Below are 42,543 nucleotides of genomic sequence, written 5' to 3' on the forward strand. Positions count from 1 at the left end.
GCCAGCCCCGTCTCGGTCCCCTCGGATATCCCCATAGCACAACAACGACGAGCAACGACGGAAGCAACGACTTGTTTCTCCGCAGGCCCTAACCCGCGGACTGTCGCAATTCGGGCATCTCGACCGTGTGGCGGTCATACGATCACACGGCCACGGAGACGGTCGGCGCCCTCACCGCCACCTCGGCCGGAACCAACGCGCTGTCCCTGCGCACCAGGGCCGCATACCGCCCGTCGGCTTCCAACAGCTCCTCGTGCGTGCCCCGTTCGGCGATCGTCCCGCCATCGAGGACCACGATCTGGTCGGCATCGCGGACGGTGGACAACCGGTGCGCGATGGTGATGGTGGTGCGGCCTTCGGAGAGGGCGTCGATGGCCTTCTGCACGGCATGTTCGGTGCGCGTGTCGAGGGCGCTGGTGGCCTCGTCGAGGATCAGTACCGGCGGGTCGCGCAGGATGGTGCGGGCGATGGCGAGGCGCTGCTTCTCGCCGCCGGAGAACCGGTAGCCGCGCTCGCCGACCAGGGTGTCGTACCCGTCGGGCAGGGACTCGATGTGGTCGTGGATCTGGGCCGCCTTGGCCGCCTGGGCTATCTCCTCGTCGGTGGCGTCCGGCTTGGCGAAGCGGAGGTTGTCGGCCACCGAGGCGTGGAAGAGGTACGTCTCCTGGCTGACCACGCCGATCGAGCGGGCCAGGGAGTCGAAGTCCAGGTCGCGGACGTCGATGCCGTCGAGGGCGACCCGGCCGCCCGTCACGTCGTACAGCCGGGGCACCAGGTAGCTCAGCGTGCTCTTCCCCGAACCGGTCGGGCCGACCACGGCGAGGGAGCCGCCCGCCGGGACCGTGATGTCGATGCCGGTCAGGGTGGGGCCGTGCTTGGCGTCGTAGGCGAAGTCGACGCCCTCCAGCCGGATCTCGCCCTTGGCCTGCTCCAGGCGGACGGCGTCCTCGCGCTCGGTGATGTCCACCGGCAGGTCGAGGTACTCGAAGACGCGGGCGAAGAGGGCCAGCGAGGTCTGGATCTGCACCCCGGTCGACAGCAGGCTCACGGCGGGCCGGAACAGCCCCTGCTGGAGGGTGACGAAGGCGACGAGCGTGCCGACGGAGAGCGAAGGGGCCCCGGACTGGAGGGCGATGCCCGCCGCCCAGTAGATCATCGCGGGCATCGCGGCCATCACGATGCCGATGGTCGACATCCGCCAGCGCCCGGCCATGCTGGAGCGGACCTCCAGTCCGACGAGCTTCTCCGACTCCTCGGAGAACGACCGCGTCAGCGAGTCGGCCCGACCCATGGTGCGGCCCAGCAGGATGCCGCTGACCGACAGGGATTCGGTGACCGTGGCGGCCATGGCCGCCATCTGCTTCTGGCGCTGGGTGGTGATCCGCTTGCGCTCGCGGCCGACCCGACGGCTGATCCACACGAACACCGGCAGCAGGAGCAGCGAGACGAGGGTGAGCCGCCAGTCGAGGGCGAGCATCGCGACGACCGAGGCGACCACGGCCGTCAGGTTGGAGACGAGGGAGGTCGCCGTCGAGGTGACGGTGGCCTGCATTCCGCCGATGTCGTTGGCTATGCGGGACTGCACCTCACCGGTGCGGGTCCGGGTGAAGAACGCCAGCGGCATCCGCTGGAGTTGTGCGTAGACGGCGGTGCGCAGGTCGTGCATGACGCGCTGGCCGACCGTGGTGGAGATCAGGGTCTGGAGCACGCCGAAGACGCTGGTCACGACCGCGGTGAGGATCATGCCGAGCGCGAGCAGGCTGAGCAGTCCCGTGCGCCCCTGGGGGATCGCGACGTCCAGGATCTCCTTCAGCAGGAACGGCGAGGCGACGCCGACCAGCGACGAGGCGCCGACCAGCACGCCCACGACGCCGAGCCGACCCCGGTAGGGGCGGAACAGGCGGGCGATCCGACGCAGCTCACGCGGCTGGTCGGCGGGGGCGGGACGGCTGGGGTCGAGGGCTTCCTTCGATGGCGTCCATTTCGGTTCTTTTCCTTCGGGGCGCATGGGCCTCCTTTGACGGCTCCCGGCAGGACAGCCCTGACGAGACTCCACTGAGCATAGGTCATTGTTACCTATGCTCACAATGAATTGTGTCCTGATACCCTTCCCAGTATGAGCACCGCTTCCGAGACCGACAGCCCAGACAGTTCGGACGGCGTCCTCGCCGAGCAGCTGCTGCGCCTGACCCGTCGGCTGCACCGCATCCAGAAACGCCATCTGGAGCCCCTCGGGATCACCCCCGCCCAGTCCCGCCTGCTGCGCACGGTCGCCCACTACTCCGAAGCCGAACCTCCCCGAATGGCGGATCTGGCCGCCCGCCTGGAGGTCGTGCCCCGCGCGGTGACCACCCTCGTCGACGGCCTGGAGGCGGCCGCGTGCGTGCGCCGGGTGCCGGACACCGCCAATCGCCGGGTCATCCGGATCGAGCTGACCGAGACCGGCCGCGCCACGCTGCGCAGGCTGCGCAACGCGCGAACGGGCGCCGCAGAGGAGATCCTGGCTCCGTTGACCACCGATCAGCGCGAACTGCTCGGCGGCCTGCTCAACGCCCTGGCCGACGGACCGGCCGACGGACCGGCCGACGGGCGGGCGGAGCGCAGCTGCTGACGCGGAGCGCCTAGCCCAGGGGGCACCCATGCCGCTGCTGGAGCCGAAGCCGGGAGCCCTGCGCCCGCGCACCGTCAGCGGTCCGGCCCCCGACCGGGTGCCCGAGCGACTGGCGGCCGGCACGCCCGAGCCGCTGCGCTCCGAGCTGATCGCGCTGCTGGGCGCCGACAAGGTGCTGTGGCAGGTCTCCGACCTGGTCCGCTACGCCTCGGACGCCTCCCCCTACCGCTTCGTGCCGCAGGTCGTCGTGATCGCCGAGGACATCGACGACGTCTCGACCGTGCTGTCCTACGCCCACGGCAAGCAGCGCGAGGTGGTCTTCCGGGCCGCCGGGACCTCGCTGAACGGCCAGTCCCAGGGCGAGGACATCCTGGTCGACGTGCGCCGCCACTGGGCGGGCGTCGAGGTGCTGGAGGGCGGGCTGCGCGCCCGGATCCGCCCCGGGACCACCGTGCTGCGCGCCAACGCCGCGCTCGCCCGGCACGGCCGGGTGCTCGGCCCCGACCCGGCCAGCGCGATCGCCTGCACGCTCGGCGGGGTGGTCGCGAACAACGCGTCGGGCATGACCGCGGGGACCACGCGGAACTCGTACCGCACCCTGTCCTCGCTCACCTTCGTGCTCCCGGGCGGCACCGTCGTGGACACCGCGGACCCGCTGGCCGACGAGGAGCTGGCGCGCGCCGAGCCCGCGCTGTGCCGCGCCCTGATGGAGATCAAGCGGGAGATCGAGGCCGATCACCGGCTGACCGCCCGGATCCGCGCCAAGTACGAGATCAAGAACACCACCGGCTACCGGCTGGACGCCTACCTCGACGGGACCACCCCGGTGGAGATCCTGCGCGGGCTGATGGTCGGTTCCGAGGGCACCCTCGGTTTCCTCTCCGAGCTGGTCTTCGACACCCTGCCGCTGGACCGCGAGCTGTACAGCGGGCTGCTCTTCTTCCCCTCGCTGCCCGCCGCCGCGGCAGCCGTTCCGCTCTTCAACGCGGCGGGCGCGATCGCCGTCGAGCTGATGGACGGCAACACGCTGCGCGCCTCGGTCAGCGTGGCGGGCGTACCCGCCGACTGGGCCGCGCTGCCCAAGGACACGACCGCCCTGCTCGTGGAGTTCCGGGCGCCGGACGCCGCGGGCCGGGACCGCTACGAGCGGCGGGCGGCCGAGGTGGTCGCGGGGCTGGAGCTGGTCGCGCCGGTGGCCTCGGTGACCAACGCCTTCACCACCGACGCCGCGACCATCGCCGGCTACTGGAAGGCCCGCAAGGCCTTCGTCACCGCCGTCGGCGGGGCCCGCGCCGCGGGCACCACCCTGATCACCGAGGACTTCGCGGTCCCGCCCGCCCGCCTCGCCGAGGCCTGCGCGGCGCTGCTGGAACTCCAGGCGGAGCACGGTTTCGACGCCGCCGTCGCCGGTCACGCGGCCCACGGCAACCTGCACTTCCTACTGGCCTTCGACGCCGCGCTGCCCGCCGACGTGGAGCGGTACGGCGCCTTCATGGACGCCTTCTGCCGGCTGACCGTCGAGCGCTTCGACGGCTCGCTGAAGGCCGAGCACTCCACGGGACGCAACATGGCCCCCTTCCTCGAACTGGAATGGGGCACGGCGGCCACCGAGCTGATGTGGCGCACCAAGCAGATCGTCGACCCCGACGCGGTGCTCGCGCCGCGGATCCTGCTCGACCGCGATCCGCGGGCCCACCTGCGCGGGCTCAAGACCATCCCGCGGGTGGAGGCCGTCGCCGACCCCTGCATCGAGTGCGGGTTCTGCGAGCCGACCTGCCCCAGCAAGGACCTGACGACCACCCCGCGGCAGCGGATCGTGCTGCGCCGCGAGATGATGCGCCAGCAGCCCGGCTCCCCCGTGCTGGACGGGCTGCTCGCGTCCTACGGCTACGACGCGGTGGACACCTGTGCGGGCGATTCCACCTGCAAACTCGCCTGTCCGGTCGGCATCGACACCGGCGCCCTGATGAAGGACTTCCGCCACCGCAGGCACAGCCCGCGCGAGGAACGGACGGCCGCGCTCGTCGCGAAGCGGTTCGGGGCCGTGGAGACGGCGGCCCGGCTCGCGGTCGCCGCGGCCGACCGGATCACCGACCGGGTCGGGGACGGTCCGTTGCGGCTGGTCACGGGGGTCGCGCGCAAGGCCGTACGGCCGGACCTGGTCCCGCAGTGGCTGCCCCAGATCCCGGGCGCCGCCGCCCGGGCCCTGCCCGTCACCCGGCGGGTCGGCGCCTGCGCCGTCTACTACCCGGCCTGCGTCAACCGGATCTTCGGGGGCCCGGGCGCCGACCGCGGTCACGACTCCGGGGACGCCGCGGGCGGCCCGTCGCTGCCCGAGGCGGTGGTCGCCCTGTCCGAGCGGGCGGGCAAGCCCGTGTGGATCCCCAAGGACGTCACCGGGACCTGCTGCGCGACCATCTGGCATTCCAAGGGTTACGACGCCGGGAACCGGCTGATGGCCAACCGCATCGTGGAGGCCGCCTGGGGCTGGACCGCGGGCGGGCGGCTGCCGCTCGTCGTCGACGCCTCCTCCTGCACCCTGGGCATCGCGCACGAGGTGGTCCCGTACCTGAGCGCGGACAACCGCGAGCTCCACGCCGAACTCACCGTCGTCGACTCCGTCGTCTGGGCGGCCGAGGAACTGCTGCCACATCTGGAGGTGCTGCGCACGGTCGGTTCGGCGGTGCTGCATCCGACCTGCTCGATGCGCCATCTGGGTGACGAGGCCCAACTGCGGGCGGTGGCCGAGGCCTGCGCCCGGGAGGTGGTCGTACCGGACGACGCGGGATGCTGTGCCTTCGCCGGGGACCGCGGCATGCTGCACCCGGAGCTGACGGACGCCGCGACGGCGCGCGAGGCGGCGGAGGTCGCGGAGCGGTCCTACGACGTCCACCTGTCCGCGAACCGCATGTGCGAGGTGGGCATGGACCGGGCCACCGGGCACTCCTACTACTCGGCGCTCCTCGAACTGGAGCGGGCCACCCGCCCCTGAGACTGCCCTGGCACGGTCCCTCCCACGGTCTCCGATCCCCGGACGACCATGGCTGGTTCTCGTCGGAACAACGGAAAATCGATTGCCCCGCATGCTGTTCAAAGGCGAACCTTGCACGGTTTGAACCACTACCGAGTCATGGGGCGTCATGCAGATCAGCGATCTTCCGTATCCGGACCCAGGGGTACCCGACACGCGATCCGGGCCCCGGTTCCTGCTGTGGCTGGGGCGCAATCAGCTGGGCGGGCAGTTCAAGAGCCTGTGCTGGGGGCTGATGCACCACTGCGGGATCGCGGGCCTGCCCTTCGCCGTCGGGCTCGGTGTCGAGGCGGTCGTGGACCGCGACGGAACCCGGTTGATCCTGGTCGGCGGGCTCATCCTGCTGCTCGGGATCGCCATCTCGCTCGGTGACACGATGCTGCACCGGACGGCCGTGACCAATTGGATCACCGCCGCCGCCCGCGTCCAGCAGCTCCTCGCCCGCAAGACCGCCGAGTTGGGCGCCGCACTCAGCCGACGCGTCGCGGCCGGCGAGGTGGTGGCGGTGTCCACGGGCGACGTCGAGAAGATCGGCTGGTTCGTCGAGGCGGTCTCCCGCTTCCTCGCCGCCGCCTTCGCCGTCGTCGTGATCTGCGTGGGCCTGATCCTCTACGCGCCCGCCCTCGGCGTGGTCGTGGCGATCGGGGTTCCCGTACTGGCCGTGGCCGTGCTGCCGTTGCTGCCGCACGCCACCCAACGTGCGGACGTCCAGCGCGAGAAGGCGGGCAGGGCCACCGAACTGGCCTCCGACACCGTGGCCGGGCTGCGCGTGCTGCGCGGCATCGGCGGCGAGGAACTCTTCCTCGGCCGCTACCGCGAAGCGTCGCAGGAGGTCCGCAAGGCGGCCGTGCGCAGCGCCCGGATGTGGTCGCTGATCTCGGCGATCCAGGTCCTGCTGCCGGGCCTGCTCCTCATCACCGTGGTCTGGTACGGCGCCGAGCTCGTCCTCGCCGGGCGGATCACGGTGGGCGAACTCGTCGCCGTGTTCAGCGCGGTGGCGCTGATGCTCTACCCGCTGCGGCACTTCGAGGAGATCGCCATGGCGTACTCCTTCTCGCGGCCGTCGGCCAAGCGCGCCGCCCGGGTGCTGTCGCTCACCCGTACGGACCCCGAGGCGGACCCCGCCCCCGACGCGGAGCCGGGCACCCTCGCCGACACGCCGACGGAGCCGGCGCCCGCGAAGGCGGAGACGGCAGCCGCTCGGCCGCCCGCCGCGCCGGCTCCCGGAGGGGACCTCTACGACCCGGAGACCGGGCTGTTGGCCCCCGCCGGCCTGTTCACCGCGGTGGTCTGCGGGGACCCGGACCTGGCGGGACGGCTGGCGGAACGCCTCGGCGGGCATCCCGCCGACGCCGTCGGCAGCCCCTCCGTGCTGCTGGGCGGGGTCCCGCTCGACGACCTGGAGCTGGACACGGCGCGCACGCTGGTGCTCGTCCAGGACAAGGACCCGGTGCTGATCTCCGGCACGCTGCGCGAACTGCTCGACGTACCGGCCTCCGGTGCGGTCGGGGCCGCGGAGGCCCTTGAAGCCGCCCAGTGCGCGGACGTGCTCGACGCGCTGACGCAGTCCGCGCCCGACGGCGTGGACGACCCGATGGACGCGCGGATCACCGAGCGCGGACGCTCACTGTCGGGCGGCCAGCGCCAGCGGCTCGCGCTGGCGCGCTCGCTGGTCACCGACCCGGACGTGCTGGTGCTGGACGAGCCGACCTCCGCGGTCGACTCCCACACCGAGGCCCGGATCGCGGGCGGCGTCGCGGCGCTGCGCGCGGGGCGCACCACGGTGGTCCTGGCCTCGTCACCGCTACTGCTGGACCGCGCCGACCGGGTCGTCCTGGTCGACGGCGGCACGGTCTCGGCGGTCGGTACGCACCGTGAACTGCTGCAGGACGAGCCGCGCTACCGCGCGGTCGTCACGCGCGAGACGGACGAGGAACAGCTGCTCGACGCGGTCGAGGGGCTCGACACGTTGCGGGAACTCACAGAGATCGAGGAATCAGCATGATCGGCGTGGTGGCGCCGGAGTACGATCCGGCCGCCCCCGAGACCGTCGCCACCCTTCCGGTGGGCACGTCGGCGACGGTTCGGGGCTATGTGCGCGGGCTGCTGCGGCGGCACCGACGGGCTTTCGTCCTCCTGGTCACGGTCAACGCGGTCGCGGTGATCGCGTCCATGATCGGCCCCTACCTGCTCGGTCAGGTGGTCGACGACCTCGCGGCGGGGGCGCGCGAACTGCACCTGGGGCGCGTGGCGCTGCTGTTCGCGCTGGCCCTGCTCGTCCAGACGCTCTTCGTCCGGACGGTCCGGCTGCGCGGGGCCGTGCTCGGCGAGGAGATGCTGGCGGATCTGCGCGAGGACTTCCTGGTCCGTTCGGTGGGCCTGCCGCCGGGCGTGCTGGAGCGCGCGGGCACCGGTGACCTGCTGTCCCGGATCACCACGGACATCGACCGGCTCGCCAACGCGATGCGCGAGGCGGTGCCCCAGCTGGCCATCGGCGTGGTGTGGGCGGGGCTGCTCTTCGGGGCGCTCGCCGTGACCGCGCCGCCGCTGGCGCTGGCCGCCCTGGTGGCCCTGCCGGTCCTGGTCTTCGGCTGCCGGTGGTACTTCAAGCGGGCGCCCTCCGCGTACCGGTCGGAGTCGGCGGGCTACGCGGCGGTCGCCGCGGTGCTCACCGAGACGGTGGACGCGGGCCGCACGGTCGAGGCGCACCGCCTGGGCGGGCGCCGGATCGCCCTGTCCGAGCAGCGCATCAAGGAGTGGACGGCCTGGGAGCGCTACACGCTGTTCCTCCGGTCGGTCCTCTTCCCGGTCATCAACGTCACCTACGTGACCATCCTCGGCTCGGTGCTGCTGATCGGCGGCTACTGCGTCCTCCAGGGGTGGATGTCGGTGGGGCAGATGACCACCGGCGCGCTGCTGGCCCAGATGATGGTCGACCCGATCGGACTGATCCTGCGCTGGTACGACGAACTCCAGATCGCCCAGGTCTCCCTGGCCCGGCTGGTCGGGGTGCGCGAGATCGAGCCCGACGCGGGCGACGAGCAGGTGGTGCCGGACGGGCGCGACGTACGGGCCGACTCGGTCCGGTTCGGCTACCGCGAGGGGGTGGACGTACTGCACCAGGTGTCCCTGTCGGTGCCGCCGGGGACCCGGATGGCGCTGGTCGGGCCCTCCGGAGCGGGCAAGTCCACGCTGGGCAGGCTGCTGGCGGGCATCTACGCGCCGCGCTCGGGCGAGGTCACGCTCGGCGGGGCCGAGCTGTCGCGGATGCCCGCGGAGCGGGTGCGCGCGCACGTGGCGCTGGTCAACCAGGAACACCACGTGTTCGTGGGAAGCCTGCGCGACAACCTGCGGCTCGCCCGGTCGGGCGCCGAGGACGCGGAGTTGTGGGCCGCGCTGGGCGCGGTGGACGCCGACGAGTGGGCCAAGGGGCTGGAGGACGGGCTGGACACCGAGGTCGGCTCCGGCGCCGCGGCGCTGACCCCGGCGCAGGCGCAGCAGATCGCGCTGGCCCGGCTGGTGCTGGCCGATCCGCACACGCTGGTGCTGGACGAGGCGACCTCGCTGCTGGATCCGCGGGCGGCCCGGCACCTGGAGCGCTCGCTGGCCCGGGTGCTGGAGGGCCGTACGGTCGTGGCCATCGCCCACCGGCTGCACACGGCGCACGACGCGGACGTGATCGCGGTGGTCGAGGCGGGCCGGATCAGCGAGCTGGGGTCCCACGACGAACTGGTCGCGGCGGACGGAGCGTACGCGGCGCTGTGGCGCTCCTGGCACGGCTGAGCGGGAGGATCCGAGCCATAGGCGCGTGCCCCGTACCGTCCCCTTGAGGGGGGAGGGTACGGGGCACGTTCGTTCACGCCTTGCGGAGCCGGTCGATGATGCCGTCGAGGTCCCGGGTCAGCATGTAGTCGCGCACGAAGTGGCCGCCGGGCTCCTCGTGCGACTCGTGCGCGATCCCGACCCGGTCGAGGGCGCCGCGGAACTCACGCTGTCCGGCGAGCACCTGGGTCTCGTTGAAGGTGTCGAAGGCGTTCGTCCGGTCGGGGCTGGTGCCGGCGACGAGGAAGACCCGCTTGTTGCGGTAGCTCTCGATGCGTTCCATCGGGTTGTCGGCGGTGACCCTGGCCTGGTCCCACGGCACGCCGTAGACCGTGCCGCCGCCGAGGTCCAGGGCGCCCGAGGAGACGTTCGCCCAGTGCACGACGGCGCCGCCGTCGCGGCGCAGGCTGGCGGGGCCGGAGTGGGAACTCACCGAGGCGAAGTGGCCCCAGTACTTGGCCGCGTACTTCAGGGCGCCGAAGCCGCCCATCGAGAAACCGGAGACGGCGCGGCCGTCGTATTCGGCGAAGGTCCGGAAGTTGGCCTCGACCCAGGGGATCAGCTGCCCGATGTGGAAGGTCTCCCAGTTGCGGGGGCCGACGTTGGAGGTGACGGCGTTGGAGTACCAGCCCGCGTGCCCGCCGTCGGGCATCACGACGATGATCGGCTTGCCCTGGGTCAGTTCCCGGATGCGGAGGCGGTCGAAGGTGATGAAGTCCTGGTCGGTGCCGCCGCCGTGGAACAGGTAGAGGACGGGGTAGGTGCGCCCGCTCCAGTGGTAGTCGTCCGGGAGCAGGACGTTGACGGCGGGCTGCCAGCCGATCGCGTCGGTCTGGAAGCGGTAGTACCACATGCGGGGGTCGCCCTCGCCGCGGTCCACGATGTGCAGGCCGCCCGCGTCGCCGACCGCCGCGGCCGACGTGGCGGAGGCGAGGACGCCCCCGGCGCCGAGGGCCATCGCGGCGGAGAGCCCGCCGACGGTCTTGAGGAGGTTCCTGCGGGTGGGACGGTGCTGCTCGTTCACCATGATCTCCTGATCACGAAGCGAATGGATGGTCGTCAGTTATTGGTGGTCCAGGTGCCCCGGGCGGGGTTCCAGTGGATGGTGACCTTCTGGAAGCGCTGGGCCTTTCCGCCCGCCTCGTCCACCTCGTCACCCACGGGGTAGCCGAGCGCCGCCTCGTGGCCGCCCGCGTGGAAGGCGTCGTAGATCGCACCGTGCACCACGTGCGCTCCCGTCTGCGCCGACCACATGAACAACCCGCGCTCGAAGAACTGGTAACGGCCCCGCGTGCCGTTCGGTGCCTGCGAGGCGTCCGCCTCGTCCATCGTCGGGAAGCCCCAGCGCCGCTCCGCGTCCGTGGCCCAGAACTTGTCGCGGATGTCCCCGTAGATCGCGTGGGCCTCGTCCGGGTGCCAGAGGATGATCCCGTTCTGGAAGGCCTGGAAGCGGCCGCCCATCATGGAGTCCCGTTCGCCCGCGGTCGGTCGGCCGAGCGCGCCGCCCGGCCCGCCCATGCCGTCGTACTTCGCCCCGATCGCGCCGTAGGGCATGAGGTCGTCCAGCAGGTTGTACCGGCGGGGCGTGAAGCCGCGCAGCCCGTCGCCCCAGACGCGTTCCTCGGCCACCTGCCCGAAGTCGTACTCCTCCCGGACCACCGGCTGCGTGTGCCCCGGGTCCGCCCAGCGGACGAACAGCGCCACGTGGTCGGTGCCGCCCGCGTCCTTGAGCAGGATGTCGCCGGGCTGTAGATCGCCCGCCGGCACGTCGAAGGTCACGTTCCACAGGGACCAGGTGGTCAGGGACGATTCCAGGTTCCAGGCCATCGACACGAAGCCCGAGCAGTCGGGCCGGTAGCAGCCGAACTGGTTCTCGTGGCAACCGCTCTGGGAGTAGGGCACCCGCTCGGCGATCCACGACCACGCGCGGTCCATCGCCTCACCGCGCCCGATCGGCCCGCCCCGGTCCGACGCGCTCGCCGCGGGCGCCGCCACGAAGGTCACGGCGGTGGCCGCCATCATCAGTGTCAGCGCCCCGACCGCACGCCGAAGGATCAGCGCTCTCATGGCTGTCTCCTGGTCAGTTGGTGGTGGTCCAGGTGCCCCGGGCGGGGTTCCAGTGGATGGTGACCTTCTGGAAGCGCTGGGCCTTTCCGCCCGCCTCGTCCACCTCGTCACCCACGGGGTAGCCGAGCGCCGCCTCGTGGCCGCCCGCGTGGAAGGCGTCGTAGATCGCACCGTGCACCACGTGCGCTCCCGTCCGCGCCGACCACATGAACAACCCGCGCTCGAAGAACTGGTAACGGCCGCGGGTTCCGTCCGGCGCCGGTGCGGCGTCCGCCTCGTCCATCGTGGGGAAGCCCCAGCTCCGCTCGGCGTCCGTCGCCCAGAACTTGGCCAGGATGTCCCCGTAGATCGCGTGGGCCTCGTCCGGGTGCCAGAGGATGATCCCGTTCTGGAAGCCCTGGAAGCGGGCGCCCATCATGGCCGCCTCCTCGGCGCGGACCGGCCAGCCGAGGGGGCCGCCGTGGCCGCCCAGGCCCTCGTACTTCGCCCCGATCGCGCCGTACGGCTGGAAGGCCTCGTCCCGCTGCGCCCGGGCGGCGCCCTCCACCGCGTCGTACCGGTCCGGATAGGCGGAGCGCTGGACGGCCTGCGCGAGTTGACCGGGGGTGCTGCCCTCCATGCCCGGCTCCATCTGGAGGGCCACCTCGAAGAACTTGCCCGCCGCGTAGTCGACGTCGAGGATCTGCTCCCGCGAGCCCCACCCCTGCGAGGGCCGCTGCTGGAAGACGCCGAGCGAGTCCCGGTCCCCGCAATCGAGGTTGTTCATGCGGGACTCGACCCAGCCGGTCTCGAAGCCTGCGAGCATCACCTTGTCGGAGACGTTCATGCGCTGACCGACCTCGTACACCTTGCGCGTCACCGCGATGTCCCGCTGCGCCGGTATGTCGCAGAACATCTCGGCGGTCGCGGTGTGGCCGAGGGGGCCGGGCACCTGCTGGACTCCCTGTGCCCAGGCCGGGGCGCACAGGGCGGACACCGCCGTCATGACCAGCAGGACCACTGTTCTCGATCTCGTACGTCGTACCGCCTCGCCACGCACCAGCCTGCTCCTTCGCTGCGGGTCGCCTTGCGTCGGCCTCCGTGTGGGGGTGCGGTCCGCGGACCGACGGGCCACAACGTACGGGCGGGGCAGGGCGGGACCGCATCCGGAACGCTCCGGAGTGACAGCGTGCGGTGGTGTCCGCTACCTCTGGTTCCCGGTGCCGGTCGGTGGCGCCGGGCACGTCGGCAGCGTGGGGCGGCCCCCGGTGCGTACGGCGGGCAGCCAGGCGTCGGGGCGGGCCGAGCCCGGAGGGAGGTGGACGTGGTACCAGTAGGTCGAGCGCGTGCCCGACTCGTCGATGATGGGGATCCCGTCGGGGAGTTGGCAGTCGGCGTCGAGGACGTCGCCGTGCCACACCCGGGTCGCCACGACGTTGTCGGCGGTGTACGGCCGCCGGGGGTCGATCGCCAGGCCGAGGCTGCACTGCGCGTCCCGGTCCATCCGGGCCAGGCAGCTGTGCTCGGCGTTGAACACCACGACCGGGTACGATACTTCGCCCATCCGGCCGCTCGCCGAGGTCCCGTACGCCCCGGGCGGCGCGGACCCGCCATCGCCCCGCACGGCGTAGGCCCAGCCCGCGGCGAGCGCCCCGCACACGGCGACGGCCGCGAGGGCGGCGAGGACCCGGCCGCGCCGCCGCGCGGCGGGGCGTGCGGCCCCGGTGCGGTCGGACGCCGTGCGGTCGGACGCCGTGCGGGCCGCGATGCGGGTGTGCAGGCTGCCGGCGGTGTGGGGGGCGCGCGTGACGTGGTTCGGAGCCAGGCAGTCGGTCGCGAGCGCGCGCCAGAACGGCGGCACCGCGGTGTCCAGCCGCAACGGTGCCCGCCCGTCGGCGTATTCCTGCGCCACGGCGCCGCGCGCCATCGGGGTGGCGCCGGGGAAGGGCGAGGCTCCGGCGGCGAACACCTCGTGGATCACGATGCCCAGCGCCCAGATGTCGGCGCTCGGGCGGACCTCCACCCCGCGCTCGCCGAGCGGGGCCTTCCATCGTTCGGGCGGGAGGTAGTCGAAGGTGCCCATCGGGGGCGCGTACCCGTGGGTGCCTTCGATGCCGGTCAGTTCCGTGGCGATGCCGAAGTCCGCGAGCTTGGCCGAACCGTCGGCCATGATCAGGACGTTGTCCGGTTTGAGGTCGCCGTGCACCCACCCGGTGCGGTGCAGGTGGGCGAGGCCCTCGCAGACCTCCTCGATCAGTCTGGACCCCTGCGCCTCGCTCAGCGGCTCGGCCAACAGATCGCGCAGGCTGCACCGGGCCCGTTCCATGACCAGGACGATCGCGCCGTCCAGGAACGGCTGGTCCGGGTCGCTGAGCACGACGGAGTCCAGGAGCCCGATCAGGCGCGGGTGGCGGGAACGGCTGCACAGCTCGACCTCGCGACGGGCGGCCTCCGCGACCGACCGGGCCTGGCGCGGGGAGAGTCCGGCGGTCGGCAGGAACTTGAGCGCGACGTCGGCGGGAGCGGGATCCACGTCGGGACCCGGGCCGGTGTCGGGACCCGGACCGATGCCCGCAACCGGACCGGTGCCCGCAACCGGGCCGGTGTCCGCAACCGCGTCGCGGACCGGCCCGTCGACGGACGCCCGGGCGCGGGGAGCGCCATCGACGGGGCGTCCCGCGTAGACCGTGGCCCAGCCGCCCGCCGCGATCGGCTCGACGACCTCCCAGGCGCCGACGCGGTATCCGCGCGGAAGGGGCTGCGCGCACTCACTTCCCGCTGTGTCGGCCGTGCCGTGCACCGTCTGCTCCTCCGGCCCGCCGGCCATATCGGTCCGCTCCCGCGTCCGCCGCGGGACGCCCTGCCGGGGTCATCGCACCGTCTCCCGCTTGCGCGTGCCGGCCGGGAAGCGGGGCGGCAACAGCGCGAGGTGCTCCTCCCGGACGAGCCCGAACCGCAGGGCGAGTCCGACGAGCGTCTCCCGCTTGCCGTTGCGCCGCGTGCTGCGGCGGGGATCGCACTCCGCCGGGGCGCTGATCCGCATCTTCTCCTCGGCGAGGTAGTCGATGTGGGAGCTGACCGCACGCGCCGTCAACAGTGCGCAGGCGGCGTGGCCTTTGAGTCGATCGACGATCTCGGGAGTGGTCGGCACCGCGACCGGCGACTCGTCCCGCAGGCGCGGTTCGCAGAGCGCGACCAGGACGAGGAAATAGGTGGCCGTCTCGTCCAGCGAGTAGGCGTTGACGGTACGGCTCCCCCCGTGACCGCCGCGACCCGCCGCGGCTCTCATGACGTCCGGGTCCAGGTAGACGTGGTCGGGCGCGAACACCTGGAAGGAGACGGTGGAGTTGCCGCGCGTGGGCAGCACCACCCGCGAGAACTCGAAGGGGATGGGCGCCCCGGCCCGGCGCGGCGGCACCCGGAGGTACTCCCCCGCCCCTTCGGGGTTCTCCACCAGATAGCTCTGATGGGCGCTGTGGTTGCTCAGCTGCCAGTGGTCGTCGGTCACCCGGATCTCTCCCGCCAACCGGGAGATCGCCGGGTCGAGGAGCCGGAGTTCCACCGGCGTGGTGGTGGACCCCCGTCCGAACCGGGCCATTTCGCCCGGCCCGAGCCGTAACGTCACCGCGTCGCCGAACGGCTCCTCGCCCACGCCGTCGTTCCCTTGCGGCAGGTAGACCACTATCCCGCTCACGGTTCCCCCGTTCTCGACCCGCGCCAGCGGGCTTCGCCCCGAACGACGTTACCCACCCGTAAAGGAGTTCGACGCCGGGATGCGGCCGCATTGGCTGGGACTCACCGTGAGACTGTCCGACCGGCCGGCATGTCCGGCCGGGGACGCGGGTGCCAGCGGGGTGCGGTCACCCAGCTGCCGCGAACGCTCCGTCGGTCAGGATCGGGACGATGTCGCAGACGTCCGCTTCGGTCGCGATGTCCACGTCCCCGGCGAAGCCTCCGTCCGCGAGTTCTCGACCGGATGCGCTGCCCGTGACCGCGATCACGACATCCGGCGTCGCCTCGAAGCAGTCGGCTGCGGCGGCCGCTTCGGGCGACAGCGGGCCGCCACTGTGCTTCCGTAGGGCCGCGAGGACCGCTCCGGCGCCGAGCAGATCCTCCAGCGCGGGGCGCAGAGTGCCGTCGGGCCATCGCTCGCCCGAGGCGATCACGGCGACCGGGCGGTCGACGGTTCCGAAACCCTGACGGGCGAGCCAACGGCCCACTGCCGACGCGTTGCGCAGGCAGCCCGCGATCACCAACGACTCCCCGGCCGCGGCGGCGATCGCGGAACCGTTGGGAGAGGGCAGGACCAGGCGCGGGGCGAACGGGGCACTCCTCAGCGCCGCCGGGGACAGCGACCACGGGAACGCCGGCGTGGCCATCCGCCGACCGACGGCCAACCGTGCGCCCATCTCATCGGCGAACCTCGACGCGGACTCGTCACGCCAGGCATAGGGGAAGACTCGCGTCCCGGACTCCACGGCCACCGTCACCGAGGTCGTGAACGACAACACGTCGACGACCACCACACACGCGACGCCCGCCGCGAGCCGCTGCGCGCCGACGGGCCCCCAATCGAATCGCGCTCCGCTACCCGACTGCAAAAACCAATCGTCCATAGCCGAATTCCGTCCCTTCGCATCCGGCCACCAACGCCGGAGAGGGCCGACCAACCCTCGGAGCAGCCATCCCGCCGCCCCTGATCGGGCCCTCGCCGGAGCAACTCGGAATCGCCCTGATCGCCCTAGATGAAGCCGAGCGCCGCTGCGCCGCCGACCCCGCCGAGCAGCATGAACACCGGCATCAGGACCTTCAGCTCGACCCAGCTGCCCGCGCGGAAGCGCATCATCTTCGGCGGGCCGATCGGGTACCAGCGCTTGCCGGCGATCGGGATGGGCCACAGGACGGGGCAGCCCGACACGGTCAGGGCGTCCCCGATGTCGTGGACCAGGGCGCCGAGCACGATCGGCAGGCCGAGCCACAGGTACTCCTGGCCGGGACCGGTGAACAGCCAGTTCGCGCCGTTGCCGGGCTGGTCCAGCACACCGGCCAGTATCCAGGCGCTGGTGGCGCCGAGGAGCCAGACGAGGACGTCGCTGGACATCCGGGCGGCCCGCCAGAGCAGGCCCTCGACGGCGAGCACGAGGTGGACGAAGAGCAGGGCCAGGACGCCCCAGCGGTCCGTGGTGACCGCCAGTGCCGAGGCGCCGCCACCGATCAGGACGGCCCACAGCCAGGTGTGGGTGAGGGTGCGGTGGCCGCCGGTCCGGCGGGCGTCGCGCGGAGCGCGGGTGGCCTTGTAGACGGCGTAGGAGATCTTGTCGACCACCTCGCACAGGCCGCGGGACAGCGGCCCGAAGGCGCGCGAGATCGTCGCCGACTTGTGGTCGAGGTCGGGGGCCAGGGCAGCGCCCGCGCAGATGAGCGCCCCGACGACGAGGACCGGCCAGGGCATGGGGTGGCCGGCGGCCGCGGTGGCCGCGCCCACCCCCAGCCAGGCCGCTGCCCCGGAGAGTGAGTGCGCCGGACCCATCATGTCGTTCCCGCCCCAGTGGTGTGGAGGTCGGGCCCAGTTGACGGTTTCGATCGGACCCGGTCGACGGCACAGCGTACCGTCGATGATCTTCTTTCCCGCCGCCGGTTCCCTCATCCGGCGGGAAGCCAGGCAAGATGGGGGGTGTGACCCTCATTGATCAGCTCCCGCCGAACGCCGACCCCGACGCCCTCTTCGAGGCTTTCTCCTCGTGGGCGGAGGACCAGGGCATCACCCTGTACCCGGCGCAGGAGGAGGCCCTGATCGAGGTCGTCTCGGGCGCGAACGTGATCCTCTCCACGCCGACCGGCTCCGGGAAGAGCCTGGTGGCCGCCGGAGCGCACTTCACCGCACTGGCCCAGGACAAGGTCACCTTCTACACCGCGCCGATCAAGGCCCTGGTGTCGGAGAAGTTCTTCGACCTGTGCAAGCTCTTCGGCACCGAGAACGTCGGCATGCTGACCGGCGACGCCTCGGTCAATTCGGACGCCCCGGTGATCTGCTGCACCGCCGAGGTGCTGGCCTCCATCGCGCTGCGCGACGGCAAGAACGCCGACATCGGCCAGGTCGTGATGGACGAGTTCCACTTCTATGCCGAACCGGACCGCGGCTGGGCCTGGCAGATCCCGCTGCTGGAGCTTCCGCAGGCACAGTTCATTCTGATGTCGGCCACTCTCGGTGACATGAAGCGGTTCGAGGAGGACCTGACCCGGCGCACCGGGCGCCCGACCTCGTTGGTCCGCTCCGCGACCCGGCCCGTCCCGCTGTCGTACGAGTACGTCACCACGCCGATCACCGACACCATCACCGAGCTGCTGGAGACCCGGCAGGCACCCGTGTACATCGTGCACTTCACCCAGGCCCAGGCGGTCGAGCGGGCGCAGTCGCTGATGAGCATCAACATGTGCACGCGTGAGGAGAAGGACAAGATCGCCGAGCTGATCGGCCACTTCCGCTTCACCACCAAGTTCGGCCAGAACCTCTCGCGCTACGTCCGTCACGGCATCGGCGTGCACCACGCGGGCATGCTGCCGAAGTACCGGCGACTGGTCGAGAAGCTGGCCCAGGCGGGTCTGCTCAAGGTCATCTGCGGCACCGACACCCTCGGCGTCGGCGTGAACGTCCCGATCCGCACCGTGCTCTTCACCGCGCTCACCAAGTACGACGGCACCCGGGTGCGCACGCTGCGGGCGCGCGAGTTCCACCAGATCGCCGGTCGGGCCGGGCGGGCGGGCTTCGACACCGCGGGGTACGTGGTCGCCCAGGCACCCGAGCACGTGATCGAGAACGAGAAGGCGCTGGCGAAGGCCGGCGACGACCCGAAGAAGCGCCGCAAGGTGGTCCGCAAGAAGGCCCCCGAGGGCTTCGTCGCCTGGTCCGACACCACCTTCGAGAAGCTGATCGGCGCCGACCCGGAGCCGCTGACCTCGCGCTTCAAGGTCACGAACATCATGCTGCTGTCGGTCATCGCCCGCCCCGGCGACGCCTTCCAGGCCATGCGCCACCTCCTGGAGGACAACCACGAGCCGCGCAAGAACCAGCTGCGCCACATCCGCCGGGCCATCGCGATCTACCGCTCCCTGCTGGACGGCGGCGTGGTCGAGAAGCTCGACGCTCCCGACGCGGAGGGCCGCACCATCCGGCTCACCGTCGACCTCCAGCAGGACTTCGCGCTGAACCAGCCGCTGTCCACCTTCGCGCTGGCCTCCTTCGACCTGCTGGACCCGGAGTCCCCCTCCTACGCGCTGGACATGGTCTCGGTCGTGGAGTCCACGCTGGACGACCCGCGCCAGATCCTCGCCGCGCAGCAGAACAAGGAGCGCGGCATCGCCGTGGGCGCGATGAAGGCCGACGGGATCGAGTACGAGGAGCGGATGGAGCGCCTCCAGGACGTCACCTATCCCAAGCCGCTCGAAGAGCTGCTCCTGCACGCCTACGACGTGTACAGCAAGAGCCACCCGTGGGTCCGCGACCACCCGGTCTCCCCGAAGTCGATCATCCGCGACATGTACGAGCGCGCGATGACCTTCACCGAGTTCACCTCCTACTACGAGCTGGCGCGCACCGAGGGCATCGTGCTGCGCTACCTGGCCGGTGCCTACAAGGCGCTCGACCACACCATCCCGGACGACCTCAAGTCCGAGGACCTCCAGGACCTCATCGCCTGGCTCGGCGAGCTGGTCCGCCAGGTCGACTCCAGCCTGCTCGACGAGTGGGAGCAACTGGCGAACCCCGAGGTGGAGACGGCGGAGCAGGCCCAGGAGAAGGCCGACCAGGTCAAGCCGGTCACGGCGAACGCCCGTGCCTTCCGGGTCCTCGTCCGCAACGCCATGTTCCGTCGGGTGGAGCTGGCCGCCCTGGACAACCTCCACGCGCTGGGCGAGCTGGACTCCGAGTCCGGCTGGAACGCCGACGCCTGGGGGGATGCGATGGACGCCTATTGGGACGAGTACGACGACCTCGGCACCGGTCCGGACGCGCGCGGCCCCAAGCTGCTGATGATCGAGGAGGACGCGGAGCACGGCCTGTGGCGCGTCCGCCAGGCCTTCGCCGACCCCAATGGCGACCATGGATGGGGCATCAGCGCCGAGGTCGACCTCGTGGCCTCCGACGAGGAGGGCCGGGCGGTCGTCCGGGTCACCGCCGTCGGCGAGCTCTGACCGTCCCGCAACCATCCGGTCCGCAACCATCCGGTCCGCACCCGTCCGGTCCGGATCCGTCCGGTCCGGGACGGATCCGGCGCCGGCCCCACCTCCGTCCGGCGCCCTCGACACCACCGGCACCGCCGCCCCCGACCTCAGTGGAGAACCCCTGATGACGAACCCCGCCGAGAGACTGGTCGACCTGCTCGACCTGGAGCAGATCGAGGTCAACATCTTCCGCGGCCGCAGTCCCGAGGAGTCGCTCCAGCGGGTCTTCGGCGGCCAGGTGGCCGGCCAGGCGTTGGTGGCGGCGGGCCGCACCACCGAGGGCGGCCGCCCGGTCCACTCGCTGCACGCGTACTTCCTGCGCCCCGGGATCCCCGGGGTGCCGATCGTGTACCAGGTGGAGCGGGTGCGTGACGGGCGCTCCTTCACCACCCGGCGCGTCACCGCGGTCCAGCAGGGCAAGACCATCTTCAACCTCACCGCCTCCTTCCATCAGCCGGAGGACGGCAGCATCGAGCACCAGCTGCCTCCTCGTCTGGACTTCCCGCACCCCGACACGCTGCCGAAGGTCGCGGACGAGATCCGCGAACACCTGGGGGCGCTGCCCGAGGCGCTGGAGCGGATGGCCCGTCGTCAGCCCTTCGACATCCGGTACGTGGACCGGCTCCGCTGGACCCCCGAGGACCTCAAGGACGCCGATCCGCGCAGCGCCGTGTGGATGCGCGCGGTGGGCCCGCTGGGCGACGACCCGCTCGTCCACACCTGCGCCCTGACCTACGCCAGCGACATGACCCTCCTCGACGCCGTGCGCATCCCGGTGGAGCCGTTGTGGGGGATGCGCGGTTTCGACATGGCGAGCCTGGACCACGCCATGTGGTTCCACCGTCCCTTCCGGGCGGACGAGTGGTTCCTCTACGACCAGGAGTCCCCCATCGCCCACGGGGGCCGGGGGCTGGCCCGCGGCCGGATCTACGACGTGGAGGGCAGGCTGCTGGTCTCCGTCGTACAGGAGGGCCTCTTCCGCCCCTACCCCGCCCGGCCGCCGAAGCCGAGCCAGCCCTCCTGAACCTGCGGAACCTCCGCACCGCCCTCCCCTGCCGACCTGTCACCGAAGAGCTGAGCGCACCCATGCCGACCCCGGTCCTCCCCTGCCCCTGCGGGCTGCCCGCCGCCTACCCGGACTGCTGCGGACGCTTCCACTCCGGCGAGCGGCAGGCACCCACCGCGGAGCTGCTGATGCGGTCCCGCTTCAGCGCCTTCGCCGTCGGGGACACCGCCTACCTGCTCCGCTCGTGGCACCCCTCGACCCGCCCGGGGCGGCTCGATCTGGATCCGGGCCAGCGCTGGGAGCGCCTGGAGATCCTGGGTACGGAGCGCGGCGGCATGTTCGAGACCGAGGGCACGGTGGAGTTCCGGGCGCACTACCGCGAGGGCGGACACGCCGGCTCGCTGCTCGAACACAGCACCTTCTCCCGCGAGGGCGGCGCCTGGGTCTACGTCGGCCCCCTCTCCCCCGTCGTCTTCGACTGATCCCTGGCGCCGGCGAGCGCGAACTCCAGGCTGGTCCGGTACCAGCGCAGCTCGTCCGGGGGCTCCGCCCGCATCAGGGCGGTGGCCACGGCCGCCGCGGCCGGGACCTGCGGGTGACCGTAGGGCGGGGGCGGGGCGAGCCCCGCGAGCAGGATCCGCTCGGCCCGGTCGGGCACCGCCCGCTCCAGCTCCGCCTCCGGCAGCACGGAGGCCAGGACCGCCGCCCGCTCCCAGGGATCCGCGGTGCGTCTCAGCAGCAGCCCCACATGCCGGCCGCGCCACCGCCGGGGTCTCAGATCCGCCCGGGCCTCGACCAGCGCCCTGTCCTCCGGGGGCGCGCTCCCGTGCAACAGCGCCGGCTCCCTCACCGTGAACTCGGCCAGCTCGGCGGCGAGGTAGAGCCAGACGACGGCCCGGTAGCGGTTGATCCGGTAGCCGACCGGTGTGACCCGCCCGCAGCGCGCGAGCCGGGTGAACCGACCCGGGCTCATCCCCATCGACCCGGCCGCCTCCGCCGCGCCCACCGTCCGCACCCGCTCGCGCAGGGCGTCCGGGAACCCGGCGGCCCTCCTGACCCGGTCCAGCTCGCCGCGCGCGAACCGCGCGGCCCCGCTCGACGCGCACGGCCCGGCCCGCACCATCCCCAGCTGCACGGCCCGGGCGAGCTCGCCCCGCCGCAGCCCCAGCTCCTCGGCGGCCCGGGCGCCGCCGACCACCTCTGCCACCCCGGCGGGCCCCGACCCCGCCGTCACGTCCCTGCTCCTGACCTCCATCACGGTCCTCCCCCACACAGCTCGATTACCCTGTGTGAAGACCGTAACGCAGAGCGACGAAAGCCCGCGAGCCCTGTGGATAACTCCCCGACTCGCCGCCCCAGCCGCCCTAGCCGCCGGTGATGCGCCGCTCGGTGACGCCCAGGTGCTCGCCCACCCGGTTGACCAGCAGCGTCATCTCGTACGCGACCTGCACGTAGTCCGCCTCGGTCGCGGTCAGCACGCACAGCGAACTGCCCGCCCCCGCCGCCATCACCAGCAGCACGCCCTCGTCGTACTCGATCACCGTCTGGCGCACCTCACCGGCCCGGAAGTGCCGCCCGGAGCCCTTCGCGAGACTCTGCAGTCCGGCCGAGACCGCCGCCAGGTGCTCCGCGTCCTCCCGTGCCAGGCCAGCGCTCGCGCTCGTCACCAGCCCGTCGTTGGAGAGCACCACCGCGTGCCGGACCTGCTGGACCCTGCGCGTCAGGTCGTCCAGCAGCCAGTCGAGCTGCTTGTCCAGTGCCATTTTCCGCCCCTCCCCGTCGACCCGGCCGGTCCGGCCGCGCCCACCCCCGCATAGTCGTCCCGCAAGCCTTGCCCACCAGCGGCTTTCCGGCAAGGAGGATGTCTCCATGGCACAGAAGATGACTCAAGAGGAATGGCGCGGGTTCGTCTCGCACTCCACCCGCACCGGAAAGCTGTCGACCGTCCGCGAGGACGGAAGCCCCCACATCGCTCCCATTTGGTTCGTACTCGACGGCGATTCCTTCGTTTTCAACACCGGTAAGGACACCGTCAAGGGGCGCAATCTGGCCCGCGACGGCCGCGTCGCCCTCTGCGTGGACGACGACCGGCCGCCGTTCTCCTACGTCGTCCTGCAAGGACGGGCCACGATCACCGAGGACATGGACGACACGCTCCTGTGGGCCACCCGGATCGGCGGGCGCTACATGGGCGAGGAGCGGGCCGCGGCCTTCGGCCGCCGCAACGCCGTCCCGGGCGAACTCCTCGTCCGGGTCCGGATCGACAAGGTGATCTCGGCGGTGGGCATCACCGACTGAGGCCCCCGCGCGCAGGCCCGGCCCTCACACGGAGTCCGCCTGCGGCTCGACCGCTTCGAGGAGCCGGGCGGTGTGCATCCGCCCGGCGTACTCGACCAGCCTGATCAACACTTCCTTCCCCGAGTCCTTGTCCCGCGCGTCGCACAGCACCACGGGAGTGCCCGGCTCCAGGTCGAGCGCCCGCGAGACCTCGCGCGCGCCGTAACCCCGGGCGCCCGAGAAGCAGTTGACGGCCACCACGAAGGGGATGCCCCGGTGCTCGAAGTAGTCGACCGCCGGGAAGCAGTCCTGTAGCCGCCGGGTGTCGGCCAGCACCACCGCTCCCAGCGCGCCCTGCGACAACTCGTCCCACAGGAACCAGAAGCGGTCCTGCCCGGGCGTCCCGAACAGGTACAGCGACAGGCCCTCCCGGATGGTGATCCGGCCGAAGTCCATGGCCACCGTGGTCGTGGTCTTCTGGTCCACCCCGCCCGTGTCGTCGACCAACTCGCCGGCCTCACTGAGCAGTTCCTCGGTCCGCAGCGGACGGATCTCGCTGACAGCGCCCACCAGCGTGGTCTTGCCCACCCCGAAGCCGCCGGCCACGAGTATCTTCAGGGCGAGCGGAGCCAGTTCCTCCTCCGCTGCCGCTGCCGCTTCCGGCCCCTGGACGTGCTGTCCCATCATTGTCGTCCCATCCGTCTCGTACCGTCCGTCCCGTCCGTCTCGAACCGCGGCTCTCGCACCGCGCGTATCGAAAGCGTGCGTCGCGGCGCCGCCCGTCCCGCCGCCGCCCGTCGCTCCGCCGCCCGTCCCGCACCACCCCGTCACAACGCCCGCAGGCCTTCGATGACCTCGCGCAGGATCCGCTCGTCCGGCAACCGGGCGGGCGGTACGGGCCTGCTCACCCGGACGTGGCCCGCCTCCAGCAGGTCCCCGAGCAACACCCGGACCACGCCGACCGGCAGGTCCGCGTCGGCCGCGAGCTCCGCGACCGACTGGGTCTCGGAACGGCAGAGTCCGAGCAGGGCCCGGTGTTCCGGTCCGAGCAGCGACTCCTCCGCCGCGTCCGCGGCTCCCGGTTCGACGACCACCAGCGCGATCAGGTCGAAGCGCACCCCGTGCGGACCGGGCTTGGTGCGCCCGCCCGTCATGGCGTACGGGCGGACCAGCGGGCCCGCATCGGCGTCGTACCACTGGCCGTTCACCGTTTCGGCCGCCGCCCTCAACCCGCGGCCGGGGGGTGCGCCGCGAACCGGGACGGGGTGTAGAGGTGTTCGCCGACACGTTTCACCAGCCGGGCCATCTCGTAGGCGATCAGTCCGATGTCGGCGCCCGCACCGCTGAGCACGGCCAGGCAGGAGCCGTCCCCGGCCGCCGCGACGAAGAGGAACCCCTCGTCCATCTCCACCATCGTCTGGCGCACGCCCCCGGCGTGGAAGTGCCGCCCCGCGCCCTTGGCGAGACTGTGGAAGCCGGAGGCCACGGCTGCCAGGTGCTCGGCGTCCTCCCGGCCCAGCGCACTGGAAGCGCCCACCGCCAGGCCGTCGTTGGACAGGACGACCGCGTGCCGGACCTCCCGGACCCTGACCACGAGGTCGTCCAGCAACCAGTCCAGCTCGCCGGACCGGCGGACACCCTCGATGTCGATCCGCTGGTGTTCGATCATCACTGTGCTCCTTCGTTGTCGATGGGGGTGACGTCTCGGGTGCCGCGGGCCCATCCGTCGCGGTAGGCCGCCATGCGGTCGCGGGCCTCCTCGGGGCTGCGCCCCGGCGCGTCCTGCGGGGCCCGGGGGGCGGACGCGCCCTTCCGGTCCGGGGCCTCGCGCAGCTGGGGGACGAGGCTGGCCTGGCGGACCCGGCGGGGCAGTTCGGTCACCCCGGCCAGTACCGGCTCGGGCTCGGGCTCGCGCCGGGGCGGCGCCGTCGCGAGGTGGGGCGCCGGGCCCGCGGAGCCGCGGAGCCGCAGTGTGGCCACCGGCGCGGGGCGCGGGTCCCGCTCCACGGGGTTCCGGGGCGCCGCCGCGATCCCGCGCGGGTCCCCCCGAACGGGGCGGACCGCGGGACGGGCCCGTTCCTCGGCGGCCGGGGTCTTCGGGGGCGCCGACTGGGGGGCGGAGAGGGCCGAGAGCGCCGGGGACGGCGCAGGAAGACCCGGCCGGTCCGCAGCCTCCGCCGCGACCGGTGCACCCGATGTGCCCGATGCGCCCGGCCCGGTCGGCAATGGGGTCGATTCGACGGCCGGCCGAGCAGCCGGTGAGGGAACCGGCCCGGGGGGCGATCCGGGGGCCGATCGGTCCGTCGATGCCGCGGCCGGTGCTGCTGCGGCGTCCGCCGTCGCGCCGTCCCCCCGCTCGTCGCCGCCCGGGGTGAGCGCGCCCTGGAGCAGCGCGTTGGGCAACAGGACGACGGCGGTGGTGCCGCCGTAGGGGGAGGTCCGCAGCTGGACCCTGACCCCGTGGCGCGCCGAGAGGCGGCTGACCACGAAGAGCCCGAGGCGGTCGCTGTCGAAGAGGTCGAGCGCTTCGGACTGTTCGATGCGCCGGTTGGCGTCGGCGAGGGACTCGCGGCCCATGCCGAGCCCGCGGTCCTCGATCTCCAGCACGTACCCGGCGCCCACGGGCTCCCCGCTGACCCGGACCTTGGTGTGCGGAGGGGAGAACTGGGCGGCGTTCTCGATCAGTTCGGCCAGCAGGTGCGTGAGGTCGGCGACGGCGCCGCCGACGACGCCCGCCTCCGCGAGCCCGCGGACCTCGATCCGCGGATAGTCCTCGATCTCGGAGACGGCGGCCCGCACGACGTTGGTCAGCGGTACCGGCATCCGCCAGGCGCGCCCCGGGGCCGCCCCCGACAGGATGATCAGGCTCTCCGCGTGCCGCCGCATCCGGGTCGTCAGGTGGTCGAGCCGGAAGAGGTCGCCCAGCTCGCCCGGATCGTCGGTGCGCCGTTCCATCGAGTCGAGCAGCGTGAGTTGCTTGTGGACCAGGACCTGACTGCGCCGGGCCAGGTTCACGAACACGCCGGAGACGCCGCTCGCGAGTTCGGCCCGCTCCACGGCGGCGCTCAGCGCGGCCCGGTGGACGGTGGACAGGGCCTCCCCGACCTGTGCGATCTCGTCCTCGGCGGGGTGTCCCGGCGGGGCTTCCGCGAGGACGTCGATGTCCTGTCCGGCGCGCAACCGGTCCATGGCGTGCGGGAGTTTGCGGTGGGCGATCTCCAGGGCGCCGTTGCGCAGCGACACGAGCTCGACGACGAGTCCGCGCCCGATGCGTACGGAGATGACGAGGGAGACGGCCACGGCGGCCAGGCCGAGCAGGACGGCGGCGCCGGAGGGGCTGACCAGACCCTGGGCCAGGGGCGCGGTCCGGTCGGTGGAGGCGTCGTGCGCGGCGCTCGCGACGGCGCGCATCGAGCTGGTCACGCCGGCGTACGCGGGTGCCCAACCGGCGGGCGCGTCGTGCGCGTCGCGCCCGGTCCCGGCGGCCAGCGCCCGGTCCTCGGCCGCGGTGAGGTCGGCGTAGACGGCGCTCTTGGCCACCGCCCCCCAAGCGGTCCGCTGGGCCGCGGGCAGGTCCTGGGCGGCGCTTTCGGTGAGGATCCGGCGGGTCTCGATCGCGCCGGTCAGCTGCCGAAGCGTTTCCGCAGTGCGCGGCCCCGGTACGGCGAACAGCGCGTCCTCCCGGGCGAGCAGCTCGGCGGCCCGCCCGAGCTCCAGCAGGACGCGGGCGTCGACGCCCAGCTCCGCGTCCTGGCCGCCGCTGAGCGCGCCCCCGACGGCGAGGGCGGAGTCGACGACCCGGGTGTAGGCCGCGTAGGCCGCGTCGGGGGTGGCCTTGCGGTCCGTGACCTCGCGGCGGGTGGTCGCGAGCGCATCGGCAGCGGCCACGAAGGTGCGCATCCGGCCCGCGAGTTCGGCCGGGTAGCCGCCCGAGTCCGCGACGGTGTGCGCGTCGCCGAGGCGGAGTCCGTCGATGGCGGCGCCGGTGCGGCGGCCCTGTTCCAGCAGGGCCGCCCCCTGCTCGGCGGCGGCGGCCGGGTCCGCGAGGAAACGGACCGCGGTGACCCGCTCGGCCTGGAGCGCCGCGACCGCGCGGTCGACGGGGGTGCGTATCCGGTCGTCGACCTGCTGGGCGCGGCCGATGCGGGCGACGTCCTGGGCGGTGCTGACCGTCGCGAAGGCCCACAGGGCCAGCAGCGAGACCACCGGGACCATCAGGAGGGAGACGACCTTCGCGCGGACCGTACCGGAGGAGCGCACGGACCGCAGCCCGCGGCGGGCGTCGGGGGCGCCGCCGCTCGCGGCCGCCGCCGCTGCGGTCGCGGCGAATCCGGAGCTGCCGTGTCCGTAGGTGGTGGGCCCGGGGCCGCCGCCCGCGGGGGCTCCCGCTGCGGGGGCTCCGGCCGAGGTTCCGGGCGGGAAGGCGGGACCCACGGCGAAGGTGCCGGGCGCGGCGGACGGCCCGGGCGCGCCCCCGGGGCGCATCGCGGGCGCGTCCCCGGGTCTCGCCAGGGGTGAACGGGCGCCGGGGGCGTACGCCCGCCCCGGGGCGGACATACGGCCCCGGGCCGTTGCCGTGGGCGGTGCGTCCGGGGGGCCGGGGTGGGGCTCGTCGGCCGGAGGCCCGGCGTGCGCCCGGCGGCCGCGCGCCGGGGGCGCGGGGTGCCGCGGCGCCGCTGCGTCCGGTTTCCTGCGGGGTGTGCGCATGGGGGTCCTCGTTCCGATGCGGTGCGTGCGTTACGTGCGGTGCGTGCCGTGCGTGCGGTGCGTGCGTTACGTACAGGCCGTGCGTTACGTGCGGTCGGGATCGGCGGGATCAGTGGGCGGCGACGTGGGCCCCCAGGCTCTGCGCGGAGGCCGACGCGGCGCGCTCGTCGGCGGTCGGGGAGAGGGCGACGAACGCCGAGGTGATGAACAGGTACGAGCCGAGGCCGACGGCGAGGGGGAAGACGAACTGCATCAGCGGGGCCCCGGGCAGGGGCGCGTCCGAGGGGGTGACCTGGACGGAGACGGCGAGCATCCCCGTGTAGTGCATGCTGCTGACGGCGGCCCCCATCACCAGCGAGGCGACGGCCACGGCCACCGGGGACTTGATGTTGACCGCCGCCCAGAGCGCCGCGGTGGCCGCGACGACCGCGATCGCGACGGAGAGGCCGACGACCAACGGGTCGTACGAGACGCGTCCGTGCATGCGCAGCGCCGCCATGCCGAGGTAGTGCATGCTCGCGACGCCCAGGCCGGTGGTGAGGCCGCCGAGCACGAGCGAGCGGCCGCGGTCCCGGCCGTAACCGACGGCGAAGACCCCGGCCCCGACGACGAGGAGGGCGCCGACCAGGCTGAGCAGGGTCAGCGGCACGTTGAAGTGGATCTCGGTGCCCGTGACGCCGAAGCCGAGCATCGCGACGAAGTGCATCGTCCAGATGCCGGTGGCGATCGCCGACGCCGCGGTGAGGAGCCAGTTGCGGCGGGAGCGTCCGGTGGCGGCGAGCGCCTGGACGGTGCAGCGCAGCCCGAGGGCCGAGCCGATGCATGCCATCACATACGACAGTACGGGTGTCAGCCAACCGTAGGCCGCGTGGTCGAGGTGTCCCATGGCCACGGGACGCTAGTCCGGGTGAGCCCACGAACAGGGGGAGCATTTCGAAAGACGCTGGAACTGCTGGAATATGACAGACAGGCGTTCATCTTCGATCACACCGGGTGTCATCCTGCGCACTGTCCGCACGCAGTGGCAGGTGGGGGATCATTGGCGCATGAGCGAAGACCACACGCACGTACAGGAGTTCTTCGGGGCGCGAGCGGCCGACTGGGACCGGAAGTTCCCCGGGGACGGTCCCGCCTTCGCCGCCGCCGTGGCCGAATTCGACCTGCGACCCGGCGACCGGGTGCTCGACGCGGGCTGCGGGACGGGGCGGGCCCTGACCGAACTGCGCTCCGCCGTCGGCCCCTCGGGGACGGTGCTCGGCGCCGACCTCACCCCGCAGATGCTCGCCGCGGCGGTGGCGGCCGGTCGGGCGGCGGCGGGCGCTCTGCTGCTGGCGGACGTGGCCCGGCTACCGCTGCGCGACGGCGGACTCGACGCGGTGTTCGCGTCCGGACTGATCGCCCACCTGCCCGACCCCGAGGCCAACCTGCGCGAACTCGCCCGCGTGGTGCGCCCCGGCGGGCGCCTCGCCCTGTTCCACCCGATCGGCCGGTTGGCCCTGGCCACCCGCCAGGGCCGGGAGCTCACCCCCGGGGACATGCGGGCCGAGCACAACCTCGGCCCGCTGCTCGCCGGTTCCGGGTGGGAGCTGGTCTCGTACGCCGATGAGGACGCCCGCTTCCTGGCCGTGGCGGTCCGCCGCCCCTGAGGTCGCAACCTCCCCCGGGCGCCCCTCAGGCCGGCGGCGGCGCGTCGGCCCCCTGGGGTCGGCGGGGGTGCGGAACCGGGCAGCCGCCGGCACCGGACGTCGGGAAGGTGCCCAGCTCCCCCACGTCGTAGCCCCCGGGGTACCCCTTGATCTCGGGGTTCTGCCGGGCGTAGTGCGGCTGTGCGCGGGGCGGCAGCAGGCGGACCGCGCGCCCGCGCAGCCGCAGCGCGCCCTGGACCAGCCCGCGCACGCGGGGGTGCGGCGGCTCGTACCGGAGCGCGCGCAGCAGCGGCTCGTCGAGGAGGGCCCGGCCGGCGCCGCGCACCAGCGGGGCGAGCGGGGCCGGGTACCAGGAGGCCATCAGGTCGAGGGTGGCGTCGGCGACCTCGCGCCCGCCCTCGTGCCAGCCGAAGTGGGCCTCCTCGTAGGCGTTCAGCGTGGCTTCGAACTCCTCGAAGGAGTCCGGGACGTCCGTGATGCCCAGGTGCTGCCCGAGGGTGGTGTAGTACCGCGCGCACGCCCGCTGCTCGTGGTGGGTCAGCGAGCGCCAGCCGTAGACGTCCAGCCAGCGTTTCGGAATGACCACGAAGGTGCACAGGACGTAGCGCATGTCCTCGTTGGAGATGGTGTAGCCACCGTGCATCTGGTTCACGCGCCGGATCGCGGCGCGCCCGGTGTCGCTGTCGAAACCGTGCTCCAGCACCGCGTCGAGGAGCAGCGCGGTGTCGTCGTAGCGCTTCTGGGCGCGGCCGGTGAACTCGCCGGTCTCGGCGAGCAGCCCGCCGATGCTGGGGACGGCGTACGTCCGGTGGAGGGCCAGTTCCAGCGCTCTGGTGAAGTCCCAGGGGAACTCGTAGGTGGCGGTGAGTCGGTAGATGGCCAGGAAATCCCGCTCCGGATCGAGCCTGAGGATCTCCTTCAGCCGGTCGTAACGCTGCACCGGGCGTCCCTTTCTGTGGCGGGCTCCCAACTCTACGTGCGGGCAGCTGCCTTGGAAATCGGTGCACTCCCGCTCTCGACGAGCGGGTTACTCGCTGGTTAGGGTGCGCCGACAGATGAGCCACCAGGAGGGTACGTGTCCGACGAGGAGGGCGACGGTTCGCTGTACGTGCTGTCCGCCGTACTGCTGACCCCGGCCCAGTTCCCGAGCATTCTGGGAGACGACTACCCGGAGGCCTGCTCGTTGCTCGGCGTGCCCGCCGCCGGGGACGGGTACGGGCTGGTGCTCGGCCAGGACGAGGACGGCGCCCGCTGGACGGTGGTCGTCGACGACGTCGCGCTCGTGGCGACGGCCATCGCCTCCTGGGACTGCGGTATGGAGTACGACCTCTCGCCGGACGAGCGCAGCATCGTGGTCTCCCTGGCGGGCTGGCCCCTGGCCCTGTCCGTCGCCGCGCCCGGCATCCCCGAGCCGCACGATCCCGAGCAGGGCGCGGACGGCACGGGGCGGGTGCCGCTGGCTCCGCCCTCCGCCGAGAGCTGGGGGCCGGTCCAGCGGCGGATGGGCGCGGACCAGATCGCCCGCCAGTGGGCCGAGTGGCGCGAGCGGTTCGACTCCGACGGCGGCGGTCAGCCCGTCGAGCACCCGGGGCTGGCCCGGGTGCTGGAGGAGGCACGGGCCTACACCACCGCGCCGCCGCCGCCGGGGCGGGTGCGGTCCGCCTTCGCCGGCGAGGGCGCCAGGACCCTGCGGGTGGACGGACCCGGGTGGTCCCTGGTGGCCCGCACCGACGACATCGCCTTCGTCCTGCTGGACGAGGGGCCGAGCGAGGTCATCCCGGTGCCCCGGGACGGCGACGCGGACCTGCCCGGACTCCTGTCGGCTCTGGACGGGGTCGCGGTCCGGCCGGTGTGAGCGCACGGGCGCGTGAACGAGCGGGTGCGTTAACGAGCCGGTGCGTGAACGAGCGGGTGCGGCCAGACGTGGGAGCCGGTCGGCGCGGGCACGAGCGCGCGGGCCTCCGCGGCCCGCGCGTCAGACCCGTTCGAGAGCGACGTGCGGCTGCGGCGGCAGGGTGACGCTGATGGCGTCGCCCGGGCGGATCGTGCCGCCCTCGCGGACCACGCCCATGACGCCCGCCTTGCGCACCACCCGACCCGTCTCGTCCCGGCCCACCACCTGCTTGAGCAGGCCCTGCTGGAACGCGTCGATCTGGAGGCACGGGTTGCGCAGACCCGTGACCTCGACGACCGCTCCCTCACCGAAGCGCAGCAGCGCACCGGTCGGCAGGCCGAGCAGGTCTATGCCCTCGGTGGTCACGTTCTCCCCGAGCTGACCCGGTGCGACCTCGAAGCCCTCCCGCGCGACCTCGTCGAAGAGTTCGCGGTGGATCAGGTGGACCTGCCGGAGGTTGGGCTGCGTCGGGTCCTGGGCGACCCGGGAACGGTGCTTGACGGTGACCCCCGCGTGCACGTCTCCTTCGACACCGAGACCCGCCAGGAGTGTGATGCTCTCCCGCGTGGGCTTGGTGAACGAGTACACGTCATTGCTGTTGACCGCCGTGACCAGGCCGGTACCCATCAGGAACTTCCCCCCTCGGACGCCGTCAGCGCCCTATTTGCCTTCTGTTCTTCGACACGCCGCGCAGTCGGCGCCGCTGGGAGGGATCGAGCATCAGGTATGCGGCGGCCGGTACCCCGATCAGGACCAGCAGACCCACCCAGAATCCGACCGTGAAGAACAAGATGATCGCTGCCGCCACTCCGGCCGCGGCGACCTTTCCGCTCGTCGACATCGGGGACCCCTCTCCTCGCGTGCTCCGACTGCTTCTCCCTCTGTAACGCGACCGCCCGACCACTCGTTCCCGAGCGCTCGTTCCCGGCCACCGGACACACCGGGTGACGTGATCCGGGTCACGGCCGGACAGCGGGTTCTCCGCGTGACGGCTGGGGTACTCTCGGCGACCTTGAACCCGGTAGTCAAGTTTGAGGAACGCGTGCAGCCCGACATTTCCGTCCTCATCCGCTGTTCAGCCGTCTTCCTTCCCGCCGATCCCGCTGGTCCCGCCGATCCCGCCCGCCACGGCAGGATCGCCTTCTGGAGCCGGGACGGAGAGCTGACCGATGCCATCCGGCCAATCGGATCTCCTGGACCACTTGAGGCTCCGGCGCCTCCCGGGCCTCCCGGATCCCCCTGGCCTCCCTGGTCCCTCGAAACCCTCAGCGTCGTCGTCGCCGACGGTCCGGAACCGGCCGCGGTCACGGTCACCGCGCTCGTGCTGCCGGTGGCCGACGCCCTCCCCCTCCTCATCCGGGCCCGTCTCGCCGTCGACACCTCCGGAGCGGCCGCCTCAGCAGCGGCCACTTTCGGAGCGGCTACCTCTGGAGCCGCCGCCTCCGGAACGACTGTCACCGCAGCGGCCGCCTTCTGGGGCGCCGCGGGGCTGCTCGCCCTGCGCTTCCTGGCCGACGGGCTGCTCCTGCCCGGACTGACCACCGCCGGATACGACGCCTGGCGGATCGGCCCGCTCGACCAGGGCGGCCACGACCGCGTGCGGGAGTTGGCCGCCGCGATGCCGCCCGAGGCCCGCTCCGTGCCCCTGGCCACCACCGGGCCGTTGCTGCTGCCCGCGCCCGAACCGCTGCTGCGCGCCTTCCTCGACGCGGTCGCCGACACGCTCCCCCGGTCCCCCGCCGCCATGGCCGCGACGGCCGGCCCGGCCTACGCCGCACCCGCCGCGGAGCGGCACCCCGAGCTGCGCCCCTGGGCCGACGAGCTCGCCGCCGCGCACGACGTGGCGGTACGGATCTCCCTCCGCGTCGAGCTGACCGCTTCCCCGGACCGCCCGACCCGTCCCGCCGGCAGTCCTGCCGGCGACCCCACCAGCGATCCCGGTGCCGGGCCCGGCTGTCGGGCCGTCCTCCAGATGCACGGTCTGGGTGGCGCCGCGCTCGTGGCCGATGCCGCCGACGTCTGGTCGGGCGCCGGCCCGGCGGCCACCGGGTTCCCTCCCCGCGCACGGCGGGACGCGCTCCGGGCGCTGCGCCGCGCGGCCAGGACCTGGCCCCCGCTGGCCCCGCTGCTCACCGCTGCCGTGCCGGATGCCGTGTCGCTCGCCGACGAGGAGGTCGCCGAGCTGCTCGGTCCCGCGGCCGCCGCACTGGCGGCCGACGGGGTCCAGGTGCACTGGCCGCGCGGACTCGCGCGGACCCTCCACCCGCGCGCGGTCATCTCCTCCGGCTCCGGTGCCGCGCTCACCGGGCCGCTGTCCGGGGCCGCCCCGCTCTCCTTGGCCTGGCGGCACTCGCTCGGCGGCCACGGCGACCTCACCGCCGAGGAGCTGGACCGGCTCGCCGAGGCGAAGCGGCCGCTGGTCCGGCTGCGGGAGCAATGGGTGCTCATCGACCCGGCCGAGGCGCGCCGGGCCCGGGCCCGCGCCGGGCAGGAGCGCGCCGTCGCGCCGCTGGACGCGCTGGTCGCCGTACTCACCGGATCGACGGAACTGGACGGGCGGCGGGTCGACGTGACCGCGACCGGCTCGCTGGAGCGGCTGCGCGCGCTGCTCTCCGCGGATCCGGAGCACCCGGGCGCGCCCGGCTCCGCCGGCTCTCCCGCCCAGGTCGTCGGAGCTCCGCCGGAGCTGCGGGCGACCCTGCGCGACTACCAGCTGCGCGGGCTGCGTTGGCTGGTCCGGATGACCGAGCTCGGCCTCGGCGGCTGCCTGGCCGACGACATGGGCCTCGGCAAGACCGTCACCCTCATCGCCCTGCACCTGCACCGGCAGCGGGATCCGGGGACGGCCGGGGCGACCCTGGTCGTCTGCCCGGCCTCGCTGCTGGGCAACTGGCAGCGCGAGATCGAACGGTTCGCCCCGGGGACGCCCGTACACCGCTTCCACGGCGCCCGGCGCAGTCTGGACGGCCCCGCCGGCGGCTCCTTCGTCCTCACCACCTACGCCACCATGCGGACCGCCGCTCCCGAACTCGCCGCCGCCGACTGGGGGATGGTGGTGGCCGACGAGGCGCAGCACGTCAAGAACCCGCACTCGGCGACGGCGAGGGCGCTGCGCACGATCGGGGCTCCGGCCCGGGTGGCGCTGACCGGAACACCGGTGGAGAACAGCCTGACGGACCTGTGGGCCGTGCTCGACTGGACCACCCCCGGCTTGCTGGGGCGGCTCGGCACCTTCCGCGCACGCTTCGGCGAGGACGTCGAATCGGGCCGTGATCCACTGGCCGCCGACCGACTGGCCTCCCTGGTACGGCCGTTCCTGCTGCGGCGCAGGAAGTCGGATCCCGGGATCGCCCCGGAGCTGCCGCCCAAGACGGAGACCGACCACGCGGTCACGCTGAGCGCCGAGCAGGCGGGCCTCTACGAGGCGGTCGTGCGCGAGACCCTCGCGGCGATCGCGGCGGCGGACGGAATCGAGCGGCGCGGGCTGGTCGTCAAGCTGCTCACCTCGCTCAAGCAGATCTGCAACCACCCCGCCCAGTACCTCAAGGAGGGCGGCGGACGGTCCGGGAAGTTGGAGCTGCTGGACGAGCTGTTGGACACGATCGTGTCCGAGGGCGGTTCGGTGCTGGTCTTCACCCAGTACGTGACGATGGCCCGGATCCTGGAGCGGCATCTGGCGGCCCGCGGTATCCCGGCCCAACTGCTCCACGGCGGGACCCCGGTGGCCCGCCGCGAGGAGCTCGTGGACCGCTTCCAGGACGGTGAGGTCCCGGTGTTCCTGCTGTCGCTCAAGGCCGCGGGCACCGGCCTCAACCTCACCCGCGCCGGACACGTGATCCACTACGACCGCTGGTGGAACCCCGCCGTCGAGGAACAGGCCACCGACCGCGCCTACCGCATCGGCCAGACCCAGCCCGTCCAGGTCCACCGGATCATCGCCGAGGGCACCGTCGAGGACCGCATCGGTCGACTCCTGTCCCGCAAGAAGGCTTTGGCGGATGCCGTACTGGGCGCCGGCGAAGCGGCCTTCACCGAGCTGAGCGATGCCGAGCTGGCGGCCCTCGTCGCGCTGCGCGGCCCGGACGACAGCGCCGCCACCGATCGGAAGGAGCGCGCGTGAGCACCCACGAGTACGACGAGCCGGACGAGCACGGCGCCTACGGTGAGGACCCCGTGTACGACGAGGACACCGCGTACGGGTTCGAGCGGACGTTCCCCGCCTTGCCTCCCTCGGGAACCGGGCGCGGTTTCGCCGGGACCTGGTGGGGCCGGGCCTGGCTGCGCGCCCTGGAGGACAGCGCGCTCGACGGCGAACAGCTGCGCCGGGGGCGCCGGTTGGCCAGGTCCGGAGCGGTCGGTGCGGTGTCGGTGCGTCCGGGTCGGCTGACCGCGGTGGTCCGGGACCGCGACGGCACGGCGCACCGCACGGACGTACTGCTCCAGGAGTTCGGGGAGGCGGACTGGGGCCGCGTACTGGACCTGGCGGCCGCCGAGTCGGGGCACATCGCGGCGCTGTTGGAGCGGGAGGTGCCGCCCGAGCTGGCCGAGGACGCCGCGGCCGCCGGGGTCGAACTGCTGCCGGGGATCGGCGACCTGGACCCCGACTGCGACTGCGGCGAGTGGGACCACTGCCCGCACACCGCGGCGCTCGCCTACCAGGTGGCGCGGCTGCTCGACCAGGACCCCTTCGTGCTCCTGCTGCTGCGCGGGCGGGGCGAGCGCGCCGTGCTGGACGCCCTGGAACGCCGCAGTGCGGCGGCGGCCACCGGCCCGGATGCGCAGGAGGGCGGGTGCGCGGCCACCGGCGTGCCCGCGGCGCGGGTGTTCGCCGCGCGCGGCGCCGTCGCACCGCTGCCACCGCTTCCGCGACTGCCGGCGGCGCCCGGCCATCCGCCCCAGTCGGAGGGCGAGGAGGAACCAGAACTCGACCTGGACGCGGTGGAGTTCCTCGCACAGGCGACGGCCGTCGAGGCCCACCGGATGCTGACCCGGGCGCTGTCCCCCGGGGCCGCCCCCGCACCCGCGGCGCTCACCCTGGACCAGGACGCGGTGCGACTGGCCGCGTCCGAGGGGGCGCCGGTACGGGTACGGGCCCGCCTGGCGGCGGCTTCGGGGCGCGACCGGGCGGCCCTGGACCTCGCGGTGCGGGCCTGGGGCTTCGGCGGGGCCCCGGCGCTCGCGGTGCTGGAGGAGGACTGGGCCCCGGACCGGGCGGCCCTGGGGCGGGCCAGGGCCGCACTGGCCGCGGCCTGGCCGGACGAGGAGGCACCGGTGCTCCGGCGGGTCCGGGCCCGCTGGACCCCGACCGCGGATCCGGATCGCCAATTGCGGCTGGGGCGCGAGGGGTTGTGGTGGCCGTACCGCAAGGAGGCCGGCCGTTGGCTGCCGGCGGGCCCCCCGGCCCGCGACCCCGCGTCGGCACTGGCCACACCCGGACCCGGGGACGCCGCGCAGGATTCCTGAACCGGCCGAGGCCCCGGGGACTGGCCGACGTACGGCTTGCCGGGGGTGGGGGCCGGTACGACGATGGGGCGCCAGGTACCGCCGCATCCCGGGAGGCTGACACATGGACGATCCTTCGGTCGCGTTGCCGGGCGGGGCCGATCCGGTCGTGCGGGGTCGGGAACTGCGGCGCGCGCACGAGGCGTTCACGGTGGACGGCCGGGTCGAGGCGCCGGTGCGGGCGGTGATCGCGAAGTCCTGGCGGCGCTGCGCGCGGGCCCGCGTCAGCCCGGAGTGCACGGCCCGGGTCGAGCTGGCGGAGCCGGAGCTGCGCGCCTACCGGGAGGAGCATCCACTGGCGCGGGTGATGCCGGTGTTCCGCGAGCTGGTGGGGGCGTTCGCGGCGCACGGGGCCCATCTGTTGGCGGTGTGCGACGCCCGGGGGACGCTGCTGTGGGTCGAGGGCGAGAGCGCGACCTTGGACCGGGCGCGCGGGCTGGGGTTCGTACCCGGTGCGCGCTGGTCGGAGTCGGCGATGGGGACGAACGCCCCGGGGACGGCGGTGGCCGTCGGGGAACCGGTGCAGGTCTTCGGGGCGGAGCACTTCAGCAGGCACGTGCACCCCTGGACGTGCGCGGCGGCGCCGGTGCGGCATCCACGGACCGGGCGGCTGTTGGGCGCGGTGGACATCACGGGCGGCGACGGGCTCGCGCACCCGCATTCGCTGGCGTTCGTCCAGGCGGTGGCCCGGGCCGCCGAGGCGCAGCTCGCGCTGCTCGATCCGGGGGATGCGGCGGATGCGACGGGTGCGGGGGCCTCGGCGACGGGCACGGTGGCCCGCGTGCCGGAGACGGCGTACCCCGCGACCCCCCTGACCTCGGCGTACGGAGCCGGCGCCGCGGACTCGTTGACCGCGCTGGGGCGGGACGAGGCGCTGCTGGTGACCGGTGGGCGCACGGTGCGGCTGGGGCACCGGCACAGCGAGATCGTGGCGCTGCTGGCCCATCACCCCGAGGGGCTGTCGGGCGAGGAGCTGTCGATCGCCCTGTACGAGGACGAGCGGGTCGTGCCGGTGACCCTGCGCGCCGAAATGTCGCGGCTGCGCTCCCTCGTGGGTCCGCGCGCCCTGCTGTCGCGCCCGTACCGGACGGCCGCGCCGCTGGAGGCGGACTTCACCGCCACGATCCGGCTGCTGGCCGCGGGAGCCGTCTCCGCCGCGCTCGGCGGGTACCCGGGCCCGCTGCTGCCCGGTTCACGGGCGCCCGGCATCGTCCGGCTGCGGCGCCGGATCGAGGACCAGGCGCGGGCTGCGGTGATCGCCCGCGCGGATGCGGGACTGCTGGCCGACTGGGTGTGCAGCCCGTGGGGCGAGGACGATCCGGCGGTGTGGCGGGCGCTGGCCGCCGCGCTGCCGCGGGAGGGGCGCCCGGTGGCGCTGGCCCGGCTGCGCGCGCTCGACGCCGAGCTGGGCGGCGTACGCCCGGCCTACCGGCCGGCCCGCACCGGCGGGGGCGCTGGCGCAACGTATCCGCAACCTGCGCGCTCCTAGCCTCCTCCCGAGCGCCGTCCGGTCCGGTACGGCGCCCGGCAGAGGGAGGACGTCCATGGCTCGCTACGCTGCGCCCGGTACCGAGGGGGCGCTCATGTCGTACGCGTCCCGCTACGACCACTTCATCGGTGGCGAGTACGTCGAGCCGGCGCTCGGTCAGTACTTCGTCAACCCGTCCCCGGTCAACGGGCAGCCCTTCACCGAGGTCGCGCGCGGTACGGCGGCCGACGTGGAGCGGGCGCTGGACGCGGCGCACGCGGCGGCGCCCGCCTGGGGCCGCACCTCCCCCGCCGAGCGCTCCCTGGTCCTGCTGCGCATCGCGGACCGGATGGAGCAGAACCTCCAGGCGCTGGCGGTCGCGGAGACCTGGGAGAACGGCAAACCGGTGCGCGAGACCCTGGCGGCGGACATTCCGCTGGCCATCGACCACTTCCGGTACTTCGCGGGTGCGGTGCGGGCCCAGGAGGGCACGCTCAGCGAGCTCGACGACGACACGGTGGCCTACCACTTCCACGAGCCGCTCGGCGTGATCGCCCAGATCATCCCGTGGAACTTCCCGATCCTGATGGCGGTGTGGAAGCTGGCTCCGGCGCTGGCCGCGGGGAACACGGTGGTGCTCAAGCCCGCGGAGCAGACCCCGGCTTCGGTGCACTACTGGCTGAGCCTGGTCGCGGACCTGCTGCCGCCGGGCGTGGTCAACATCGTCAACGGCTTCGGCGAGGAGGCCGGCAAACCGCTCGCCTCCAGCCCGCGCGTGGCGAAGATCGCCTTCACCGGCGAGACCTCCACGGGCCGCCTGATCATGCGGTACGCGGCCGAGAACCTGAAGCCGGTCTCGCTGGAGCTGGGCGGCAAGAGCCCGAACATCTTCTTCGACGACATCTGGGCCGTCGACGACGAGCTGCGCGACAAGGCGCTGGAGGGCTTCGCGATGTTCGCCCTCAACCAGGGCGAGGTGTGCACGTGCCCGTCGCGCGCCCTGATCGAGCGCGGCCGCTACGGGGACTTCCTGGACGCGGCCATCGCGCGGACCGAACTGATCGTCCCCGGGCACCCGTTGGACACGGACACGATGATCGGCGCCCAGGCCTCGGAGGAGCAGCTCAAGAAGGTCCTGTCCTACCTGGAGATCGGGCAGCAGGAGGGCGCCAAGATTCTTACGGGTGGTCAGCGCATCGAGCCCGGAGGGGAGTTGGCCGGCGGGTACTACGTACAGCCGACCATCTTCGAGGGCAACAACCGCATGCGGGTCTTCCAGGAGGAGATCTTCGGCCCGGTGGTGTCGGTGACCTCCTTCCAGGACTTCGAGGACGCGATCCGGATCGCCAACGACACCCCCTACGGCCTGGGCGCCGGCGTGTGGACGCGCGACGTGAACACCGCCTACCGCGCGGGCCGGGCCATCCAGGCGGGCCGCGTCTGGCAGAACTCCTACCACGCGTACCCCGCCCACGCGGCCTTCGGCGGCTACAAGCAGTCGGGCGTGGGCCGCGAGACCCACAAGATGATGCTGGACCACTACCAGCAGACGAAGAACTTATTAGTAAGTTATTCCCCCAAGAAGCTCGGCTTCTTCTAAAAGTTGAGCGCGGTGCCTGACCTGCACAAACGACCGGTCAGGCACCGCGCCCTGCTCTCCTGATAGCTACCGAAGCCGCGTGATTCCAGGGTTCATTTGCCTCCGGAATCCCACTTCACAGAGAAGATCCGGGCCAGTCACGGACCAGCGCGATCACCGGTCCACCGCGCATACCAGCCAGCCTGGCCACCCGGTCGAACGCCTCCAACAAGGTGAAGTCGGTCTTCCTGGACGCCTACCGCCTCGGCATCTACACGGAGAACCCCGTCCTGAGGGTGAAACCTCCGCAGTACGACCCCAAGCGCGCGATCATCCCCTCCCCCGCCCAGCTCCGCCGCACTCTCACAGTCGGCGACGACCGGTTCCTCCTCATCGCCAACCTCATGAGCGGCCGCGGCATGCGCAACGGCGAGGCCTTCGACGTCAATCTCAACAACCTCGCCGCAAGTGACCTCTGCCGCATCACGGGGCGGGTCAACGAGACCACCAAGACGTGCGGCCGCCTCAAGCACCGCAAGCCCACCAACTACCGCGAGACCCCCTCCCGGCCCGAGTCCGCGAAACCATTGAGTTGTACGCCGACAAGCGCGGAACCGTCGACGGCTACCTCTTGCGTCACCCCCTGGACCCGCCGAAGCCGTACCTGGCGTACTACCTCCAGAACCAGTGGCAGTGCATCAAGCGAGCCGACGAGGTCGAGATCCCTGACAGCATGGTGATCTATAGCCTCCGCCACCTCTTCGCCTCGAACTGCCTCACCAACGGCATCCCGATTGCGGACGTCGCCGAGTAGACGGGCCACAAGAGCCTCGACATCACCTTCAATATCTACCGCCACCTCCTGCCCGGCTCCATCGGCAAAGCCGCCACAACCCTTGACGTGGGACTCGCCGCCGGACGCTGCGGTGACGGCTCATCCGCCCGGGAGCAGCTCGCGCAGAGTTGTCGCCGCATAGCGCCCGGCAAACTCGGCTCTGATCCTCGGCTTTCTGCCGCTCCGGTCCCAGCGGCCTGCCACCTATCGTTGCCCGCCTTGTCTTCGCCGCAGTCAACCCGGGCGCACGGAACCCGAGCCTTCCCTGAACGGTCGCTCATTTGGGGTCTCAGCGCCCCGACCCCTCATAGCCTTCCCGCCCCCAGGCAGCGCTTTGACGCACCCTGTCTCCTCGAGAGTTTGGCGATCGCGGTGTCGACGAACCTGGGGACTGTGACAGTGGGGCGCCGTGCGTTGTGGGGGCGTCTGCTGGACGGCGCAACGAACAAGGGTTGGGGACGTTGAAGGCGTGGTTCGAACGTATGGCAGCAATCCCGGGCATGGCCTTCGTGGGGAGCCCGGGTGTCGTCCGCAAATCGCTGCCGGGCGCTAGCGATCGGCCAGATGAGTCGTACGGCTCGCCGATGTGGCCGATGCCTGGAGGCAGTACCTCCGCGACCCCGGCAAGTCAGCACGTTCCAGCGGAGGCGAGCGGTGCGGTGCTCATCGCCCGCGTCTGGGAAGCACTAGAACTCCCGGGCTCGGCCATGGACTACCACTTCGTCCTGCAAGGTGCGGTCGATCACTTGTGGGCTGGGCGACAGTCCTATCCCTCAGGGCTTGAGTTGCTTGAGGTCTTTGCCCAGCTGGACCTGGAGCTGATGGAGACCGCGCCACAGGCGGTGTCGTTCGACCCCGACGTCGAACCAATCACGTTCGTACGGGTGACCTCCGTACCCCGGCTGATTTCGCTGCTGGAGCGCGAGGGAGCGTTCATGGAAGCACTGGCCCTGGCGCAACGGCTGGCTCGCTTCTCGCAGGGCGAAGATGTTGTGGCCCGGCTATTGGACAAGACACGTGCACTGGCCGCCGAGAGCTCTGTTGGCGGGCCGGCATGACGGCAGGGCTGGCGCGACTGATCCCTTCCTCTTCATTTCTGGAAGAGGCGTTCCTCCGGTGGGTGCTCACCCCTGCCGTCGAGGCTGGCATCGTGGCTCGAGTACACAGCCAGCACCCGGTTAACGTCAACGGGCGCACCTACCGGCTTGATTACCTCATCGCAGGTGAGTCACTCCAACTGGCCGTCGAGCTGGACGGCTTTGCCTTCCACAGTGACCGGGCCGCCTTCACCTACGACCGACTGCGGCAGAACGACCTTGCCTCTACCGGGTTGACCGTCCTGCGGTTCTCCTACGATGCCGTGCGCCTGGATACCGCAAGGTGCGTCGCGCAGCTGCAGGCCATGCTCCGGCGCGACTCGGCACTCTCGCCGCTGGTGATCGCCGCTCCGCGCATTGAAGTCCCGGATATGGCCGGCGATCCGATGCGGGCTGCCGATCCGCCCCTCCGCCAGCAGAGCCCTGACGGGGCCTACTTCACCGGGACCCGTGCCCTGGTGGACCGGAAGCCGCTCCGAACATGCCAGGACGAAGCCTTGGCGGCTCTGGCCAACTATTACGCGTCCGGCGGTCGCCATGCAGCCACCGTGATGGCAGTCGGAGCCGGGAAAACCGCTCTGGGGGTGGCGGCCGCCCTGTCGTTCAGTAAGCAGCGGGCGCTCGTGGTGACACCGGGTTCGGTCATCCGCGGCACGTTTGCCAAGGCCCTCGACCCTGGAGTGCCAGGCAACGTCCTGTACGGACTGACTACTGAGGTTTTCAGGGTGGTGTCGGTGGTGTGAGGGGTAGGCGGGTGGCGGTGAGGCAGCCGTCGATGAGGTGAGGCCGGAGCTGGATTCTG

The 42,543-nt window shown here is 72.6% G+C and carries 35 protein-coding genes; 17 read left to right on the forward strand and 18 right to left on the reverse strand.

The features are described from left to right. Nucleotides 1-142: 142 nt before the first annotated feature. Nucleotides 143-2,008, reverse strand: coding sequence for an ABC transporter ATP-binding protein (locus tag ACIQWR_RS39940; protein WP_404020621.1), 1,866 nt, complete (start codon nt 2,006-2,008; stop codon nt 143-145). 108 nt (nt 2,009-2,116) lie between these two features. Here ACIQWR_RS39940 and ACIQWR_RS39945 point away from each other — a divergent pair, with 108 nt between their 5' ends. The 4 genes from ACIQWR_RS39945 to ACIQWR_RS39960 all read left to right on the forward strand — a co-directional run bounded on the left by ACIQWR_RS39945 (nt 2,117) and on the right by ACIQWR_RS39960 (nt 9,425). Further along, the gene (locus ACIQWR_RS39945; protein ID WP_404020624.1) at nt 2,117-2,611 is read left to right on the forward strand and encodes a MarR family winged helix-turn-helix transcriptional regulator; all 495 of its coding nucleotides are present in this window, start codon (nt 2,117-2,119) and stop codon (nt 2,609-2,611) included. A 28-nt stretch (nt 2,612-2,639) separates the two neighbouring features. Continuing rightward, nucleotides 2,640-5,603 carry an FAD-binding and (Fe-S)-binding domain-containing protein gene (locus tag ACIQWR_RS39950; RefSeq protein WP_404020627.1) on the forward strand — a complete coding sequence of 988 codons (2,964 nt, stop codon included), beginning with the start codon at nt 2,640-2,642 and terminating at the stop codon, nt 5,601-5,603. A 148-nt stretch (nt 5,604-5,751) separates the two neighbouring features. Next, on the forward strand, nt 5,752-7,647 hold the full coding sequence (locus tag ACIQWR_RS39955) for an ABC transporter ATP-binding protein (protein WP_404020630.1): 1,896 nt from the start codon (nt 5,752-5,754) through the stop codon (nt 7,645-7,647). Continuing rightward, nucleotides 7,644-9,425 carry an ABC transporter ATP-binding protein gene (locus tag ACIQWR_RS39960; protein WP_404020633.1) on the forward strand — a complete coding sequence of 594 codons (1,782 nt, stop codon included), beginning with the start codon at nt 7,644-7,646 and terminating at the stop codon, nt 9,423-9,425. Before ACIQWR_RS39955 ends, ACIQWR_RS39960 begins: the two co-directional genes overlap by 4 nt. 73 nt (nt 9,426-9,498) lie before the next feature. Here ACIQWR_RS39960 and ACIQWR_RS39965 read toward each other — a convergent pair whose 3' ends face one another. The 7 genes from ACIQWR_RS39965 to ACIQWR_RS39995 all read right to left on the reverse strand — a co-directional run bounded on the left by ACIQWR_RS39965 (nt 9,499) and on the right by ACIQWR_RS39995 (nt 17,043). Beyond that, nucleotides 9,499-10,491 carry an alpha/beta hydrolase gene (locus ACIQWR_RS39965; RefSeq protein WP_404020636.1) on the reverse strand — a complete coding sequence of 331 codons (993 nt, stop codon included), beginning with the start codon at nt 10,489-10,491 and terminating at the stop codon, nt 9,499-9,501. A gap of 32 nt (nt 10,492-10,523) precedes the next feature. Continuing rightward, nucleotides 10,524-11,531 carry a hypothetical protein gene (locus ACIQWR_RS39970; protein ID WP_404020638.1) on the reverse strand — a complete coding sequence of 336 codons (1,008 nt, stop codon included), beginning with the start codon at nt 11,529-11,531 and terminating at the stop codon, nt 10,524-10,526. A 13-nt stretch (nt 11,532-11,544) separates the two neighbouring features. Further along, nucleotides 11,545-12,516 (reverse strand): LGFP repeat-containing protein, encoded by a 972-nt coding sequence (locus ACIQWR_RS39975; protein WP_404020706.1) that lies wholly within the window; start codon nt 12,514-12,516, stop codon nt 11,545-11,547. A gap of 198 nt (nt 12,517-12,714) precedes the next feature. After that, nucleotides 12,715-14,337 carry a serine/threonine-protein kinase gene (locus ACIQWR_RS39980; protein WP_404020651.1) on the reverse strand — a complete coding sequence of 541 codons (1,623 nt, stop codon included), beginning with the start codon at nt 14,335-14,337 and terminating at the stop codon, nt 12,715-12,717. 42 nt (nt 14,338-14,379) lie between these two features. Continuing rightward, nucleotides 14,380-15,204, reverse strand: a complete 825-nt coding sequence (locus ACIQWR_RS39985; RefSeq protein ID WP_404020653.1) for a serine/threonine protein kinase — start codon at nt 15,202-15,204, stop codon at nt 14,380-14,382. Between the two features lie 166 nt (nt 15,205-15,370). Next, nucleotides 15,371-16,126: a 2-phosphosulfolactate phosphatase gene (locus ACIQWR_RS39990; RefSeq protein ID WP_404020656.1), complete on the reverse strand. Its 756-nt coding sequence runs from the start codon at nt 16,124-16,126 to the stop codon at nt 15,371-15,373. Between the two features lie 125 nt (nt 16,127-16,251). Further along, nucleotides 16,252-17,043 (reverse strand): metal-dependent hydrolase, encoded by a 792-nt coding sequence (locus tag ACIQWR_RS39995; RefSeq protein ID WP_404020709.1) that lies wholly within the window; start codon nt 17,041-17,043, stop codon nt 16,252-16,254. Between the two features lie 143 nt (nt 17,044-17,186). Between ACIQWR_RS39995 and ACIQWR_RS40000 the strand changes: the two genes are divergently transcribed. The 3 genes from ACIQWR_RS40000 to ACIQWR_RS40010 all read left to right on the forward strand — a co-directional run bounded on the left by ACIQWR_RS40000 (nt 17,187) and on the right by ACIQWR_RS40010 (nt 21,218). Then, nucleotides 17,187-19,700, forward strand: a complete 2,514-nt coding sequence (locus ACIQWR_RS40000; RefSeq protein ID WP_404020659.1) for a DEAD/DEAH box helicase — start codon at nt 17,187-17,189, stop codon at nt 19,698-19,700. A gap of 154 nt (nt 19,701-19,854) precedes the next feature. Further along, nucleotides 19,855-20,754: an acyl-CoA thioesterase gene (locus tag ACIQWR_RS40005; RefSeq protein WP_404020661.1), complete on the forward strand. Its 900-nt coding sequence runs from the start codon at nt 19,855-19,857 to the stop codon at nt 20,752-20,754. A gap of 62 nt (nt 20,755-20,816) precedes the next feature. After that, nucleotides 20,817-21,218: a YchJ family metal-binding protein gene (locus tag ACIQWR_RS40010; RefSeq protein ID WP_354379352.1), complete on the forward strand. Its 402-nt coding sequence runs from the start codon at nt 20,817-20,819 to the stop codon at nt 21,216-21,218. On the opposite strand, the gene ACIQWR_RS40015 is transcribed toward ACIQWR_RS40010, so the two are convergent. Beyond that, nucleotides 21,182-21,970, reverse strand: coding sequence for a DUF6397 family protein (locus ACIQWR_RS40015; RefSeq protein ID WP_404020664.1), 789 nt, complete (start codon nt 21,968-21,970; stop codon nt 21,182-21,184). The two genes, ACIQWR_RS40010 and ACIQWR_RS40015, sit on opposite strands and share 37 nt — an antisense overlap. Nucleotides 21,971-22,100: 130 nt before the next feature. Continuing rightward, nucleotides 22,101-22,499: a roadblock/LC7 domain-containing protein gene (locus ACIQWR_RS40020; protein WP_404020667.1), complete on the reverse strand. Its 399-nt coding sequence runs from the start codon at nt 22,497-22,499 to the stop codon at nt 22,101-22,103. 106 nt (nt 22,500-22,605) lie between these two features. Between ACIQWR_RS40020 and ACIQWR_RS40025 the strand changes: the two genes are divergently transcribed. Further along, entirely contained in the window at nt 22,606-23,034 is a 429-nt protein-coding gene (locus ACIQWR_RS40025) for a PPOX class F420-dependent oxidoreductase (RefSeq protein ID WP_404020668.1), read from the forward strand. A 24-nt stretch (nt 23,035-23,058) separates the two neighbouring features. On the opposite strand, the gene ACIQWR_RS40030 is transcribed toward ACIQWR_RS40025, so the two are convergent. From ACIQWR_RS40030 to ACIQWR_RS40050, 5 genes are all read right to left on the reverse strand, one after another. Continuing rightward, a complete protein-coding gene (locus ACIQWR_RS40030; protein ID WP_404020710.1) occupies nt 23,059-23,697 on the reverse strand; it encodes a GTP-binding protein in 639 nt (212 codons plus the stop codon). Between the two features lie 143 nt (nt 23,698-23,840). Continuing rightward, a complete protein-coding gene (locus ACIQWR_RS40035; RefSeq protein ID WP_404020671.1) occupies nt 23,841-24,221 on the reverse strand; it encodes a DUF742 domain-containing protein in 381 nt (126 codons plus the stop codon). A 17-nt stretch (nt 24,222-24,238) separates the two neighbouring features. Continuing rightward, nucleotides 24,239-24,682: a roadblock/LC7 domain-containing protein gene (locus tag ACIQWR_RS40040; protein ID WP_404020673.1), complete on the reverse strand. Its 444-nt coding sequence runs from the start codon at nt 24,680-24,682 to the stop codon at nt 24,239-24,241. Further along, nucleotides 24,682-27,720: a nitrate- and nitrite sensing domain-containing protein gene (locus ACIQWR_RS40045; protein ID WP_404020675.1), complete on the reverse strand. Its 3,039-nt coding sequence runs from the start codon at nt 27,718-27,720 to the stop codon at nt 24,682-24,684. Before ACIQWR_RS40045 ends, ACIQWR_RS40040 begins: the two co-directional genes overlap by 1 nt. Nucleotides 27,721-27,829: 109 nt before the next feature. Continuing rightward, complete coding sequence (locus tag ACIQWR_RS40050) at nt 27,830-28,606, reverse strand: MHYT domain-containing protein (RefSeq protein ID WP_404020713.1); 777 nt, start codon at nt 28,604-28,606, stop codon at nt 27,830-27,832. Between the two features lie 160 nt (nt 28,607-28,766). Here ACIQWR_RS40050 and ACIQWR_RS40055 point away from each other — a divergent pair, with 160 nt between their 5' ends. Beyond that, nucleotides 28,767-29,366: a class I SAM-dependent methyltransferase gene (locus ACIQWR_RS40055; RefSeq protein ID WP_404020677.1), complete on the forward strand. Its 600-nt coding sequence runs from the start codon at nt 28,767-28,769 to the stop codon at nt 29,364-29,366. Nucleotides 29,367-29,391: 25 nt separating this feature from the next. Here the strand turns inward: ACIQWR_RS40055 and ACIQWR_RS40060 are convergent, their stop codons facing one another. Further along, complete coding sequence (locus ACIQWR_RS40060; RefSeq protein WP_404020680.1) at nt 29,392-30,306, reverse strand: oxygenase MpaB family protein; 915 nt, start codon at nt 30,304-30,306, stop codon at nt 29,392-29,394. A gap of 135 nt (nt 30,307-30,441) precedes the next feature. On the opposite strand from ACIQWR_RS40060, the gene ACIQWR_RS40065 reads away from it, so the two are divergent. Then, nucleotides 30,442-31,221 (forward strand): hypothetical protein, encoded by a 780-nt coding sequence (locus ACIQWR_RS40065; RefSeq protein WP_404020682.1) that lies wholly within the window; start codon nt 30,442-30,444, stop codon nt 31,219-31,221. A gap of 120 nt (nt 31,222-31,341) precedes the next feature. Here ACIQWR_RS40065 and ACIQWR_RS40070 read toward each other — a convergent pair whose 3' ends face one another. Both ACIQWR_RS40070 and ACIQWR_RS40075 read right to left on the reverse strand, forming a co-directional pair. Further along, nucleotides 31,342-31,887 (reverse strand): MOSC domain-containing protein, encoded by a 546-nt coding sequence (locus tag ACIQWR_RS40070; protein WP_404020685.1) that lies wholly within the window; start codon nt 31,885-31,887, stop codon nt 31,342-31,344. Between the two features lie 25 nt (nt 31,888-31,912). Then, a complete protein-coding gene (locus ACIQWR_RS40075; RefSeq protein ID WP_399258623.1) occupies nt 31,913-32,101 on the reverse strand; it encodes a hypothetical protein in 189 nt (62 codons plus the stop codon). Between the two features lie 201 nt (nt 32,102-32,302). Here ACIQWR_RS40075 and ACIQWR_RS40080 point away from each other — a divergent pair, with 201 nt between their 5' ends. The 7 genes from ACIQWR_RS40080 (at nt 32,303) to ACIQWR_RS40110 (ending at nt 42,484) form a co-directional block, all read left to right on the forward strand. Continuing rightward, nucleotides 32,303-35,380 carry a DEAD/DEAH box helicase gene (locus ACIQWR_RS40080; RefSeq protein WP_404020688.1) on the forward strand — a complete coding sequence of 1,026 codons (3,078 nt, stop codon included), beginning with the start codon at nt 32,303-32,305 and terminating at the stop codon, nt 35,378-35,380. After that, the gene (locus tag ACIQWR_RS40085; protein ID WP_404020689.1) at nt 35,377-36,723 is read left to right on the forward strand and encodes an SWF or SNF family helicase; all 1,347 of its coding nucleotides are present in this window, start codon (nt 35,377-35,379) and stop codon (nt 36,721-36,723) included. Before ACIQWR_RS40080 ends, ACIQWR_RS40085 begins: the two co-directional genes overlap by 4 nt. 103 nt (nt 36,724-36,826) lie before the next feature. Next, complete coding sequence (locus ACIQWR_RS40090; protein WP_404020692.1) at nt 36,827-38,251, forward strand: GAF domain-containing protein; 1,425 nt, start codon at nt 36,827-36,829, stop codon at nt 38,249-38,251. 55 nt (nt 38,252-38,306) lie between these two features. Continuing rightward, nucleotides 38,307-39,830, forward strand: coding sequence for an aldehyde dehydrogenase family protein (locus ACIQWR_RS40095; RefSeq protein WP_404020695.1), 1,524 nt, complete (start codon nt 38,307-38,309; stop codon nt 39,828-39,830). 571 nt (nt 39,831-40,401) lie between these two features. After that, nucleotides 40,402-40,623, forward strand: a complete 222-nt coding sequence (locus tag ACIQWR_RS40100; RefSeq protein WP_404020697.1) for a hypothetical protein — start codon at nt 40,402-40,404, stop codon at nt 40,621-40,623. 680 nt (nt 40,624-41,303) lie between these two features. Next, a complete protein-coding gene (locus ACIQWR_RS40105; protein WP_404020700.1) occupies nt 41,304-41,702 on the forward strand; it encodes a hypothetical protein in 399 nt (132 codons plus the stop codon). Beyond that, a complete protein-coding gene (locus tag ACIQWR_RS40110) occupies nt 41,699-42,484 on the forward strand; it encodes a DUF559 domain-containing protein (protein ID WP_404020703.1) in 786 nt (261 codons plus the stop codon). Before ACIQWR_RS40105 ends, ACIQWR_RS40110 begins: the two co-directional genes overlap by 4 nt. Nucleotides 42,485-42,543 lie beyond the last annotated feature (59 nt).

Origin of the sequence: Streptomyces sp. NPDC098789, assembly GCF_044759975.1 — a bacterium.
Lineage (GTDB): Bacteria > Actinomycetota > Actinomycetes > Streptomycetales > Streptomycetaceae > Streptomyces.

What these genes read in the sequence shown, in the direction of transcription:
- ACIQWR_RS39940 (WP_404020621.1), bottom strand. Translation starts at nt 2,008, where the DNA reads ATGCGCCCCGAAGGAAAAGAACCGAAATGGACGCCATCGAAGGAAGCC.
- ACIQWR_RS39945 (WP_404020624.1), top strand. Translation starts at nt 2,117, where the DNA reads ATGAGCACCGCTTCCGAGACCGACAGCCCAGACAGTTCGGACGGCGTC.
- ACIQWR_RS39950 (WP_404020627.1), top strand. Translation starts at nt 2,640, where the DNA reads ATGCCGCTGCTGGAGCCGAAGCCGGGAGCCCTGCGCCCGCGCACCGTC.
- ACIQWR_RS39955 (WP_404020630.1), top strand. Translation starts at nt 5,752, where the DNA reads ATGCAGATCAGCGATCTTCCGTATCCGGACCCAGGGGTACCCGACACG.
- ACIQWR_RS39960 (WP_404020633.1), top strand. Translation starts at nt 7,644, where the DNA reads ATGATCGGCGTGGTGGCGCCGGAGTACGATCCGGCCGCCCCCGAGACC.
- ACIQWR_RS39965 (WP_404020636.1), bottom strand. Translation starts at nt 10,491, where the DNA reads ATGGTGAACGAGCAGCACCGTCCCACCCGCAGGAACCTCCTCAAGACC.
- ACIQWR_RS39970 (WP_404020638.1), bottom strand. Translation starts at nt 11,531, where the DNA reads ATGAGAGCGCTGATCCTTCGGCGTGCGGTCGGGGCGCTGACACTGATG.
- ACIQWR_RS39975 (WP_404020706.1), bottom strand. Translation starts at nt 12,516, where the DNA reads ATGACGGCGGTGTCCGCCCTGTGCGCCCCGGCCTGGGCACAGGGAGTC.
- ACIQWR_RS39980 (WP_404020651.1), bottom strand. Translation starts at nt 14,337, where the DNA reads ATGGCCGGCGGGCCGGAGGAGCAGACGGTGCACGGCACGGCCGACACA.
- ACIQWR_RS39990 (WP_404020656.1), bottom strand. Translation starts at nt 16,126, where the DNA reads ATGGACGATTGGTTTTTGCAGTCGGGTAGCGGAGCGCGATTCGATTGG.
- ACIQWR_RS39995 (WP_404020709.1), bottom strand. Translation starts at nt 17,043, where the DNA reads ATGATGGGTCCGGCGCACTCACTCTCCGGGGCAGCGGCCTGGCTGGGG.
- ACIQWR_RS40005 (WP_404020661.1), top strand. Translation starts at nt 19,855, where the DNA reads ATGACGAACCCCGCCGAGAGACTGGTCGACCTGCTCGACCTGGAGCAG.
- ACIQWR_RS40010 (WP_354379352.1), top strand. Translation starts at nt 20,817, where the DNA reads ATGCCGACCCCGGTCCTCCCCTGCCCCTGCGGGCTGCCCGCCGCCTAC.
- ACIQWR_RS40020 (WP_404020667.1), bottom strand. Translation starts at nt 22,499, where the DNA reads ATGGCACTGGACAAGCAGCTCGACTGGCTGCTGGACGACCTGACGCGC.
- ACIQWR_RS40025 (WP_404020668.1), top strand. Translation starts at nt 22,606, where the DNA reads ATGGCACAGAAGATGACTCAAGAGGAATGGCGCGGGTTCGTCTCGCAC.
- ACIQWR_RS40030 (WP_404020710.1), bottom strand. Translation starts at nt 23,697, where the DNA reads ATGGGACAGCACGTCCAGGGGCCGGAAGCGGCAGCGGCAGCGGAGGAG.
- ACIQWR_RS40040 (WP_404020673.1), bottom strand. Translation starts at nt 24,682, where the DNA reads ATGATCGAACACCAGCGGATCGACATCGAGGGTGTCCGCCGGTCCGGC.
- ACIQWR_RS40045 (WP_404020675.1), bottom strand. Translation starts at nt 27,720, where the DNA reads ATGCGCACACCCCGCAGGAAACCGGACGCAGCGGCGCCGCGGCACCCC.
- ACIQWR_RS40050 (WP_404020713.1), bottom strand. Translation starts at nt 28,606, where the DNA reads ATGGGACACCTCGACCACGCGGCCTACGGTTGGCTGACACCCGTACTG.
- ACIQWR_RS40055 (WP_404020677.1), top strand. Translation starts at nt 28,767, where the DNA reads ATGAGCGAAGACCACACGCACGTACAGGAGTTCTTCGGGGCGCGAGCG.
- ACIQWR_RS40070 (WP_404020685.1), bottom strand. Translation starts at nt 31,887, where the DNA reads ATGGGTACCGGCCTGGTCACGGCGGTCAACAGCAATGACGTGTACTCG.
- ACIQWR_RS40075 (WP_399258623.1), bottom strand. Translation starts at nt 32,101, where the DNA reads ATGTCGACGAGCGGAAAGGTCGCCGCGGCCGGAGTGGCGGCAGCGATC.
- ACIQWR_RS40090 (WP_404020692.1), top strand. Translation starts at nt 36,827, where the DNA reads ATGGACGATCCTTCGGTCGCGTTGCCGGGCGGGGCCGATCCGGTCGTG.
- ACIQWR_RS40095 (WP_404020695.1), top strand. Translation starts at nt 38,307, where the DNA reads ATGGCTCGCTACGCTGCGCCCGGTACCGAGGGGGCGCTCATGTCGTAC.
- ACIQWR_RS40110 (WP_404020703.1), top strand. Translation starts at nt 41,699, where the DNA reads ATGACGGCAGGGCTGGCGCGACTGATCCCTTCCTCTTCATTTCTGGAA.